This window comes from Kineococcus sp. R86509, assembly GCF_042466365.1.
Lineage (GTDB): Bacteria > Actinomycetota > Actinomycetes > Actinomycetales > Kineococcaceae > Kineococcus.
In genome coordinates this window covers 3485470-3540873 of record NZ_JAXHCE010000001.1, presented here as the reverse complement: position 1 = coordinate 3540873, position 55404 = coordinate 3485470, and the positions used below count along the sequence as shown (strand labels likewise).

The following is a 55404-nucleotide window of genomic DNA, read 5'->3' as shown; positions in this document are numbered from 1 at the left end:
CCGGTCGCCGGTCCGCAGCAGTTCGGCGGCGAGGTCGAGGCGGTGGGCCCGGAGGTAGGCGATCACCGGCTCCCCGGTGAGACCGGGGAAACGCCGCGCGAGGGACGCCCGGGAGACGCCCACCCGACCCGCGAGCTCCCCGACGCTCCACTGCCGAGCGGGATCGCCGTGCAGGAGTTCCAGCACCGGACCCACCACGGGATCGGCCACCGCCGCGAGCCACCCGGTGTCGTCGCGCGACCGGAGCACCGTGATGACGAGGAGGTCCACGAGACGGTCGAGGACGGCGTGCTGCCACGCCCCTTCCCGCACCGACTCCGTGGTCAGGAGTTCCCGCAGCGCCGGTGGTGCGGGAGCCCGCACGACCGCGGGGAGGGCGGCGAGGACACGCCGATCGAGGACGTCACCCGTCGGGTAGGTGGCGTGGACGACGAGGGTCTCCACCCCCAGCGCGGTCCCGTAGCTGCGGGCCTGGTCCAGGCGCCACCGGTCGCCCGCCGCGACCGCGGGTTCACCGGGTTCCCGACTCCGCCCCGGACCCTCGACGACGACCCCGGGCAGGGTTCCCCGGGCGTCCCGGAGTTCGTGCGGGCCGCGGACGAGCAGCACGTCGCCCGGTTCGACGACCTCCCCGGCGCACCCGGCCGCACCGCGGACGAGCACGTGGACGGTCAGTCCCGCGTCGCCGACGAACCGCATCCCCCACGGTTCCGCCAGGTAGGAGAGCGAGACGTGCGTGCGGGCCCTCCCGCCGAGCAGATCACCGAGCACTCCTGCACCGTAGACGCCGGAACATGCCCGTGAGCACCGGGAACCTGTCGCTCCGTCCCGTGGAGAGGTGGACTGGGTCCCGGGAACCTGAGGAGGGAACGATGCTGATCGTCCTGTCCGGCCTGCCCGGCAGCGGGAAGACGACCGTGGCCCGGGCACTGACCGCCCGCGCGGGCGCGGTGCACCTGCGGATGGACACCGTGGAGCAGGCCCTCGTCGACTCCGGCCGCGAGACCCACCCCGTGAGCCCCGCCGGGTACTACGTCCTGCGCGCCCTGGCGGGCGACCTGCTGCGCCAGGGACACACCGTGGTCGCCGACAGCGTGAACCCGCTGCCGATCACACGGGAGATGTGGCGAGAGGTCGCGCGCGAGGCCGGCGTGGGGTTCCGCGAGGTCGAGGTCGTGTGTTCCGACGTCGCGCTGCACGAACGGCGGGTGCGCGAGCGCGTCGGTGACATCGCGGGGTTGCCGCTGCCCACCTGGGAGGACGTGCAGGCCGTGGAGTTCGAGCCGTGGGACGGGGTCCGGCTGGTGGTCGACACCGCGACGGAGGCGGTCGCCGCGGCCGTCGAACGCGTGCTCGAGGGGTCGGCCCGACCGTGACGGGTGGCGGAACGTCTCTCGTCCTCAGGGGCGGAAGACCATCAGGAGGGTCTCGCGTCCCTCGTCCTCACCGCGCTCCCCCGTGGGCACGAAACCCGCCCGTTGCCAGGCGGCGATCGCCCGGGCGTTGTCCACCCCGGGGTCGACGGTGAGGGTTCCCCAGCCGGAACGGGTCAGCCCTTCGGCCAGGGCCCGGGCGACCCGGGGGCCCGTCCCCCGACCCTGCGCGTGCGCGGCCAGGAACATGTCGAGGCCGGCAGTGCCGTCGGGGTCGCGCCAGGCCTGCAGCAACCCGACCGGCTCGCCGTCCCGGAGCACGAGGTGGACGACGACGTCGGGGGCGCGCGCTCCGGTGTACTTGCGCCGGACCTCCGCGAGCGGCACCGGTTCGCCGCCCCACCAGCGGTGCACGTCCGGGTCCGCCAACCACCCGGTGATGAGCTCGGCGTCCTCGGACGTGCTGAGCCGCAACCCCTCACCGCCCACGACCAGCGACTCCGGGTGCGGCCAGAGTCGGGACGGGTCCGCGGGACTCGGTGCCCGGCCCGTCCCGCGTTCCTCACCACGTCGCAACGGTGTGCCGTTCCACGTGCTCCAGGTCCAGGTCGTCGCCGAGGCCAGGGGTTTCGGGCATGGCCACGAACCCGTCGGCGTCCATCGGGTCCACGATCGAGTTCAGGTGCGGTGGGACCCGGTCGTAGTCCAGGTGCGGGTGCAGCAACCCGCGCTCGTACCAGCGACCGTTGCCCATCGCGCCGAGCAGGGCCAGGTTCGCCGATCCCGGCCCGTGGATCTCGCAGTCCATCCCGAACGCCTCGGCGACGTGCACGGCCTTCATCGCCGCACCGATGCCGGCCCCGTTGGAGGCCCCCACGCGGAGGATGTCGCACGCCCCGGCGACCGCCCACTCCGCACGGACGTGGAACGTCCCGAACGCCGTCTCGGGCCCGACGACCGGGATCTCCAACTGGTCGGCGAGCCAGCGGTAGGACTGCATCGAGGACTCCTCCATGGGTTCCTCGTACCAGGCGAAACCCAGCTCCTGGATGGCCCGGCCCAGGGTGAGCGCCTCCACCCGGGAGTACCAGTGGTTGGCGTCGAGCATCAGGGAGACGTCCGGCCCCACCGCGTCGCGGACGGCGGTGCAGGCGGCGATGTCCCGCCGGACGTCGGGAGCCCCGGGGACGGGCGGCATCCAGGTGTGGAGTTTGATCGCCGGGTACCCCTGGTCCAGGAGCTGCACCGCGAACTCCCCGTACTCCTGCGGGGAACTCAGCCCGCCGGGGACGTCGTCGCCGCACATCGTGCTGCCGTAGGCGGGAACCCGGTCGCGGACCCCGCCGAGCAACCGCCACACGGGCATCCCGGTCCGCCGTCCGAGCAGGTCCCACAACGCCTGGTCGACGGTGCTGAGGGTCCGGTCCAGCAGCGCGCCGTGGGTGCCGCGTCGACGTTTCGCCAGCTCGTACCAGAGCCGGTCGCGCTGGTACGGATCCGCCCCGAGCAGGACGGGCCGGACGTGCTGCTCGACCAGGGAACGTTCCACGGCGAAGGAAGGAGCTGCGAGACAACGACCTTCGACCCCGTCGCTGTCCCGGACCGTCAGCAGCGCGGCCGTCGTCGTGCGCCCGGGGCCGGGGTGGGCGTGACCGTCGCTGTCGACGTGCAGCCGGGTCTCGGTCTCGAAGACCCGGACCGAGACGTCGGTGATGCTCGTGGGCACGGGGTGCCTGCCTCCTCGCAGCGTGTGCGACCGACCCTAGGCAGCGGGCGGAGGGGTGTCAACGAAACCCCCTCCGCGCAACTCCCCGCCGACGGGACCCGCTCAGGGCAGGGTGAGGACGACCGGGCCGTCGGAGGTGATCGCCACGGTGTGCTCCTCGTGCGCCCCGGAACTCCCGTCGACGCTGCGCATCGTCCACCCGTCGTCGTCGGTCGTGAACTCGGGGCTCCCACCGGCCATGAACCAGGGTTCGATGGCGACGACCAGCCCGGGCTTGAGGACGAGCCCACGACCGGCGCGGCCGTCGTTGGGGACCGAGGGGTCCTCGTGCATCGTGTGCCCGACGCCGTGACCACCGAAGGTGGTGTTGACCCCGCACCCGTGCGCCCGGCCGACGGCACCGATCGCGGCAGAGACGTCCCCGATCCGGTTCCCGACGACGGCGGCGGCGATCCCGGCCGCGAGCGCCTCCCTGGTCGCCGCGACGAGTTCCGCGTCACCGGGGCGGGGAGTGCCGACGCTGAAGGTCGTGGCGGAGTCACCGGCCCAGCCGTCGAGGACCGCGCCGCAGTCGACGCTCAGCAGGTCACCGTCGCGCAGGACGTAGCGGCCGGGGATCCCGTGCAGCACGGCGTCGTTCACCGAGGCGCAGATGACCCCGGGGAAGGGCGAGTCGGCGAACCCGGGCTGGTAGCCGAGGAAGGGGGAGGTCGCCCCGGCCCCGAAGATCACCTCACGGGCGACGGCGTCGAGTTCGTCGAGGCGCATCCCGACGGCCGCGTGCTCCCTCACCGCGGCCAGGGCCGCGCCGACGACCCGACCGGCGGCCCGCATCCCCTCGATCTCGCGGGGTGTCTTCAGCTCGACCACGTCGGCCTCCTGCTCGTCACGGACCCGGTATTCCTATCCCGGTATTAGTATCACTCCATGGTCCGTCCGCCGCTGCCCGAGGAAGTCCGCGCCCGAGGTCGTCTCCTGGGCGAACTGCTCCGCTCCGCCCGCGGCGAGCGCACCGTCCCGCAGATCTCCGCGGCCTCCGGCGTCCCGGCCGAGACGCTGCGCAAGATCGAGTCCGGCCGCATCCCGACCCCCGCGTTCTTCACCGTCGTGGCGCTCGCGGACGCCCTCGACCTGCCCCTGACGGACCTCGTGACCCACTGCGCCGCACCGGCTCCCCGAGCCGAGGGGGTCGCGTGAAGCTGTTCACCGACGAGGAGTCGCGGCGCGCCGTCGCCACCGACCGCTCCGGCCACCGGCCGGCGACGTTGCCCGACGGGGTCGTGCGCGCGGCCACCGTCGACGACGTCGTCGACACCCTGCGCTGGGCCACCGAGCACCGCACCCCGGTCGTCACCCGCGGCGCCGGGACGGGCCTCGCCGCCGGTTCCAGCGCCCAGGCGGGCGAGATCGTCCTGGACCTCTCCGGGATGGACCGCATCGTCGCGATCCGCCCCGACGACCAGGTCGCCGTCGTCGAACCCGGCGTCCTCACCGCCGACCTGGACGCCGCGGCCGGCGGGCACGGACTGTTCTACGCACCCGACCCGGCCAGTTCCGCGATCTCCTCGATCGGCGGGAACATCGCCACCAACGCGGGCGGGCTGCGCTGCGCGAAGTACGGCGTGACCCGTGACGCCGTCCTCGGTCTGGACCTCGTGCTCGCCGACGGCCGGAGGGTCTCGACGGGGCGCCAGACCGTCAAGGGCGTCGCCGGCTACGACCTCACCAGCCTCGTCGTGGGTTCGGAGGGGACCCTCGCCGTCGTCGTGGGCGCGACCCTGCGGTTGCGGCCGCGACCGGCCGCGATCGCCACGCTGGCGGCGCACTTCGACGACCTCGTAGCCGCGGCGGCCGCCGCCTCGGCGATCACGACGGCCCGCCTGCAACCCTCCGTCCTGGAACTCGTGGACAGCGTCACCCTCGAGGCCGTCGACGCGGCCCGGGGTTCCTCGTTGCGCGCCCTGGGTGCCGCCGTCCTCGTCGTGCAGTGCGACGGCCTCAGCGCCCGGGCCGAGATCGACGCCGTCGCCGCGGTCGTGGCGCCGTTCGCGTCGTCGTGGCGTTCGACCAGCGACCCCGTCGAGGCCGAGGAACTGCTGGCCGCCCGCCGGGCCGGACTGCCCGCCCTGGAACGCACGGGCGACGTGTTCATCGAGGACGTGGCCGTGCCGCGGTCGCAGCTGGCCGCGACCGTCGCGGGCATCCAGGAGATCTCCGCCCGCACCGGAGTGCGGATCGCGACGATCGCCCACGCCGGCGACGGGAACCTGCACCCGATCATCGTCGTGGAACGCGGCGGGACGGTCACGGAGGGCCCGCCGTGGGACGCGGCCTGCGCGGTGTTCGACCTCGCCCTGGCGCTCGGCGGAACCCTCACGGGTGAGCACGGCGTCGGGTTGCTGAAACGCACCTGGTTGCGCCGGGAACTCGGCGACGACTCGCTCTCGTTGCAGCGCAGCATCAAGGCGGTGTTCGACCCGCTGGGGATCCTCAACCCCGGCAAGGCCGTCTGATCACCGCGGGGCAGCGCGGAGGGCGTCGACGAGCAGGTCGAGCAGGCGGACGGGTTGTCCGGGCGGCCCGCCGGCGGTGGAGAGGAACACCCCGAGCAGCATCGCGGCCACGTCGTCGGGTTCGACGTCGGCGCGCAACGTGCCGGTCCTCGCCCCCTCCGCGAGGAACGTCGCCAGGACCGCGGTGATGCGTTCCCGCGTCGCCGGGGTGGTGATCCGACCCGAGGCCCAGCCTGCCCGCAACGTGTCCATCATCGCGCGCTTGGTGGCGACGAACTCGGCGTAGCGGGCCAGCCAGGCCCGCAGGGCGAGATCCGGCGGGAGCTCCGCCAGCACCCCGGACGCGGCCTCGACGACGCCGTCGAGCTCCGCGCCGTAGACGGCTTCCACCAGCGCGTCCCGGGTCGGGAAGTGCCGGTAGAGCGTTCCGATCCCGACCCCGGCGTCACGGGCGATGGCCTCGAGCGCGACGGCCTCGCCACCGGCGAAGGCCGCCCGGGCGGCGCTCAGCAGCAGCTCGCGGTTGCGGGCGACGTCGGCGCGCGGACGACGAGGAGCGACAGACAAAGCGGAGGTTCCTCCGGTTCAGTGCTAACGTGGTTGATGCGGAGGCTCCTCCGCTTCAGCTCATCATCCCACGTCGAGAGGGATCCCACGATGACCAGCACCGCCACGCTCGCGAGCCGCACCGTCCACCGCATCGGCTACGGCGCCATGCAGCTCGAGCGGCTCCACACCGACCGCGAAGCCGCGATCACCCTGCTGCGCCACGCCTTCGACCGCGGCGTCGACCACGTCGACACGGCGCAGTTCTACGGCGACGGTTTCGTCAACGGCGTGCTGCGCGACGCACTGCGCCGCGACGACGACGTCCTGGTCGCGACCAAGGTCGGCGGCGAACCGAACCCCGGCGGCGCGATCCCGTTGCGACTGGCCCAGCGTCCCGAGCAGCTCCGGGCGAGCGTCGAGGCGAACCTGACGAGCCTCCGCCTCGACCGGCTCCCCCTGGTGAACCTGCGCCGGGCCGAGGTCGGACCGGGCCTCATCGCCGAAGGCGACCAGGTCGTCGACCTCGACGACCAGCTCGCCGTCCTGACGGAACTGCGGGACGCCGGGAAGGTCGGGGCGATCGGCCTGAGCAACGTCACCCTGTCCGACCTGCGACGGGCACTGCCCGTCGGGATCGCCTGCGTGCAGAACTCCTACAGCCTGGTGAGCCGCGGCAGCGAGGACCTCCTCGACCTCTGCACGACGGAGGACATCGCGTGGGTGCCGTACTTCCCTCTCGGCGGGGCGTTCCCGGGCCTGCCGAAGGTGATCGACGAACCGACGGTTCGGGCTGCGGCACAGGCCTTCGGGGTCACCCCCGCCCAGGTCGGTCTCGCCTGGCTGCTGGCCCACACCGCCACCACCCACCTCATCCCGGGCACGGCGGACCTCGCCCACCTCGAGGCGAACCTCGCCGTCGGCGGGATCACGCTGGACGCCGCGACCCTGGCCGCACTCGACGCCGTCCCGTCCCGCTCCGGTGACATCGCCGCGCCGTGAGACGGTCCTGTCCGTCGGTCGGGTGACGTTTGCATGAACATGCACTCTTGTGCATAATGTTCCGCATGTCCAAGGTGCTCACGTCCCTGCCCGCCGGCGAACGCGTCGGCATCGCCTTCTCGGGCGGTCTCGACACGTCGGTGGCCGTCGCGTGGATGCGCGAGAAGGGCGCGGTTCCCTGCACCTACACCGCCGACATCGGGCAGTACGACGAACCCGACATCGACTCCGTGCCGGGACGGGCCTCGGCCTACGGCGCCGAACTCGCGCGCCTCGTCGACTGCCGGGCCGCGCTGGTCGAGGAGGGCCTCGCCGCCCTGACCACGGGCGCCTTCCACATCCGCTCCGGCGGCCGCAGCTACTTCAACACCACCCCGCTGGGCCGGGCCGTCACCGGCACGCTGCTGGTGCGCGCGATGCTCGCGGACGACGTCCAGATCTGGGGCGACGGCTCCACCTACAAGGGCAACGACATCGAGCGGTTCTACCGCTACGGCCTGCTCGCCAACCCCTCGCTGCGGATCTACAAACCGTGGCTGGACGCCGACTTCGTCACCGAACTCGGCGGGCGCAAGGAGATGTCGGAGTGGCTGCAGGCCCGCGACCTCCCCTACCGCGCGAGCACCGAGAAGGCGTACTCCACCGACGCGAACATCTGGGGCGCCACCCACGAGGCCAAGCGCCTCGAGCACCTCGACGTCGGCGTCGAACTGGTCGAACCCATCATGGGCGTCCGGTTCTGGGACCCCGCCGTCGAGATCGCGGCCGAGGACGTGACGATCGGCTTCGAACAGGGCCGCCCCGTCTCGATCAACGGTGAGACGTTCGAGAACGCCGTGGACCTCGTCCTGGCCGCGAACGCCATCGGTGGCCGGCACGGGCTCGGCATGTCCGACCAGATCGAGAACCGGATCATCGAGGCCAAGTCCCGCGGGATCTACGAGGCGCCGGGCATGGCCCTGCTGCACGCGGCCTACGAACGCCTCGTCAACGCCGTCCACAACGAGGACACCGTCGCGAGCTACCACAACGAGGGTCGTCGCCTCGGTCGCCTCATGTACGAGGGCCGCTGGCTGGACCCGCAGGCCCTCATGCTGAGGGAGTCGCTGCAGCGCTGGGTCGGCAACGCCGTCACCGGTTCCGTCAGCCTGCGGCTGCGTCGCGGCGAGGACTACTCGATCCTCGACACCCAGGGACCGGCCTTCAGCTACCACCCGGACAAGCTGTCGATGGAACGCACCGAGGACTCCGCCTTCGGCCCCGTCGACCGCATCGGGCAGCTGACCATGCGCAACCTCGACATCGCCGACTCCCGCGCCAAGCTCGAGCAGTACGCGGGCATGGGCATGGTCGGCAGTTCCCAGGTCAGCCTCATCGGGGCCCTGGAGGCCGGTGGCGCGGAGGCGATCGCGTCCCGCGGCACGGGCAGCGGCGACGAACTCCTCGACCGGGCGGCCATGGAGGCCGGCACCGACTGACCGGCACCGACTGACCGGCACCGACTGACCGGTACCGACTGACCGTCTCCGGGGGTCAGGCCGTCACGGCGTGACGGTCACCGGTTCGGCGTCGCAGATGCGCAGCAGCTCGGAGTACGTCGTCGGGAAGACCGTGTGCGGGGTTCCCGCGGCGGCCCAGACGACGTCGTAGCGCAGCAGGTCGACGTCGATCACCGTCCGCAGGTGGGCCGGGTGCCCGAGCGGTGCGACCCCACCGATGGGCTGCCCCGTCGCGGCCCGGACCGTCGCCGCGTTCGGGCGGGTCAGCTTCTCCACCCCGAGGGCGGCCGCGGTGTGCTCCGGGTCCACGCGGTGCCCACCGCTGGTGAGGACGAGGACCGGCTCACCGTCGGCGAGGAACACCAGGCTGTTGGCGATCGCCCCCACCGAACACCCCAGGGCGCCGGCGGCGTCGGCGGCCGTGCGGGCCGACGTCGTCAGTTCCACGACCTCACCACCCGCCCCGGCCTCGTGCAGGGCTTGCGACACGACTTCGGCGTTGCGGTGCACGCGAACTCCCGGGATCGGGTGGAGCTACGAGGTGTCCTGGCGATCCTCGCCCCGGACCGCCGGGGAGAGCAAGCCGCCGCGCAACCCGATCGACACCGCTTCGGCACGGGAGGACGCCCCGAGCTTGGCGAAGATCCGGGAGACGTGCACGCTGGCGGTCTTCTCGGCCATGAACAACTCCTCCCCCACCTGACGGTTGGTGCGTCCGGCGGCGAGCAGGTCCAGGACCTGCAACTCCCGTGCGGTCAGCGGGCCGCGCCCGGGAGCGGCCGTGGCGCGCATCCGGCGGGCCAGGTCCTCCAGCGCCGCCGACAACGGCACGGCGCGCATCGCCGACGCCGCCCGACGCGCCTCGTCGAGGGCGAGCAACCCCTCCTCGCGCAGACCGGCCGCGCTGCACGCCTCGGCCAGGCGACGCCGCGCCCGGGCCAGGTCGTAGACGTCGCCGTAGGAGAACTCCTCGACCGCGAGGCGCCAGGCCCGCACCTGCTCCACCGGGTCGCTCCCGCGGAACCGGGCCACCTCGGCGTGCGACGTCGCGAGCCAGGCGCGACCTTCCGGGCCCATCGTCCCCGCGCGCGGTTGTCCCACCTCGACGAGGTGCAGCACGCGGTCGTGGATGCGCTGCACCAGGGCGTCGTCGGTGGAACGGGCGTCCGCGAGCGCCGCGACGGCCTGGGCTCCCAGGCGCAGACCGCGCAGGTGGGCGGGGTTCTCGATGCCCTCGAAGCTGAAGAGGGCCTCGGTCAGCAGCCGGGCGGCACCGGCCGGATCCCCGCGCCAGCTCAGCACCTCGGCCTGCACGACGGTGACGGAGAGGCCTTCCTCGGGGTCGTCGGACCAGGCGGGGTCGAGCAGGGCGGCGACCTCGTCGAAGGCTCCGCGCGCGGCGAGGACCTGCGCCTGGACGACGCCGACGGCCGCGGCGGCCAGGTGGGGGGCCTGCGGCCCGATCGCCCGGGCCTGGCGCAGCGCGCGGTCGAACTCCCCGGTGACGAAGCTCGTCGTGACCTGCAGCCAGAGCAGTTGCAGGCCGTAGGGCGCCCAGGACAGCCCGACCGAGGCGGCCCAGGCGCAGGAGTCGTCGAGGACCTCCGCCGCACCCGCGAGGTCTCCCCGGTCGTAGCGTTCGACGGCCAGGTTGTACCGGGCCCGCAGGGCGGTGCCGAGGTGGCCGGCCTCCTCGGCCGTGCGGGCGGCGCGGGCGAAGAGCGCGTCGGCGTCGGCGAGCGCGCCGTCGAGGTTGTCGAGACCGCCGAGGGTGATGAGGACGTCGGCCTCGGCCCCCGCGAGGTCGCCCGACGTGGCGACCAGGGCGAGCGCGCGTTCGGCTTCCCGCCGGCACTCGGAGAACCGGTCGAGGTTCAGGTAGCATCGGGCGATCACGGCGGTGGCCCAGCAGACCGCGTGCGCCGCAGCGGGATCGTCGCCGCCCCGGCGTTGCGCCTCGCGGGCCTGGGTGATGGCCCGTTCCTGCTGCCCGCACCCCCAGAGCGCGGTGGCGCACTGCCGGTGGACCTCGGCGGCCAGCGCGGGCGCGGCGTCGTCGGGCAGGAGCTCGACCGCGGCGCGGGCGAGCAGGGCGGACCGTCCGGGATCCCCCGAGACCATCGCGAGGTCGGAGGCACGCGTGGTGAGTTCGAGGAGGGTCGTCCCGGACCGTCGGGCGGCGTCGGGTACGGCGTCGAAGAGCGGGAGGACCTCTTCGAGGTGTCGCCAGGCCTCGGCCGGGGCGCGCAACCGTTCGGCCTCGTCGGCGGCGGCGACACCCGCGACGAGCGCCCCGGCGAGGTCGTTGCTGCGGCGGGCGTGGTGGGCGAGTTCAGCAGCGGAGGCGAAGGAGTGTGTCGCGGCGGAGGCGGAGGCGTGTGTCGCGGCGACGGAGCCGGTGATGGCGCGGGCGTAGGCGGCGTGCAGCCGGACCCGTTCACCGGGCAGCAGGTCCTCGTAGACGGCTTCCTGCAGCAGGGCGTGCCGGAAGGCGTAGCCGTCCTGGCCGTCGACGTCGAGCACCCGGAGGGCGACGGCCGTCCGGACCCGTGCGTCGAGGTCGTCGTCGGAGGTTCCCGTCGCGGCCCGCAGCAGGTCGTGCCGCACGCGGCGGCCGCCGACGGAGGCGGCCCGGACGAGGTCGGCCACCTCGGGTGGCAGCGTCTCGACCCGGGCGAGGACGACGTCGGCGAGGGCGGTCGGCAGGCGGCCGCCACGCACCGGCGCGGTGAGCAGGAGTTCCGCCGCGTAGTAGGCGTTCCCCTCGGCGCGCTGGTGGATGCGGCTCGCCGTCGTGGGGTCGACGTCGCGCCCGCGGAGGTCGCGCAGGAACTGACGCATCTCCTCCCCCGTGAAGGGTTCGAGGGTGAGGCGCCGCACGGAGGCCAGCCGGCCGAGCTCGGCGAGGACGGGCCGCAGCGGGTGACGCCGGTGCAGGTCGTCGGTGCGGACGGTGGCGACGACGAGGAGTCGTTCCTCCCGCACCCGGCGCAGCAGGTAGGTCAGCAGGTCGCGGCTGGCGCTGTCGGCCCAGTGCAGGTCCTCGAGGACGAGCAGGACCGGCCGGTCCCGGGTGGCGGCGGCGAGGGTGGCGGTGACGGCGTCGAAGAGCTGCAGCGGGGACAGGTCGTAACCGGTCGGGCCCGGTCGGCCACCGAACCACCGGTCGGGGTCGTCGCCGCGCAACGGTTCCAGGGCTTCGACGAAGGGCAGGTACGGCAGGGCCTCGCCACCGGCGGAGGCGCAGTGCCCGAGGAGGACGGTGTCCCCGTTCCCGCGTGCGCGGTGGGCGAGTTCGGCGACGAGCCGGGACTTGCCGACCCCGGCGTCGGCCTCGACCAGGACGGCCCCGGAGGCTCCGGCGCGGGCCGCACCGAGGGCTCCCTCGAGCACGTCGAGTTCCCGGGCGCGCCCGACGAGGCGGGTCGGGTCGGGCGGTAGCGCGGGCACGCCGGACATCGTGGCACCGGGAGGGGACGCGGGGCCGGTCAGCGCCGGAGCCGTCGCGTCCACCAGTGACGTCGCTGTGGCGGGCCCGCGGCGCGGCGGGCGGTGCGCAGCACCCGCACGAGGTGCTCGCGGGCGGCGAGGGCTTCGGCCTCCTTCCGGCGCTGGTCGAGTCCTCCGTGCAGTTCCCACTCCAGGGCGGTGAGGTTCATGCGGACGACGTTCCCGCTGAGGCCCGGGGGTGGTCGTCCGGCGTTCACGTCGCCTCGGCGCGCACTCCGCGCCTTAGTTACTTACAGTTCACGAGGTGGAACGCAGTGTCCTGAGGCGTGGACCGGCCCGGTCGACTTCGACGCTCGAACGTGCATCGGCCCCGACGCCGAGCCACCATCGTGAGGTGGCCGTCTGGAAGTCCTTCATGGACCTCGTGCACCTCATCGGTGCGCTGGGGTGCCTCGCCCTGACCGGCGGGTTCGCCGCCGACGGCGAGGTCGCCCGAGCCGTCTTCTACGGCCTGCTGACCATGACCTTCGCCATCGGCCTGGCCCAGCGCCGGACCGCGCAGGACCGCGTCATCGACCTGCGCGAGGACGCCGCGACACCGGCCCTGCACCCGGTGGCCCGCCCGCGCTGACCCGCCCGCGGTCGCTACGGTCGGGACATGAGCGCCACCACCACCAGCTCCGCCGAGGTCGACTCCGTCCACGTCGGGGACATGGACAACGTCGCCTACCTCGTGACCTGCCGCAGCACCGGCCGCCGCCTGCTGATCGACGCGGCCGCCGAGCCCACGAAGCTGCTGGAGTTCGTCGGCGGCCCGCTGGACCTGATCGTCACCAGCCACCGCCACCACGACCACGTCGGGGCCCTCGCCGCGCTCGTCGAGGCCACGGGCGCCACCACCGCCGCGGGCGAGGACGACGCCGACCACCTGCCCCTCCCCGTGCAGCAGCGCCTCACGCACGGCGACGTCGTCCGCGTCGGTGACGTGGTCCTCGAGGTCGTGCACCTGCGCGGGCACACCCCCGGGTCCGTCGCCCTCGTCCTGCGCGACGCCGACGGGCCCGACCAGGTCTTCACGGGCGACTCGCTGTTCCCCGGTGGCGTCGGCAACACCCGCGGCAACGCCGCCGACTTCACCCGGCTCCTCGACGACGTCAACACGAGGTTGTTCGACGTCCTCGACGACGACACCGTCGTGCACCCCGGTCACGGGGCCCCCACGACGATCGGCACCGAACGCCCGCACCTGGCGCAGTGGCGCGAACGCGGCTGGTAGGTCACGGCGGGACGACCGGCTCCCGCATCGCCGCGGACGGGTAGACCGTCCCGACGCGCACCCCGCCGAGCCAGGACGTCAGACGCGCGGCCTCGGCCCGCAGCGCCTTCCGGGCGCGGGCGCCGACCTGCTCCAGCAGCCGCAGGTGCACCACGCCCGCCTCGTCCTGCACCCAGCACCCCACGACGCGCCCGTCGACCCAGGCCGTCGTGCCGGCGTTGCCGTTGCGGTCGAAGAGCTGCTCGCGGTGCGGGCCCAGGTAGAACTCCCGCGCCTTCCAGCCCATCACGGTCGGGTCCAGCACCGGCAACAGCGACGCCCAGGCGCCCGGGTCGGGCGTCTCCTCGACGTCGTCGGGCAGGAGGTACCCGAGCGACCCGCCGTCCAGCGAGACCTCGACCGCGTCGAGTTCCCGCAGCGCCGCACGCACGATCGTCTTGGTCGCGCCCAGCCACCAGACGACGTCGTCCTCGGTCCCGGGCCCGAACGTCCCCAGCCAGCGCCGGACGAGTTCCCGGTAGCCCGCCTGCGCCGAGGTGGGTGCGGGAACCTCCCCCAGCCAGTCCGGGGTCAGCGTCCACCGGGGCCGCGACGTCCGCCAGTGCCCGGTGTTGACGCCCCGCACCACGTGTCCCGTCAGCCCGAGGTGGGTGAGGATTCGCGAGGCCGACCACGACGACCCCGGTGAGACCGAGACCTTGACGTCGATCATCGGCACCGCGAGCCGGACCTGTTGCGCCGTCAGGCCTTCCGGCGCGTCGGCGAGGACGGCGAGGACCTCCCGGCGGGCGCGGTCCAGCCACTCCTGGCCGTCCTGCGCGAGGTCCGCCTTCACGACGTCCTTCGCGATCGTCGCGCGTTCGGTGCCCGCGACCCGCGCCGATGCGCTCGGCCAGACGTGGGGCAGCAGTTCCCGCGGGAACACGAACAGCGTGCGCCGCATCGCGAGCTGCTTGACCAGGGTGCGGTCGACGTGGAGCGCCCGTTCGACGTCGGCGACCTGCAGTTCGCGTCCCCGCGCCCAGCAGGAGAGGTGCACCGTCGCCGGTTCCGTGGAGTGCAGGACCGTCATGGCCTGCGTGACGGCCTCCGGGCCGTCCAGCCGCGCCGCCGGCGCCAGGGCGTGCCGCCACGCGATCCGGGCACGGCGTTCGGCGTCGGTCACGTGGCGCACGACGCCATCCTCCACCGCGTCGCGGGGCCGGCGCTGCCAGGATCGGGTCGTGAACGACGTGGACGTGGTCCGGGACCTCGAGGTCGAACTGCTCTCCCCCACCGCCCGACGCTCCCCGGAGCGGTTGGGGCAGCTGCTCGACGCGGACTTCCGCGAGATCGGCGCCTCCGGTCGGGTCTGGTCGCGCGCCGAGACGATCGAGCTGCTGGCGGGCGAGGACCGGACCGAGCCGTTCCCGCACGCCGAGCTCACCGGGGAGGTCCTGGCCCCGGGCGTCGTGCTCCTCACCTACGTCTCCGACCCGACCGGTCGCCGCGCCCACCGGTCCTCGCTGTGGCGCCGGACCCCGGACGGCTGGAAGTTGCGGCACCACCAGGGCACGCTCTGCTGATCATCGGTGGGAGTCTTGGGCCATGGGACTGGGTGGAGCGCCGGACGAGTGGGCCGACTACGAGTGGTTCAGGCTCGAGGACGTCCCCGCCCCCGAGGTCGTCCGCGTCGGCCCGGACCCGGCCAGCGACGCGCTGCGCCTGCTCGTGCGGGACTACCCCGTGTGGGCCCAGCAGGGTGCCCAGCGGGTCCTGCTCGTCGACCTCGACAACCTGCGGGCCTCCCCCAGCCGGTTGCGCGCCCGGCTCGCCGTCGTCGTCGAGCTCGCCCGCCAGGCCGACCACGTGGCGCTCGCCGGGCAGGTGGGGGCGGTGGCCCGCTCCAGGCCGTGGCTCGAGGAGTTCGCCGACCGGGCCAAAGCCGTCCCGCAGGGCGCCGACGTGGCCGACTACGCGCTGCTGGCCGCGGCCGCGAAGGTGGCGGACCCGGTCGAGTTCCTCGTGGTGAGCAACGACGGGATCTTCGCCGAACTCGCCGAGCGCGGTGACCTGACGATCCTCTCCCCCGGGATGGACGCGCTCAGCGCCGGGCTGCACGGGGCCGCGAGCATGCTCGTGGACCTCGCCGCCCTCGAGGCCGAGGCGGCGCGGAGCCGTTAGTCCAGCGCCGTCCCGCGGGTCTCGGGGAGCAGGAAGCTCGCCGACGCGGCGATCGCGAAGGCCAGCGCGAACACCACGAACACGACCGCGCTGCCCCCGGTGCCCAGGAGCACCGGGACGCTCAGCGGGGCCAGGATCGAGGCGATCCGGCCGAAACCCGCCGCCGACCCGGTGCCCCGCCCGCGCACGGCCGTCGGGTAGACCTCGGGCGTCACGGCGTACAGCGCACCCCACGCCCCCAGGTTGAAGAACGACAGGGCCATCCCGGCCGCGAGGATCGTCGTGGTGGAAGCGGCTGCGGCGTAACCCAGGGCGGAGAGGGCCGAGCCGACGAGGAACAGCGCCAGGGTCCGCCGCCGCCCCCACGTCTCGACCAGCACGGCCGCGACCGCGTACCCCGGCAACTGGGCGAGCGTGATGATCAGCGTGAACTGCAACGACCGGATCACGGTGAACCCGTCCTCGACGAGCAGGCTGGGGATCCAGGTGAACGCGCCGTAGTAGCTGAAGTTCACGAAGAACCAGACCAGCCACAGACCCAGCGTGCGGCGACGCAACGTCGGGTGCCAGATCCCGTGCCCGCCGACCGGTCGCGGATCGGGCACGAGGTCCCCGACGGGCCGGACCCCGGCGGCGGCCTCGAACTCCTCGATGACCGCGGTCGCCTCCGCGGTGCGACCCTTCGAGAGCAGGAACCGCACGGACTCCGGCAGCCCGCGGCGCACGACGACGGCGTAGACGGCCGGCAGCGCCCCGAGCGCGAGCGCCCAGCGCCACCCGTCCTCCGACGCCGGGACCAGGAGGTACCCGACCAGGGCGGCGAGGGTCCAGCCCAGCGCCCAGAACGCCTCCAGCGCCACGACGACCCGACCGCGAATCCGACGCGGTGCGAACTCGCTGACCAGGGTCGAGGCGACGGGTAGTTCCGCGCCCAGCCCGAGGCCGACGAGGAAGCGGAAGACCAGCAGGGCTCCCAGCGACCACGACAACGCCGCGGCGCCGGTGGCGATCCCGTAGACGAACAACGTCACCGCGAAGACCTGGCGTCGCCCGATCCGGTCGGCGAGCAGGCCGCCGAACGTGGCACCGAGAGCCATCCCGGCGAACCCGATCGACGCGATCCACGACAACTGCGTCGCGTCCAGGTGCCACTGCGCCTTGAGCGCGACGAGCACGTAGGCGACGAGGCCGACGTCGAAGGCGTCGAGCGCCCAGCCGACCCCGGAGCCGACGAGCAGGCGCCGGTGGCGGCGGGTGAAGGGCAACGTGTCGAGGCGTTGCGAGACGGTCGTGGGTGCGCTCACGTTCGCCAAGCCTAGGTGCTGGGCTCTGGACGGTCGCGACGCTCCCGGAGTCCACGCGGTGGTTGCTGCCGTCGACGAAACTCGCGCGCTCGGACCCCAGGAACGCGATGGGCGCGACGAACTCCTCGGGTTCCCCTCGCCGTTTCAGCTCCGTGAACGGCCGTTCCTCGTCGAGGAAACTGATGATCGCCGCCTCGACGCTCGTGCCGAGTTCCACGGCGTCCTCGGAGACCAGCAGGACGATGCGTCCCCATCCTTTGCCGCATGCCGTCCAGGAACGTCCGCACCACCCGGACGGCGGCGGTGATCTGCAGGTCCATGCCGGTCACGCCGGGCACGGCCGGGCGAGGCCGCCCGGTGGACTACCGGGGCGCCCGGCGCCACACGGCGCGCGGCGTCACCGTCATCGCGGCAGCCAGGGCGCGCAGGGTCCCGGGAACCCAGACGACGTCGCGCCCGGCAGCCAGACCGGCCACCACGGCGTCGGCCACCTGCGCGGGATCGCTGGCCAGCGGCGCGGGCGACATCCCCGCGCTCATCCGCCCGACCACGAAACCCGGCCGGGCCAGCAGCAGGCGGACCCCGCTGCCGTGCAACGCGTCGGCGAGTCCGGAGGCGAAACCGTCGAGCCCGGCCTTGGCTGACCCGTAGACGTAGTTCGCCCGACGCACCCGCGCCCCGGCGATCGAGGAGAACACGACGATCCGCCCGGACCGCAACGGCCGCAGCAGGTTCGCCAGGTGCGACAGGACGCTGACCTGGGCGACGAAGTCGGTGTGCAGGACGGCGAGGGCGTGCGCGACGTCGGTCTCCGCCCGCGCCTGGTCACCCAGGATCCCGAACGCCACGACGGCGTCGACCGCGCCGTGCCGGGCGACGACGTCGCTCAGCAGCGGTCCGTGCGAGCTGACGTCGTCGGCGTCGAACTCGACCGTCTCCACGCTCGCGCCCAGAGCGCTGAGCCGGGCCGATTCCTCCTGCAGTTCCCCGGAACGGCGGGCCGCCAGGACCACCGTCCGCGCCCCGGACCGGACGAGCCGTTCGGCCACCTCGAGTCCGATCTCGCTGCGGCCACCGAGGAGCAGGACGGGGTTCATCCCGCCATCCTGCCGTGTCCGCCTCAGCGGCGTGTTGGGTTACCTCCGTTGACGGATCGTGATCATGGAAACGGTGAAGTGACGAGTCGCATGACCCAGCATGCCGTCATCTCCAAGATCACGCGACTGTGCGCCTGCTCCTGCCCCACCAACGCCGAAGCGGTCTCTCCTCTGCGCCACGACTCCTCCCTCACCGACAGGCAGAGGGAGGTCCTGCGACCGCCCGTACCGCAACCAGATCCACGGCGGGGTGGCCGTCCGGGCACCTACCCGACCCGGCTCGTGATCGACTCGATCCTCTCCGTCCTGCGCACCGGGTGCGCGTGGCGGATATTGCCCCACGACCTCGTCCCCGGGAACGTGGCCTACCGCTGGTTCGAGCACTGGACCGCCGCCGGGGTCTGGCACGACGTCCACGAGACCCTGCGCGACCGCCTGCGCATCGCCGACGGCCGTGGCCCCGCCCCCACCGCCGCCGTCCTGGACGCGCCACGACAGTGACATCGAGCACCCTTGCGGACTGCTCCAGCCGACCGTTCAGACCGACCCTCCTGAGGTGGTGGCCTGCCAGGGCCTGGACTGAGGTGTGGCGTCGGGTCCAGCGTTGCAGTTGGTCGCGTTCGTCGTCGGTGAGTACGAGCTCGGCCTTGGGGCGTCCAGTTCGAGGCATCGCCATCATCGTGCTTTGGTGGCGGATCTCCGGCGGAGGGGAGGAGAGGACTTGACGAGCTCGTGTTCTTCCTGGCGACCACACCGCGATCAGGCATTCACCACCACCGGATCGGGGCGGGTCGCCTCCACGTACAGGGTTGCGCTCCCGGCAACCAGCACCAGGACCTTCAGGTACAGAACACCTCCAACCGGCGGCATCCCCGACGCCGCGCTCTGGGCGGTGTTCGCCGTCACCGGGGTGGGGGTGGTGGCGCACAACCCCAGTCCCGACCAGGGCGTCGGGCACGTCTCCAGGGTGACCGACAGACCCAGGGATGAGTTCAGGCGGTAGGTGATGCTTCCCGGCAACCGGCTACCGGTGTTGGCGACGGTGTAGTAGCGCGCCCCCACAACTGATGCCGAGATGGTGACCGCTGGTCCGGGGACGTAGGGCGGGGTGCTCGACTGGGTGATCACGACCCCCCAGCTCGCCGACGTCAGGTCCGCGGTGGACGTCGCCGCGCTCGAGGACGCGGCGTGCGCAACGGGAGCCGACCACGTCACGCACGCCGTGATCGCCGCCCCCAAGCGCACACCTAGGCTCCATCCGCGACCAGGCTTCGACATCGCGATCCTCCCCCTCCCGCCCCGCCGGCGCTGCGCGTGACAGACCACCTGGACGGGCTGCTCAGTGGGTTGTCCGACAGGTCACTGGGCAGGTCGCGCAACGAATCATTCACCATGGGAGCAGCCACGCTGCCACCTCAGCGCTGGAGTCCGCTCAGGTGTTCGTGGTGGTGGCGGTCCGCTGCGCCAGGGTGAATTTCCACGTCAGGTTCGCGGCCAAGCCCTGGATGGTGGTTCCTACCGCAGGCAGGGCCCCGTTGGTCGACACCTCCGCGTTGGCGAGGTCAGGAAGGGTCACCGACACACGGAAGTAACGGTCGGTGGAGGAGGTGAACGCCGGCGCTGCGAGGGTCACGGGTGTCGATCCCCCGCTGGAGATCACCGTGGCCGCGGGGGTGAGGGTGAGTGCGGCGGTGCTCGTGCCGCTACACGTTCCCCCGGGCATCGTCCATGCCACCGAGCACTCGCTCACCGCGACGGTCAGGCCCTTGGTGGTGCTGGTGGTCAGCAGAGTGGGGGTGCTGTCCGCTAGTCCCAGGGTGAGGTTCTGCCCGGTCAGTGTGCCGGTGTTGCGCACCTGGACGTAGCGGTTGACGACGTCGCCGGGGGCGATGTTGGCGATGGGAGAGCCAAACCCCACGCTGCCGGTGGTGTTGTTCAGCGTGAGCATGAGAGTTCCGCTGCCGACGTTCTGCGCGCTGGCGTTGAACGCTTCGGCAGTCAGGGCGGCGTAAACCCCGCCGGAGGTGATGGCCACCCCCGCCGCGATCGTCGCGGCGATGCCAGCGACCTGCAGGGAAGTACGCCGGGCCCCGTGACGCGTTCGTCGACTCCTGGAGTGGGTGTGGCGCTGGGCGCGGTCGGCGACCGGGGCGGGCCCGGTGTTGTTCTCAGCTGCGGGCATGGTGAACCTCCTGGTGGTCCTGGTCGGGCGCGGTGGGTTCCGGATCGGGCGAGGAAGCGGCGGGACTGCTCCCGTTGGAGGTTTCTGCGGCGGGGACTTCTTCGCTGCAGGACGGGCAGTGCGGGGCCGAGGCGTCGCCACCGCCGTCACGGTGATCTGCGCCGTCATCCGCGGCCGTGCTTTCAGCGCAGTCCAGGCAGTCGCAATGGCGACCCCGCCACTGCAGAGCCACGGTGATCACCGTCGCGACCACACCCAACCCGGCGATGATCAGGACCTGCAGGCCGATGCCCCACGTACTCGGACCGTGCTCCAGCCATCCCGGCACACCCGGGACGACGGCGACCACGACGGGGATCTGCGCCCCAGGAAGCAGGTTCGTCCAGACGTCAGGGCTGGCGTTGGCGTCACCCTTGGTCCGCACGCTCACCGCATCGGCGATCATCTTCACGTCTGCGACGCGGTGCGCGATCGGGGCGGGCATGTCCGGGGTTTGGACGATGACGACCTGGCCGCGGTGGACCTGCTGGGGTGTGATGTCGAGGGTGAGGATCTGATCACCCGCGGCGAAGGCGGGACGCATGCTGTTGCTGAGCACCGTGTGCGTGCTCAAGCCGAGGCCGAAGTGGGCCAGTAGCAGACCGGCGGCGATGAACAGTCCGAGACTGGAGAGCAGGATGCCCAGGAAGCGGCGGTTGGTCATGCCTGCGTCCCGCGCGGTGTCGCTACACCCGTTCTCACGTCGGGCGCCACGTCAGGCGCCACGTCCGTCGGGGAGGACGCGTGAGCACCGACGGCGCGTCCACGCTGGTGTCGACCGCCGCGGCCTCCAAAGGCCGTGATCACGAAACGAGACATGTGCGCCCCTCCTGGTCGCCGACTACTAGTACTTCATCGACCAGTAGCTAGGTATCTGAAGGCTCACTTCGCAAGTCTTCTGCGAGCTCGTTCCGCAGTCGGTGAGCCGAAAGGCTCCCTCGACGACCCGCTCCCGACCTGTGTGTGACCACGAACCGGCACCGTCACCGTCGTCTCTTGCCCGCCTCAACAAGGAGACGGGCCCGTGCACCGCAGCAGGAAGCTGCGTGCACTGCGTAGCGGTTCGGCAGCCACCGTCAAGGCTGAAGCCGTCGGGACTGAAGCTGTGGGGACGAAGCCTCACGTCGCGGGTCATGGTCGCGATCACGAGCAGGCCCTGGCTGCCTCTGGCCCTGGAAAGCGCACCCTCTGCGATGCCCTGAGCGCCGTCTCAACCATCCGTGCACATCGCCCACAGCGAGCCGGTGACCACCCGTGACCCACCCCTGGATCCGGCCCAACCCACCCCTCCGCACCATCGTCGTGCCGGCGGTTGTGCCTCGACCACCTCGTCCGCGCCGTCGAGACCGACGCCTTCACCGCGCACGGTGTGCACGTGCGCAGCGGCGGGGACAGTGCGGCGCACCGCTGGAGCGAAGACGTCCGTCGTGACGTCCACTCGGTGGCCAAGGGCGTGTGCGTGCTCGCGGCCGCCACCGCCGCGGACGAGGGATCCGGCAGTGGAGAGTTTCCTCGAGTTGTTGCAGGACAACGTCCTGGACCGCTGGCAACAGGCCACCCGCGGCGAACTGCGGATCGCTGTCGTGACCTGGATCGAGCGGACCCATCACCGGCGCCGGCGGCAGAGCGGGCCGGGTTCGGTCGACCCCGGTTGAGTGCGAGACCACCACGATCTCCTCGGTCGCCCTGACCGCGTGACGTAGCGGGAGCCCGACAGCAGGTGCCGGGTTCGTCAGCGCCCGGGCCAGGGCCCGTTCCTCGGGGGTCCTCCCGCTCAGATCCATCCCGCCTTCCGGGCCAGGGCGACGGCCTCGTGCCGGTTGGCGGCCCCGAGCTTGCCGGAGGCGGAGGACAGGTGGTTGCGGACCGTCCCGGGCGAGAGCGACACCTTCACCGCGATCTCCTCGACCCCGGCGCCGTCGGCGGCGAGTTCCAGCACGTCGGACTCCCGGGCGGTGAGCGGGCTGGCCCCGGCGGCGATCGCGTCGGCCGCCAGCGACGGGTCGACGTAGCGACCCCCGGACGACACGGTGCGGATCGCCTCGGCGAGAACGGATCCCGAGGACGTCTTGGGCAGGAAACCCCGCACGCCCGCCTCCAGGGCCCGTTTCAGGTGACCGGGACGACCGTGGCTGGTCAGCAGCAGGGTCGTGATGCCGGGAACCTCGACGTGCAGCCGCTCGGCGAGGGCGATGCCGTCCGCCGGCGTTCCCGCGCGGACGTCCCCCGCCGGCATCTGCAGGTCGAGGACCGCCACGTCGGGATTCGTCCTGGACGCCACGGCCAGCGCCTCCGCGCAGGACGCGGCCTGGCCGACGACCTCGAGGTCGTCCTGCAGGTCGAGCAGACCGGCGACGGCGCTGCGGACGAGGTTCTCGTCGTCGGCGAGCAGGACTCTGATCACGCGGGGACCTCCAGCCGGGCGTCGAGGACGAACGTGCCGTCGCCCCGACGGACGTCGAGGCGACCGCCGAGGGGGTGCAACCGTTCGGCCAGACCAGCCAGGCCGGAACCGTTCCCGGTGGCGGCCGAGCTCACCCCGTCGTTCTCGAGCAGCACGCCCAGTTCGTCGGCGGAGCGGGAGACGGTGATGCGGCACCACGTCGCGGCGCTGTGCCGCACGACGTTGGTGACCCCCTCGCGGATGACCCAGGCCGCCGCGGACCGGACCTCGACGGGCAGGTCGCTCTCGGTGTGCTCCACGGTGCACTCGACCCCCGCCGAACGCAGCAGCGCCACCGACCCTTCGAGTTCCGTCGCCAGGTCGACGGCGCGGTAGCCGCGGACGACGTCGCGGATCTGCTGCAACGAGTTCTGCGCGATCGTGCGGACCTCCTCGGCGCGGTCGACGGCCTCGGGGCGGCCCCGTCGGGCCAGTTCCGCGACGAGGTCGCTGGTCACCGCGATGGCGGAGAGGTCGCGCCCCACGACGTCGTGCAGGTCACGGGCGAACCGCAACCGCTCCTCCGCGAGCGCCAGCCGGACCCCGGCCCGTTCGGCGTCGGCAAGGCGCCGCACGACGTCCAGGAGCCACATCGAGAGCTGCAGGATGGACGCCAGGATCCAGCCGTAGACCACGAACAGCACCGCGAGCGCCGGGGGCGAGACGAGGGGGGCGATGGTCGCGCCGACGACGGCGACCACGACGAGGGCGTAGCGACGGAACCGGAACCGGCCCAGCGGGACCACGGAGAGGACCGCGGCGGTGACGGTGACGCCCACGGCGGCGTCGGTCCCGCGCAGGATCAGGAGCCCGACCACGTAGGCCAGGGCCGACGCCGTGACCCAGGCGACGACCACCGGGCGCCCCCAGGCCCTGCGGTGCACGACCCGGCTGACCGCGAGCCCGACGGCCGCGGCCTGCACGAGCGAGGCGACCGCCGCCACCCACGCCTCGGAGGCGTTCGCCCCGGACCCGAGGCCGAGCACGAGCACCGGCGCGCAGAACACCGCCGGGACCAGCGACCAGTGGGTGTACAGCTCGACGCGCCGCGGGTCGTCCGCGGCGCGCCAGCGTCCCAGCAGGTTCACGGCTCGACTCTCCCAGAAGCTCAGACCCGCGGCGACCAGCGGAAGCGCCGCTGCACGACGCCGAACGTCAGGACGATCCAGGCCAGCGCCACCCCCGCGGCCTGCAGGACGTCGATCCCCGCGGGGTCTCCGGTCCAGCCGGCGTTCACGAGGTCCAGCACCGGGCTCATCGGCGTGAACTGGGCGATCCGGTTGATGCTCTCGGGCAGCGCGTCCAGCGGCATCGCCAGACCGGCACCCAGCACGGCGATCCCGATGACGGGCAGGCTGGTCATCTGCACCGACTCCAGGGTCGGCGAGAACACCGCCGTCACCAGCGCTAGCCCGGTGAAGACGGCCGACCCGACGAGGATCCCGGCCAGGGTGAGGACGGGGTTCTGCGGGACCGGCAACCCGAGCACGACGGCACCCGCCACGGCCAGCACGAGCGACTGCACGAAGGTGATCGCCACCGACGGCGCGGCGAGCGCGACGAGGATCTCGCCGTCGGCCGCCTCACCGGTCCGCAGCCGTTGCAGGACCCCTTCCTCGCGGCGGGCGACGGAGGCCGAGAGGACGTTGTAGTAGACGACGAACAACAACAGCATCCCGACCAGGCTGGCGATCGCCAGCGCCGTGGCGTTCCCCCCGTCCCCGACACCGTCGAGGGTGCTGAAGAGGCCGATGACGCTGATCGGCATGATCAACGTGATGGACATCAGGGTCCGGTTGCGGCGCAGCAGCAGCAGTTCGGCCCGGGTGAGGGACCAGGTGCGGCGGGCGCTGGCGGCGAAGCGGTTCGTGGTCTGGACCGCGGGTGCGGGTGCGGTCTCGAGGGTGGTCATCAGGCGGCCTCTTCCGTGACGTGGGTGCCGGCGAGTTCGAGGAAGGCGGTCTCGAGGGAGGCCGGGGTGGCCTTCAGCTCGGACAGGGCGAGGGTGTGGTCGTCGGCCCAGGCGAGGACCCGGGACAGGCTGCGCTGCAGGTGGTTCGTCCGGACGACCACGTAGCGGCCGTGGTGCTGGACGGTGTCACCCGGGCTGAGGTCCGCGACGTCGGGGCGCCCCGCGTCGGCCTTCCAGCGGATCTCCGAGCGGTGCCCGGCGACGACGTCGGCGACGGTCCCCTCGGCGGCGACCAGGCCCCGGTGCATGATCGCGAGGCGGTCGGAGAGTTCCTCGGCCTCCTCCAGGTGGTGGGTCGTCAGCATCACGGCCGTGCCCCCCGCGACGAGGTCGCGGACCAGTTCCCAGACCGAGCGACGCGACTGCGCGTCGAGTCCCGTGGTGGGTTCGTCGAGGACGAGGACCTCCGGGCGACCGAGCAGGGCGACCCCCAGGTCGAGGCGCCGACGCTCCCCGCCGGACAACGACTTCACCGGCGCGTCGAGCTTGTGGTGCAGAGCCACGACCTCGACGACCTCCGCGATGGGTCGCCGCCGGGTGAGGGTGCCGCTCCACATCTGCAACGACTCCGCGACGGTCAGGTCCCCGGGCAGGTTGCCCGACTGCAGGACCACACCCGTGCGCGGCCGGACCTGGCGGCGCTCGCGGACGGGGTCGTGCCCCAGCACGCTGACGCTGCCACCGGACGGTCTCACCAGCCCGGTGACGACGTCGACGGTGGAGGTCTTGCCGGCCCCGTTGGTGCCGAGGAGGCCGAACACCTCACCGCGTTCGACGGAGAAGCTGATGCCGCGGACGGCTCTCGTGCCGCTGGCGTAGGTCCGTTCGAGGTCCCTGACGACGACTGCGCTCATGTCTCCAGGGTGGCGCCGGACCGGGCGTCGTCCCCGTGTCCGCCGTCACGATTTCCGCCGCCTCCCGCACCCCTCACCCCTGACGAACCTCACGGGTCGTCGGAGCGGAACCGGTGCGGGGTGGTGGACTGCGGGGCACGACCTACGCCGTGGTCTCCGTGCACTCCCCCGGCCTGAGCACCGCTCGGCCGGTCTGGGAATCCGCGGAGGGCTCCCGAACACGTCGGGTTCCGGCCCGCCGACGACCCGACGGCCTTCCGGGGTCGTGCTCGGTCACGGTCCTCCGCGTCAGAACCCGGTGAACTGGTAGACGACGAGGGCGATCTCGGCGACGACGGCGGTGATGCCGACGGCCTTCACCCAGGGCCGGGACCGGCCGGGGGCGATGAGGACCACGGCGAGGCCGAGGAGGATCGACGTCAGGCTCGAGGTGACCGATCCGGCATCGTCGGCGGTCGCCAGGAGCACCACGCCGAGCACGAGCAGAAACCCGCCCGAGAGGGAGGTGAAGAGGTCCACGGCCCGGGTGCCGCCGCGGCCTCCTCCATCACGAGGTCCTGTTCCCCTGCTCACGAGGAGGTGAGGCGGGCGGCGAGGTGGAGCTTCGAGCCGTCGCGACTGCGAACGGCGGTGGACCACCCGTCGGGTTCCTCGACGGCGACGTGCCGGACGGTCGCGGGGAGCAGCAGGGGTTTCCCGAACTCGACGTCGAACCGTGCCGCACCCGGTGGGGGGCCACCGATCGCGGAGAGGCTCCGGGACGCCGTCCACATCCCGTGCGCGAGGGCACGTCGGAACCCCAGGAGGCGGGCGGTGACCGGGGAGAGGTGGAGGGGGTTGACGTCACCGGAGACGGCGGCGTAGGTGCGGCCCGTGTCGGCGGGGACCCGCCAGAGGGTGCCCGGCCCCTCCGGTGCGGGGAGCCGTGCGGGCTCCTCCGCCCGACCGGGCCACGACACCCCCCGCGCGAGGTAGCGGCTGCGGCCCGTCCAGACCTTCTCGGTCCCGGTGCGGACCTCCGTCACCAGGTCGACGGTCGCGCCGCGGCGGTGGGCGTGCATCCCGACGGCGCGGACGCTGACGTCGAAGCTCTCCTCGACCGACAGCGGCCGGGTCTGCTCGAAGGACTGGGCGAGGTGCACGAGACCCAGCAGGGTGAACGGGAAGGGCTCCCGGACCAGGAGGTCCACCTGCAGACCGAAACCGACGAGGTGCGGGAACGGTAGCGGCACGGTGTCGCGGAGCGGGAACCCGGTGCTGCGGCAGAAGGCCGCCACCCGGTCGACGTCGAAACGGTTGCCCCGCAGGGACACCGTGGTGCGGGGAAAGTCCACCGCGCGCCGGGGCCGGTGCAGCAGCGAACGCGCGTACAGCGCCGACAGCGACGGGGCCGTCCGGAGTTCCCGGGTCATCACGCCCCCAGCAGGCTCTGGCCGCACACCCGCAGCACCTGACCGTCGATGCCGGCGGCGTCTCGTTGCGCGAGCCAGCCGACCGCTTCGGCGACGTCGATCGGCAACCCGCCCTGCTGCAGACTGACGATCCGTCGGCCGAGTTCGCGCGGGACCGGCGGCATGGCCGCGGTCATGGGGGTCTCGATGAAACCCGGGGCGACGGCGTTGGCCGCGAAACCACGCTGCGCCAACGGTTCCGCGAGGGCCTGGACGAGACCGACGAGGCCCGCCTTGCTCGTCGCGTAGTTCGTCTGCCCCTTCGCGCCGGCGAGCCCGTTGATCGAGGAGAGGTAGACGAACCGGGCCCCCGGCGCCAGCGCACCGGGGTGTTCGAGGAGTTCCGTCGTGAGTCGCACCGGCGCGAGCAGGTTCACCGCGAGGACGGAGTTCCAGGCCGCCTCGTCGACGTTCACGAAGGAGCGGTCGCGGGTGATGCCGGCGTTGTGGACGACGACGTCGGCCCCGCCGAACCGGTCGGCCAGGTGGGTCGCCAGGGTCTGCGGCGCGTTCTCGGCCGTGACGTCCAGGTGCAGCGTCGACCCCTTGACGCGGTTCGCCACGGCGGCCAGCTTCTCCCCCGAGGCGGCGATGTCGACGCAGACGACGTGGTGCCCGGTGCGGGCCAGGACGTCCGCGACCGCGGCCCCGATCCCCTGCGCCGCACCGGTGACGACGGCGACCGGTCGGTCCCGGACCGGGACGGGGGTTCCTGACCCGACCACGACGGGTTGCCCGTCGACGAACGCGGAACGGGCCGAGGAGAAGAACTCGACCGCCGAGCGCAGCGCGGTGCGGGCCCCCGGGCGAACGCGGAGCAGGTTCACGGTGGTGCCGCCGCGGGCCTCCTTGGCGAGGCTGCGCACGAGACCCTCCAGCCCCTGCTGCACGGCACGGGCCTCGAGGTCGCTCGAGACGGCGGGATCGGTGGCGGGATCGGCCGCGAGGACCAGGACGCGGCCGGTGGTCCGGCGGAACGCGGGGGCGAGCCGCTGCCGCACCTCCTCCAGGCCGGCGACGCGACGCAGACCGGTAGCGTCGACGATCACGGCGCCGAGGGGTTCACCGGTCCCCTCGCTCACGGCGGCCCCGGCCGCGCGCAACCAGTCGGAGAGTTCCTCGACCCGACTCGCGCCGTCGAGGCCGATCACCAGCACGGGCCCGGTGAGCAGCGGTTGCCCGGGCTGGTGCCGGCGCAGCCGCGGAGGCCGCGGCAGCCCGGTCCGGGCGGCGAGGAACTTCCCGGCCGGGGTGCGGACGAACGCGCCGTAGGGGTCGGACATCACGCCTCCACCAGGACCGCGATGCCCTGCCCGCCGGCGGCGCAGACCGAGATGAGCGCGCGGCCACCCCCGCGTTCGTGCAGCAGCTTCGCGGTGGTCGCGAGGATGCGGGTGCCGGTCGCCGCGAAGGGGTGTCCCGTCGCGAGAGAGGAGCCCGTGACGTTGAGGCGCGCGGGGTCCACCGTGCCCAGACCGGCGTCGGCCCACGCGGCCGTCGTCGCGAGGACGGTGGAGGCGAACGCCTCGTGGATCTCGACGAGGTCGAGGTCGGCCAGCGTCAACCCGTTGCGCTGCAACAACCGCGGCACGGCGACGACGGGTGCGGTGAGCAGCCCCGCACCGTGGACGTGGTCGACGGCGGCGGTCTCGGCGTCGACCAGGTGGGCTAGGACGGGGAGTCGGCGGGAGGCGGCCCACTCGTCGGTGGCGAGCAGGACGGCGGCGGCGCCGTCGGTCAGGGGGGTCGAGTTCCCGGCGGTCATCGTGGCCTCGCCGTCGAGGTCGCGACCGAAGACGGGTTTCAGAGCCGCCAGCTTCTCCAGCGAGGTGTCGGGGCGCAGCAGGTCGTCGCGTCGAACGCCGAGGTAGGGGGTGAGGAGGTCGTCGAAGAACCCGCGGTCGTAGGCGGCGGCGAGGTTGCGGTGGCTGGCCAGGGCGAGTTCGTCCTGCGCCTCGCGCCCGACCTTCCACTCCAGGGCCGTGCGGGCCGCGTGCTCCCCCATCGACAGCCCCGTGCGGACCTCGGCGTTGCGCGGCGGGTCGGGTCTGAGCTGACCGGGACGCAGCTTCGCGAGTGCGGCCAGCTTGGCGCCGGCGGTCCTGGCCCTCGACAGTTCCAGCAGCACCCGCCGCAGTCCGTCGTCGACCGCGATGGGGGCGTCACTGGCGGAGTCGGCACCCCCGGCGATCCCGACGTCGACCTGCCCCAGGGCGATCTTGTTGCCCAACAGGACAGCGGCCTCCAGGCCGGTGGCGCAGGCCTGCTGCACGTCGTAGGCGGGGGTGCTCGGGTCGAGCGCGGTCGACAGGACGGCCTCGCGGGTGAGGTTGAGGTCGCGGCTGTGCTTGAGCACGGCCCCGGCGACGACCTCGCCCAGGCGTTCCCCGGCGAGCCCGTAGCGGGCGACCAGCCCGTCCAGGGCCGCGACGAGCAGGTCCTGGGCCGAGGCCTGGGCGTAGCGACGACCGGCCCGGACGAACGGGGTGCGGTTGCCACCGATGATCGCGACGTTGCGGACAGCACGGTTGCTCACTCGGCCGAAGTTATCAGGTACTACGGGTACCCGATACCCGTCGTCCGGGGTACCGTCGAGGCATGGACGGTCGCGCCACGCGCTGGGAAGAGCACCGGAAACGGCGTCGCGAAGAACTCGTGACGGCGACGCTGCGCGCGATCACGGCCAAGGGCGCCGGCGTCGGCATGGACGAGGTCGCCGCGGCTGCCGGCACCAGCAAGACCGTGCTCTACCGGCACTTCGCCGACAAGGAGGAGCTCTACCTCGCCGTCGCCGAACGGGTGAACTCGCGGATCCTGCGTGAACTCGGCGAGGCCGTCGCCTCCTCGAACTCCCCCCGCGAGGCCCTCAGCGGGATCATCGCCGCCTACGTCCAGCTCGTCGAGGCCGATCCCGAGGTCTACCGCTTCGTCGTGGTCCACCCGTTCCTGGAACGGCCGCTCAGCAACGACCCCGTGCAGCGGATCTCCGGCACCATCGCCGACGAGACCGCCCGCACCATCACCGCCCACCTGCGCGTGGGCGGCGCCCGCGACTCCTCCGCCGATGCCCTCGCCCACGGCCTCGTCGCGATGATCCGCACCGCCGCGGACCGGTGGATCTCCAGCACCGACCGGGTGCCGGCGGCCACGCTCGTCTCCGATCTCACCCACCTGGCCTGGGGTGGCCTCGCCACCGTTCTCAGCGCCCCACCCCTGGCACCCGTTCCCGAGGAGGTTCCGTGACCACCACCGAACTGCGACCCGAGACCCCCCTCGACGAGCCCGTCGAGGTTCCGCCGCCGCTGGACACCGAGGTCCTGCGCCGTGTCCTCGACGGCCGTTTCGCCGACCTGCGCGAGAAGTTCCGCCGCGAGGCCCCCGCCGACCTCTTCACCCCCACCGACGACCTCTCGACCCGCGACCACCGGGACCTCACCCGGGAGCGGCTGCGGCAGCTGGCGGAACTCGGCGGGCACGAACTGGGCTACGCCCGGCCCTGGGGCGGTGACTCCCCCGGCGGTCAGGTCGCCCAGTTCGAGATGCTGGGGTTCGGCGACGCGTCCCTCATGATCAAGTCGGGGGTGCAGTGGGGTCTGTTCGGCGGCGCCGTCCAGGCGCTCGGCACCGAACGCCACCACTCGACCCTGCTCGAACCGCTCCTGCGACTGGAACTCGTCGGCTGCTTCGGGATGACCGAGACCGGGCACGGTTCCGACGTCTCCTCCATCGGGACGACCGCGACGTACGACCCGACGACGCAGGAGTTCGTCGTCCACACCCCGGACGTCTCCTGCCGCAAGGACTACATCGGCGGCGCGGCGGAGGACGCCGACGTCGCTGTGGTGTTCGCCCAGCTCGTCACGGGCGGGACCTCGCAGGGCGTCCACGCCTTCGTCGTCCCGCTGCGGGAGGACGGGGTGGACCTCCCGGGGATCTGGCGCGGTGACGACGGCCGCAAGATGGGGCTGAACGGTCTCGACAACGGCCGGCTCGGTTTCGACCAGGTGCGGATCCCCCGGACCGCGCTGCTGAACCGCTACGCCGACGTGGCCGAGGACGGCAGCTACTCCTCTCCCATCGCGAGCGCCAACTCGCGGTTCTTCACGATGCTCGGTGCCCTCGTCAAGGGCCGGGTCAGCGTCTCCGGCGGTGCGCTGTCGCAGACGAAGGTGGGTCTCGAGATCGCGCTGCGCTACGCCCTGCAGCGCACCCAGTTCAAGCGCCCGGGGGGCGACGGCGAAGTCGTCCTGCTCGACTACCTGGCCCACCAGCGACGGTTGCTGATCCCGCTCGCGACGACCTACGCGCTCTCGTTCGCGCAGGACGACCTGCTGAGCGAGATGGACGAACTGCTGCGCGTCCAGCTCGCCGGGAACGAGCCCGACGCGACCCGGCAGCGCGCGTTCGAGTCGCACGCCGCGGGCCTCAAGGTCGCTTCCACCTGGCACGCGACCCGCACCCTGCAGACCTGTCGCGAAGCTTGTGGTGGCAACGGGTTCCTCGCCGATTCGCGCCTGCCGCAGCTGAAGGCGGACACGGACGTGTTCACCACCTTCGAGGGCGACAACACCGTCCTGCTGCAACTCGTCGCCAAGGGCCAGCTCACGGCGTACGCCCAGCAGTTCTCCGACCTCGACACCCTCGGCATGGCGCGGTTCGCGACGCGCGACTTCGTCAGCACCTACGCCGGCCGCAGCCCCGCCCGCTCCCTCGTGGCCGACGTCGTCGAAGCGGGCCGGATCCCCGAGGAGCTGCACGACCGGGCCTGGCAGCTGCGGATGCTCGCCGACCGCGAGCGCCACGTCGTGGAGTCGCTGGCCAAGCGGATGCGCAAGGCGCGGTCCAAGCCCGAGGCGGAACGGTTCGAGGCCGTCGACGAACTGCAGGACCACCTGCTGCTGGCCGGTCGTGCGCACGTCGAGCGCGTCGTCGCGGAGGCCTTCGCCGCCGCCATCGCGCGCTGCGACGACCCGGCCGTCGTGGAACTCCTGTCCGACGTGTTCGACCTGCACGCCCTCTCGGTGCTCGAGGCCGAGAAGGGCTGGTACCTCCAGCACCGCCGGATGACGACGCTGCGCGCCAAGGCGGTCACGACCGCGGTGAACGCGGTGTGCCGCAAGCTGCGGCCGCGGACCGGGGAACTGCTGGACGGGTTCGGGACGCCGCGGTCCTGGCTGGCCTCCTCCCTGGTGCCGTGAACCGCCTGGGCTGAGCGGGCGAGCTGGGCCCCGGTTCCTCAAGACTCCCCCGGGGCACCCCGATGACTCTGTCCGAGGGGGTGATCGCCGTGGCGGAAGAGCGGGGACGACGACGCATCGCCGTCGTCGTGGACGGACTCGGGGAGCAGGTCCAGCAGTACCTGCACGGCCTCGAGAGCGTCCTGCACCCCGAGGGGGCGGCGCTCCTCGTGGTCGTCCGGCACCCGCACCACCCGCGCCGGGGGACGTTGTTCGCCCACCTGTGCCGCAGCGGAGGGGTCGACGGGGTCGTCGTGACCCCGGTCCGCGACCTGTCCGGGCGCTCGGCGGTGGCGGCGGTCCTCGGGGTCATCCCCGACGGGCTACCCACGGTCACGCTCGGGGAACGCGCTGCCGGGACCACCGGGGTGGACCGCCCCCGCGCGCAGGCGCTGGACGTGGCGCGCGACCACCTGCACCGCGGCGGTCGTCGATCGCTGCTCGTCGTGAGCTCACTGCCCGACGGTGAGGTGCACCAGCTCCCGGGGACGCCCTTCCTCCGGGTCGTCGACCCGGTCGACGTGCACCGCCTCCTCCCGGCTGCGCTGGCCTCAGCGCGGGACGACGGTCGTCCCGTCGACGCCGTCGTCTGCTGCGACGACGACCTGGCGATGGCTGCCGTGGAGGCGCTGGAACGCGAGGGCTACCGCGTCCCCGAGGACGTCGCGGTCACCGGCTCCGCCGGGACGAGTTCCTCGGAGGCGGCGTGGGCCGGTGTGACGACCGTGGACGAGCACCTCACGGCTCTCGGTCGACGGGCCGCGACGCTCCTGCTGAACCTGTCGGGCGGTTCGCATCCCGTACCCGCCGGCCCGCCCGCTCCGCACGTGGTCGCGCGGGCTTCCAGCGCCCTCGTGGCCCCCGTCGACGAGCGGGTCGTCCTCGACGCCTCGGGGGTGGCCACCTCCGCGCCGTCCGTCGCCCTCGGTTCCGAGGTCGCCGTCGCCGAGCGCCTCGCCGCGGTCCGCCGACGCTGGATCCGTCAGGTCGTCACGGGCACTCTCGACGCCGCGGGGACGGCGCAGTTGTGCGCGGAACTGGCCGAGGTCGTCCGGCTGCACCCCGAGCAGTCCTGGTGGGACCGGGTGCTGACCACCCTCGAGAACGACGTGGCGGCCAACGGTGCCGTGGGAGCCGCGCTCGACGCCGCCCTGCGCACCGTCCACCGGATGCAGCTCACGGTGCTGCGCGCCGTGGCCGGCGCCCACGTCGAGCGGGCCGCCCACGAAGCGCGGTCCGGTCGTGTCCTGGTGGAACTCATCCGGGCCCTCGGGACCGCCACCGAGACGAGCGCCCTCGGCGACCTCCTCGCGGCGTTCCTGCCCCGGGTCGGGGTCCGCCGCTGCTTCGTGTCCCTGCTCACCGACGGGCCGCCCCCGTCCACCGAACCCGACGACGTGCGGGTTCGGCTGGCCGTCGACCACGTCGAGGGTCCCTACGCCGCGCTCGAGGACACCCACGGTCTCGGGGAGCTCCTCCCGCCGCACCGCGTCGCGGAACTCGACCGTGGAACCCTCGTCCTGCAGCCGTTGTTCGCCGGGGACCAGTGGTTCGGCTACCTCCTCACCGGCCACGCGCCGGATGCGTTCGCGGTCTCGGAACCACTGCGGGCCGCGTTGAGTTCGACCCTCGACGGACTCGGGCGCACCCGGCGGGCGGCGGACCGGGCCGGGGAGCTCCACGACCTGGTGGCGTCGCGGACCGCGGAGCTCCGGCGCGAGATCGCCGAACGGCGGGCCGCGCAGCAGGAACTCCGAGCCCTCAACGACCGGCTGCGCGAGGCGGCGCAGCGGGACGGCCTCACCGGCCTGGCCAACCGGCCGACGCTGGACGAGCACCTCGCCCACGTCTGGCAGGACGCGCACCGGAGCGGGAGTCCGCTCAGCCTGCTGATGGTCGACGTCGACCACTTCAAGGCCTACAACGACACCTACGGTCACCTGGCCGGTGACCAGTGCCTGCAGCAGGTCGCCGAGGAACTGCGCCGGGCGCCGGGCCGACCGTCCGACCTCGTGGCCCGCTACGGCGGAGAGGAGTTCGTCGTCGTGCTGAGCGACACCGACGGCGCAGGAGCCGCGGTGGTCGCCGAGCGGTTGCTGGACGGACTGCGACGCAGGGCCTTCCCCCACGGCCAAGGCGTGGAGGGGCGGGTCAGCGTCAGCATCGGGATCGCGACAGCGGTCCCCGGCGCCGCCACGGGCGGTGTCCTGGCACTCCTGGACCTGGCCGACCGGGGCCTCTACCTCGCGAAGTCCGGGGGCCGCGCTCGGGCGGCGAGGGCGCCGCAGGCGTCCACGGCCGAGCCCGGGGCCGCAGCAGCCCCCACTCGCGCCGTGGGGCTCACGTAGCCTGCGCGAGTGCATGGTGAGTACAAGGTCCCGGGCGGGAAGCTCGTCGTCGTCGATCTGGACATCGTGGAGGGACGGCTCGCCGGGGTGCGCCTCAGCGGGGACTTCTTCCTCGAACCCGACGACGCGCTCGAGGCCATCGACGCGGCGCTGACGGGGGTCCCCGCCGACAGCGACGCCGCCGACCTCGCGCACCGCGTCCGCTCGGCCCTGCCGAGCGGCGCGGTGCTGCTCGGTTTCACCCCCGAGGCCGTCGCGACGACGGTGCGACGCGCCGTCGGCGGGGCCAGCGGGTGGCTGGACCACGACTGGCAGTTCGTCCACACGGGTCCCCAGTCCCCGCAGACGCACATGGCGCTGGACGAGGTCCTGACCCGTGAGGTGGCGGCCGGCCGTCGTCCGCCCACCCTGCGGGTGTGGGAGTGGGGCAGCTCGGCCGTGGTGCTCGGGAGTTTCCAGTCGCTCGTGAACGAGGTCGACGGTGACGCGGCGAGGCGGCTCGGGGTCGAGGTCGTGCGCCGGGTCTCGGGGGGTGGCGCCATGTTCGTGGAGCCGGGCAACACCATCACCTACTCCGTCTACGCACCCGGTTCGCTCGTCGAGGGGCTCTCGTTCACCGAGTCCTACGCGTTCCTCGACGACTGGGTCCTCGTCGCGCTGGGCGACCTCGGCATCAAGGCCTGGTACCAGCCGATCAACGACATCGCGACCGAGCAGGGCAAGATCGCGGGCGCGGCGCAGAAGCGCCTCGCGGACGGGACGGTCCTGCACCACGTGACGATGTCCTACGACATCGACGCGGCGAAGATGCTGCAGGTGCTGCGGATCGGCCGCGAGAAGTTGTCCGGCAAGGGCCTCGCCAGCGCCGCGAAGCGGGTCGACCCGTTGCGCCGTCAGACGGGCCTGCCGCGCGAGGAGGTCATCGACTCGATGGTCGCCACCTTCCGCCGCCAGTACGGCCTCACCGACTCCGTGCTGAGCGCCGCGGAGCTCGCGGCGGCCGAGGAACTGGTCACCCGGAAGTTCGCCACGCGCGAGTGGGTGGCCCGCATCCCCTGAGTCTCGACAGCCGTCCGGCCGGGGCGCAGACTCGGTCGATGGAGCACGGTGCGGCGGTCGAGCGGGGAGTGCGCACGGGAGTCGTCCGGGACGCGGACCGGCCCGGACGGGCGTTGCGGGTCAGCGCGCACCCCGCTGCCGCCCCGGGGGACGGTCGTGTCGTCCTCTCGACGTGGCAGGACTCCACCTGCATCTCGACCGTCCGCCTCGACCGCGCCGAGGTCGTGGAGCTGCTCGCCGCCCTCGGGTCCTCCCTCCTCGTCGACCCGACCGGTACGTAGCCGCGATTGACAACCACCACGAAAACTGGGAAAATCACGACGTACCTCGGGATCGGCGATCAGCCGGACCGAGGTTTCGTCGTTCGGGCCCCTACATGCGCTCCGGAGCGTCGATCCCGAGGAGGCCCAGGCCCGCCGCGAGCACCTCCCGCGTCGCCCGGCACAGGGCGAGCCGGCTCGCCCGGACCTCCCCCTCCGCCGAGAGCACCGGACAGGCCTCGTAGAACGCCGACAGCGCCGTCGCCACCTGGTGCAGGTGACCGCACAGCCGGTGCGGTTCGAGCGTCTCCGCCACCGACGCGACGGCTCCGGGGAAGCCGGTCAGGAGCAGCGCGAGCCGCACCTCCGCGGGGTGGTCCAGCACCGACACGTCCCGGGTCACGATCGCGCTGCGCTCCAGCAGCGACGCCACCCGGGCGTGCGCGTACTGCAGGTAGGGGCCGGTGTTGCCGTCCATGGCGACCATCCGCTCCAGCGAGAACACGTAGTCGCGCCCGAGGCCGTTGACGAGGTCGGCGTACTTCACGGCGCCGATCCCGACGGCCCGCACCACCGCGGTGCGCTCCGACGCGTCGAGGCGCGACCCCCGTCCGCCCAGCACCTCCGCCGCCCGGCTCTCGGCCGCGTCGAGCAGCGCGCTGAGCGGGACGGTGCCTCCCGTCCTCGTCCTGAACGGTCGACCGTCCTCCCCCAGCACCGTCCCGAAGGCGACGTGCTGCACCGTCACCTCCTCGGGGAGCCACCCGGCCTCCCGGGCGACGGCGAACACCTGGTCGAAGTGCAACGCCTGCCGGGCGTCGACCACGTAGACGATCCGGTCGGCCCGCAACGCCGTCACCCGGTGCCGCAGCGCCGCCAGGTCGGTCGCGTCGTAGCCGTACCCCCCGTCGGACTTGCGCACCACCACCGGCAACGGTTCCCCGTTGCGGTTCGCGAAACCCCGGGGGAACACGCACGACGCACCGTTCGACTCCACGAGCAGTCCCGCCGTACGGAGGTCGTCCACCACCCCGGCGAGGTCGGCGGCGTAACTGCTCTCCCCCGCGGTGTCGGCCGGGGTGAGGCCCGATCCCAACCGGGCGTACACCTCGGCGAACGACCTCATCGACGTGTCGACCAGCCCGCGCCAGACGTGGTACGTCCGCGGGTCGCCGCTCTGCAGGGCGACGACCCGGGCCCGGGCCCGACCCGCGAAACCCGGGTCGGCGTCGAAGCGTTCCCGGGCCTGCCGGTAGAACCCGTCCAGCGCCGACAGGCTCAGGTCGGCGCCGTCGTGACCCTCCTCGAGGAGGTGCTCGATCAGCATCCCGAACTGGGTCCCCCAGTCGCCCACGTGGTTCTGCCGCACGACGACGTCCCCCACCGTGGCGAAGACCCGGGCCAGCGCGTCCCCGATGACGGTCGAGCGGAGGTGCCCCACGTGCATCTGCTTCGCGACGTTCGGCGAGGAGTGGTCGACGACGACCCGTCGCGGTGGATCGGCCTGTGCCACACCGAGGTGCGGATCGGCGAGGAGGGCACTGACCTGCCCCGCCAGGAACTCCGGCCGCAACGTGAGGTTCAGGAACCCCGCTCCGGCGAAGGTCGGCGGCAGGCACACGTCCTCGAGGTGCGACCCGGCGAGCAGCCGGTCGGCGATCTCCCGGGGCGGCAGTCCCAGGGGTTTCGCCAACCGCACCGGGAGGTTGGTCTGGAAGTGCCCGAACTCGGGCCGGGTGGCCGGTCGCAGTTCGGGGTCCCACCCGGCGTAACGAGCGCCGAGCCCTTCGAGGGCCGGCCGGAACCGGGAGGTGAGGAGTTGATCGGGAGTGAGCACGGTGGTGTTTCCTCGTGGCCGGAGGGGGGTGCCCGGACGTCGGGCGGGCGTGCGGGGCCGGAGGACCCGCGACGAACTGCGGCTCGGTCAGACCGCGAGTCGGCGTCGCCCGGCGCGTCGTCGGGACGCGGCGAGCGCGTCACGACGGGAAGCACGGGTCGACGACATGCCAGGAGCATGCCACGGGAACTCAGACCTCGTCCACCAACCCCGCCGGTTCGTTGAACGGCGTGATCACCTGGATCTGCGAGGGTCGGGAACCCGGTCGTCCCGGCAACGCCCCCTGGGCCTGCATGACCGCGCGGCAGACCCGGCGCACGTCGGTGCGCAGGTCGTGGTGCAGCACGGCGGTGAGGCGGCGGCGACGCAGCAGGACGAGGTTCTCGGCGTCGAGGTCGTGCGCGACGAACGCGCGGACGGTGCGCCCGGCGGCGTCGAAGGCGGCGAGGACGGCCTGGTTCCCCCCACCGACCGAGTACACCGCGTCGATCCCCGGGTCGCGTTCCAACGCCGCCGACACCGTCGCGAACATCGACGCGTCGAGTCCGTCGGTGCCCTCGACCACCGTCACCGGCACCTGCGGCGCGAGGTCGCGCAACGCGGTGCGGAAACCCAGTTCGCGGTCTCCCTCGCCGCGGAAGCTGCTGCGGCTCAACGAGACCAGGACCCCACCCGTGTCCGGGGCCACGACCGTCAGCAGGTAGGCCGCGGTGGCCCCGGCCGCGCGGTCGTCCATCCCGACGTAGGCGACGCGACGGCTGGTGGGCACGTCGGTGACGAAGGTGACCACCGGGATCCCCGCGTCCTCCAGCCGGGCGACGGCCGCCACGACGGCCGGGTCGTCCGGTGCCTTGAGCAGCACACCGCTGGAACCCTTGCGCGCGATGGCGTCGAGCTGGGTCGCGAGGTCCGCGGCGCTGCCCTCCTCGCGGAGGTGGAACCTCGCCCGGATCACCGCCGGGCGCAGCGACGGGAGCTCGGCCTCCAGGGCGACCCGCACTTCGCGCGAGAAGCGGTCCGGCGCGAGGACGACCACGTCGAGGAAGAACGTGCGGCCACCGATCCGGACCTGCGACGCCTGCCGTTCGAGGTCGGCGATCGCGCGGTGCACCTCGGCGACCGTGCTCGCGCGCACGCCGGCCCGCCCGTTGAGCACGCGGTCGACCGTCGCGGTGCTCAGGCCGGCCTGCTGCGCGATCTCACGGATCCGGTACGGGTGCGCCATCGACATCCCCCCGATGCGTGCGTGATGCGTTCTTGATGCGTCGAGGATGCCACGGCGGCGTCAGCGCGTCCTACCGTTGGACCAGCGCGCAGCCCACCGCACGACTCTCGACGAGGAGAAACCCCATGAGCGCACCGACCACCGCCCGGCACACCCCGATCCGGTTCCGCGAGAGCGACTGCGACGTCACGGAGTTCGCGAAGCTGCTCGACCGGACCACCGTCCTGGCCGACTTCCCGCACGCTGTCGACGTCCAGCAGAACGTCCTGGTCTACGACTCCGCGCTCCTGCGGCGCGCCGTCGCGACCGACGCGGGCCGCGAGGAGGTGGAGGGCGAACTCGTGCGGGCCCTCACCGACGGTCCCGGGGTCGTCGTCCTCAAGGGCGCCTTCCCCGACCTCTCCGTCGTCGACCGCGTGACTGCGGTCTTCGACCGGGTCATCGCCGACGAGAAGGCGTCCGGGACGGCCAAGGGCGACCACTTCGCCAAGGCCGGGGCCAACGACCGGGTCTGGAACGCCCTCGAGAAGCTCGCCGTGCGCGACCCCGAGGCGTTCGTCGACTACTACGCCAACGACGTGCTCGCCCTGGTCTCGACGGCCTGGCTGGGCCCGGGGTACCAGGTCACCTCCCAGGTCAACGTCGTCCGCCCCGGCGGCCGGGCGCAGGACCCGCACCGCGACTACCACCTGGGTTTCCTGTCCAACCCCGTCGCCGCGCGCTACCCCGCGCACGTCCACCTGCTCTCCCCGGTCCTCACCCTGCAGGGCGCCGTGGCGCACAGCGACATGCCGCTCGAGAGCGGTCCGACGCTCTACCTGCCCTACTCCCACCAGTACCCGCAGGGGTACCTCGCCTGGCGTCAGGCGGAGTTCAAGGAGTACTTCGCCGAGCACCACGTGCAGTTGCCGCTCGAGAAGGGCGACGCCGGGTTCTTCAACCCCGCCCTGTTCCACGGCGCCGGCACCAACGTCTCCAGCGACGTGCAACGGGTCGCGAACCTGCTGCAGGTCTCCTCGGCGTTCGGTCGCGCCATGGAGACCGTGGACCGGGTGAAGACCGCCAAGGCCGTCTACCCGGCCCTGCTGTCCCGCAAGGACTCCGGTGCGAGCCAGGAGTTCCTGGCGAACGCCGTGACCAGCGCCACCGAAGGGTACCCGTTCCCCACGAACCTCGACCTCGACCCGAACGTCAACGGACTCACCCCGCTGTCGGAGACGGAACTCCTGCACCAGGCGCTGGCCGAGGGGTGGGACGTCGGGAAGGCGACGACGGAACTGGACGCCTACGCTGCCCGGCGACGCACCGACGAGATCTGACCCCTGACGGCAGCACGTCCGCGCCGACTGGAGTCCGAGGAACCGGCCCTCGGCTCGGCGCGTCGTCACCAGGCGACGACACCGTGACGGTCGCGGAACACACCGGTCGGGCCGTCGGTGCCGATGCTCGCGAGTTCCACGATCGCGTCGGTCCCCTCGGTGACGGTCTGCGGGCCGCCGTGGCCGTTGAAGTCCGTCGCGGTGTAGCCGGGGTCGACGGCGTTGAACTTCACGTCGGGCAGCGCCTTGGCGTACTGCGTGGTCAGCATCGTCACCGCCGCCTTGGACGAGGTGTAGAGCGGGGCGGCGAGCCGGCCCTCGACGCGGTCGGGGTCGTGGGTCACGGCGAAGGACCCGAGGCCGCTGGACACGTTGACGACGACGGGGTTCGAGGACTTGCGCAGCAACGGCAGGAACGCGTGGGTCACCCGCACGATGCCGAACACGTTGACGTCGTAGACGGCCGCGGCGTCGGCGGCGGTCAGTTCGTCGGCCGGCGTGAAGGGGCCGGAGACCCCCGCGTTGTTGACGAGGACGTCGACGGTGCCCTCGTGGGCGGCGACGTCGTCGGCCGCGGCCTGCACGGACGCGTCGTCGGTGACGTCGATCTGGACGAAACGTGCACCGAGGGCCTCGGCGGCGGCCTGCCCGCGCTGCGGGTCGCGAGCGCCGATCAGGACGGTGTGCCCGGCGGCGATGAGGCGACGGGCCGTCTCGTAGCCGAGGGACTTGTTGGCTCCGGTGATGAACGTGGTGGTCATGGGAAGACCATCGCCCGTTTCCCCGGGCTCAACCAGTGCCCGCTGCGACAGGGGGACGCGCAGTACCAGGCTGGGACGGCGTCCGACGCCTCGCGAGGAGGCACGATGGTCCGGTGGTGGAAGGTGAGAACCTCGGAACGGCGCTGCGACGGTGGCGGGACCGGCTGACCCCGGAGGCCGTCGGCCTGCCGCACCGGGCGAAGCGACGGGCGGCGGGGTTGCGGCGGGAGGAGCTCGCCGACCTCGCGGGCCTCTCCGTCGACTACGTCGTGCGGTTGGAGCAGGGCCGGGCCACGAACCCCTCGGCCCAGGTCGTGGCCACCCTGGCCCGTGCGCTGCACCTGAGCCGGGAGGAGCGGGACCACGCCTACCGGCTGTGCGGTCTGCTTCCCCCCGCGGACGGGACGATCTCCCACCTCGTCCCCGCCGGCGTGCAACGGATGCTGGCCCGGCTGGGGGCCTTCCCCGTCGGCGTGTTCGCCGCGGACTGGACGCTGCTGACCTGGACCCCGTCGTGGGCGGTGCTCATCGGCGACCCGAGCGGGAAGTCCCCGAAGGAGCTCAACCTCATCCGCGCCGTCTTCACCGAGGGGCGCAGCGGGCTCTCGAACTGGCCGGTGCGCTACGCCGACGTGGGCCTGCCCGCGGCGCTCGTCGCGGACCTCCGCTCGGCCCTGGTCGACTACCCGCACGACGAGGGCCTGGTCGCCCTGACCGAGGAGATGAAGGCGGCGAGCCCGGAGTTCGCGCGATACTGCCGGGAGGGGACCGTGGGACGCCACGTCTCCTCGCGCAAGACCGTCGAGCACCCCGACGTCGGCGACATCACCCTCGACTGCGACGTCCTCACCGCTCCGGGTTCCGACGTCCGGCTCGTGGTCTACACCCCGGTGCCGGGTTCGGTGGACGAGGAGAAGCTGGAGTTCCTGCGGGTCACCCGAGGGCAGCGCGCCGGCGACGCGACGTCCACTCCAGCACCCGTTCGACCGGCCACGTCGTGACGACGCGCTCGGCCGGGACGCCGCACTCCTCGGCGCGCACACAGCCGTAGGGCTGCCAGTCGAGCTGGCCGGGCGCGTGCGCGTCGGTGGAGAGGGTGAACGTGCAGCCGGCCGCGACGGCCTGGCGCAGCAGCGCCCGCGGTGGGTCGAGACGTTCGGGGCGGGCGTTGATCTCGACCGCGACGTCGAACTCGACGCAGGCCGCGAACACCTGCTCGGCGTCGAAGTCGCTGGGCGGGCGGCCCTTCTCGCCGACCCGGCCGTGGCCGCCCTTGACCATCCGGCCCGTGCAGTGGCCGAGGACGTCCATCCGGCCCGAGCGGATCGCCGCGAGCATGCGGCGGGTCATCGCGTCGCCGGGCATGCGGAGTTCGGAGTGCACCGAGGCGACGACGACGTCGAGGCGTTCCAGCAGGTCGGGCGGGCAGTCCAGGACCCCGTCCCGGCCGATGTCGACCTCGATGCCGGACAGCAGCCGGAACGGTCGCAGCGGCGCGGCGAGGGCCTCGACCTGGGCCAGCTGGTCCTCCCGGCGGCCCCGGTCCAGACCGTTGGCGACCTTGAGACCCTCGGAGTGGTCGGTGACGGCGATGTAGTCGTGACCGAGCTCGACGGCGGTGAAGGCCATCTCGGCGAGCGGGCTGCCGCCGTCGCTGGCGTCGGTGTGGGTGTGCAGGTCGCCCTTCAACTGCGCGCGCAGCGCCTCCCCGCCCTCGACGAGGGGGCCCGCTGCGTCCTCGAGCTTCCGGAGGCGGTCAGGGGTGCGGCCGGCGGCGGCCTGGGTGACGAGCTCGGCCGACGACTTCCCGATCCCCTTCAGGTCGGTCAGCGTGCCGGCGGCCAACCGGGTGTCGAACTCGTCGGCGGGCAGGGCCAGCAGGACCGAGGCGGCCTTGCGGAACGCTTCGACCCGGAAGCTGCTCGCCTGTTCGCGTTCCAGCAGGAAAGCGGTGCGCCGCAACGCCTGCACGGGATCCACGGCCACCTCCCGGTCGGGGTCGAGCTGAGCGTGGACCACTCTGCCCCATCGCCGCGACACCGGCACCGTCAGCAGCACCCCGTCGGGTCCTCTATGCTGGATGGGCTTCGGCACCAGTGTCGTAGCGCCACGCCCTCATCGTTTAGTGGCCTAGGACGCCGCCCTTTCAAGGCGGTAGCACGGGTTCGAATCCCGTTGGGGGTACGCAGCAGTCCTGCCGTCAGGTGGTGCCGAACGGTGGTCACGACCACCGCCGACATCGGGTAAGGTCTTCTCTGCAAGCAAGCACGACAGCAAGACAAGGTCTCTTCTGAGGCCCCGTAGCGCAGTTGGTTAGCGCGCCGCCCTGTCACGGCGGAGGTCGCGGGTTCGAGTCCCGTCGGGGTCGCTCGTCGTGTCGGTTCACCGACCCGGCACGGCCAGGTAGCTCAGTTGGTAGAGCGTCCGACTGAAAATCGGAAGGTCAGCGGTTCGACCCCGCTCCTGGCCACCTGGAAAGAACCTCCTGAAGGCCCTGACGCACCTGCGTCGGGGCCTTCGTCGTTCCCAGCCGGCCTCCAGCCCCACCCTGCGCTGCGCCGAGGTCCGGCCGTTAACCTCCTGGCGTGCCCGCGATCCCGAGTCCCGCCCTCATCGGCCCCGCCGTCCTCGGGGGGTACGTCCTCGGCCGCACGACGGGGAACCGAGCGCTCGCCGGGGTCGCGCTCGCGGCCGGTCTGGGCCTCGCCCTCCCCCGTTGGACGAAGCGCTCCCCCGTCCTCGCCGCCGCCCTCGCCCTGGGCACGGTCGGTCTCGTGGGCGTCTCGCACCCGCTGTCCCAGCGCCTGGGCCCGTGGCCGGCCGTGCTGACGACGTCCGCGGCCGCCGCCGTCCTGGCGGGCGTGGGCGACGGCCTCGCGGGACGGGTCGGCAGCGCCGGGTCGTGACCCCCCACGGGGCGAGTCCCGACTGGCGCGCGCTGGCCGCCGGGGCACCCGCCACCGCCCTCCTGCTCGGCAGCACCGTGCAGTGGGCCTCGCCGGGGCTCGCGGAGTTCGTCCTGATCGACCCGCCCGCCCTCGTCGGCACCGACGCCCTGGACCTCGTCCTGGCGGCCGACCGCCCCCGCGCCCGCGCCGCGCTGAGTGCCGTGCGAGAGCCGGGGCAGCGTTCCGGGCCGCTGCGGCTGCGGCCCGCCGCACGTCCCGGGGTGCGCCTCGAACTCGTCGCCCGGGCCCGCGCCGCCGACCACCTCGTGGTGGCGGCCTGGGACGTCTCGCACCGGCTGGCGGTGGAACGGGAACTCGGGCACCGCGCGAGCCACGACCACCTCACCGGGCTGCCCAACCGCGCGCTCCTGGCGGACCGCTGGGGCCGTTCCCGCTCCCGGGTGCAGGCCGACCCCGCCCTGGCCACGTTCGTCCTCCTGTGCGACGTCGACGGGCTGAAGGAGGTCAACGACGGGCTCGGGCACCGGGCCGGGGACGCCCTGCTCGTCGAGGTCGCCCGCCGGCTGGCCGCGGAGGTCCGCCCGAGCGACACCGTCGCCCGTCTCGGTGGGGACGAGTTCGTGGTCCTGGTCGAGGCGGTGCCCTCGGCCCACGTCGAGGCCCTCGCCCACCGGTTGCGCCGGAGCATCGCCGTCGTGCAGGCCGGCGTCCACGTGCGGCTCTCGGTCGGCTGGGCCGCCGACGACCTCACCCGCACCACGGAGGCCGTGCTGGCGGAGGCGGAGGCGCGCATGTACGAGGACAAGCGCGCCGGTCGCACCGTCGACCTGCCCGGGATCCACGGCACCGGTCCGCACGCCTGAGCGCGGCGGCGTCAGACCTCGACGTCAGATCCTGTTCGCCGTCAGGTCGCGCACCTGCGCGTAGCGCTCCCGCACGTGCGGGGTCGGGTCGGCCTCGAAGGTCTGCGACGCGTTCAGCGTCCAGTCCGGTGGGGCCTCCGCGCCGGAGAGCACCCACGCCGCCTGCCGCGCGGCACCGTCGGCGACGTACTCCCCCGGTTCGGGGACGACGACGGGACGGGCCAGCACCGCGGGAGCCAGGCGCCGCACCGCCTCCGAGCGCGCCCCGCCGCCGACGAGCACCACGCGCCCGATCTCGACCCCCTGGGCGACCAGGGCGTCCAGACCGTCCGCGAGGCCGCAGAGCAGTCCCTCGACGGTGGCGCGGGCCACGTGCGCGGGGGTCGAGGTCGACAGCGTGAGCCCGTGCAGCGCGCCGGTGGAGTCCGGCTTCACCGGGGTCCGCTCCCCCTCCAGGTAGGGCACGAAGACGAGTCCCCCGCTGCCGGCGGGGGCCGAGAGGGCCAGCCGGGACAGCTCGTCGTGGTCGACCCCCAGCATCCGGGCGGCGGCGTCCAGGACGCGTGCGGCGTTGAGCGTGCAGACCAGCGGCAGGTAGCGACCGCTCGCGTCGGCGAACCCGGCGACCAGACCGCTCGGGTCGTGGGTCGCGACGTCGCTGACGACGCTGACGACACCGGACGTCCCGATCGACACGACGACGTCACCGACCCGGGCCCCCACCCCGAGGGCGGCGGCCATGTTGTCCCCGGTCCCCGGCCCGATCAGGGCGCCCCGGGAGAGAGCGCCGGCGCTGACGCCCGCGGACTCCGCCGGCCCCAGGACGTCCGGCAGGTCCGGCGAGGCGCCGAAGGCGGACTGCAGCAGGTCCCTGCGGTAGCCCCCCTCGGCGGGTGACCAGTACCCCGTCCCGGACGCGTCCCCGCGGTCCGTCACCAGCCGCGCCCCCTGACCACCGGCGAGCTTCCAGGTCAGCCAGTCGTGCGGGAGGCAGACCGCGGCGGTACGGGCCACGTTCTCGGGCTCGTGCTCGGCGATCCAGCGCAGCTTGGTGATCGTCAGCGAGGCCACCAGGACGCTGCCGACCTGGTCGGCCCAGGCCTTCGGGCCGCCCAGCTCGGCGGTCAGCGCCTCGGCCGCGGGCGCGGAGCGACCGTCGTTCCAGAGCAGCGCGGGCCGCACGACCTCGCCGGACTCGTCGAGCAGCACCGAGCCGTGCTGCTGGGCGCCGACGGCGAGCGCGTCCACGTCGTCGAGGCCGCCGGCGTCGGCGACGGCCTCCTCGAGGGCCTGCCACCAGCGTGCGGGGTCGATCTCGGTGCCGTCGGGGTGCTTGGCCCGCCCGATCCGCAGCAACTCGCCCGTTCCGGCGTCGCGGACGACGACCTTGCAGGACTGGGTGGAGGAGTCGATCCCGGCCACGACACGGCGGTCCGTTCCGCCTCCGACGCTGGTCATGGGCACAGCTAACAGCATGCGCGGCAGCCGCGCGGGACACGCTCGTGGGCCGTCCGGGGTGTCCAGGGGCCGACCGGGATGCCGGAAGGTCTCGCGAACATGTACCGTTGGAGCCACGGAGAGATGACAGCTGCTCCGGGGTCAGCACTGTCTGCCCCGGCCGACGCGCGAGGGGGTCGACGCCATGGGGCGCGGCCGTCAGAAGGCCAAGCAGACGAAGGTCGCTCGGGAGCTGAAGTACTTCAGTCCCGACACCGACTACAACGCTCTGCAACGTGAGCTTCACGGGCCCGACCCGTACCGCCAACTCGGGCGACCAGAGCCCCAGAAGGCGCCGGAGTCTGACGTGGTAGAGGACGACGACTCGGAGGACGAAGCCGAGGACTGGTCGAAGTACACCGCGACGGACGACCACGACGAGTGGACGTCCAAGCGCCGAGCCTGACCGGCTCGGAGGCTACGGGTCTACCGCAGCACGCACGACCGAGGCATCGCACGAGGCGTGCCCGCCTCCACCGCCGTCACCAACCCTGGTGCCGGCCCTGGAGGAGGGTCACGCCTCCTGCGATGCCCTTGCCGTTGCTGGGGCCGTCCGCCTCGGTGCGTCCACGCACCTCACCGCACACCCACGCCGGGATGCCGGCCTGTTCCAGGGTGGCCACCACGGCGTCGACGCTGTCGGGACGCACGACGGCCAGCATGCCCACGCCCAGGTTCAGGGTGCGCTCGAGGTCGTCCGTCGGCACCCGGCCGAGGTCGCGGACCAGGCTGAACACCGCACCCGGGGTCCAGGTCGTGCGGTCCACCACGGCCGTCACGTCCGCCGGGAGGCAGCGCGCCAGGTTGGCCGCGAGGCCGCCCCCGGTCACGTGGCTCATGGCGTGCACGCCACCGGAGCTCAACGTGGCCAGCGCGGGCCGGGCGTAGATCCGGGTCGGGACGAGGAGCTCTTCGCCCAGGGTGCGGCCGAACTCCTCCACGTGCCGGTCGTAGGCCCACCCGGCGTCGGCGAAGACGCGGCGGACCAGCGAGTACCCGTTGGAGTGCAGCCCGGAGCTGGCCATCGCGACGAGGACGTCGTCGACCTCGACGCGTTCCGCGCCCAGCAGCTCGTCGGCCTCGACGACCCCCGTGACCGCTCCGGCGACGTCGTACTCCTCCGGCCCGAGGAGACCGGGGTGCTCGGCGGTCTCGCCGCCGACCAGCGCCACGCCCGCCTCCTCGCAGCCGCGGGCGATGCCTGCGACGATCGCGGCCATCCGCTCGGGGACGACCCGTCCGCACGCGATGTAGTCGGTCATGAACAGCGGCGTCGCGCCGCAGACGACGATGTCGTCGACGACCATGCCGACGAGGTCGGAACCGATGGTGTCGTGCCGGTCGAGGGCCTGTGCGATCGCGACCTTGGTGCCGACCCCGTCGGTGCTGGTGGCCAGCAGCGGGCGGCGGTAGTCCTTGAGCACCGACACGTCGTAGAGGCCGGCGAAGCCGCCGAAGCCGCCGACGACCTCAGGCCCCTGGGTCCGGGCGACGGACGCCTTCATGAGCTCGACGGCGCGGTCCCCCGCGACGACGTCGACCCCCGCGTCCGCGTACGTCGTCCCCGCGGGTGTCGTCGCCGGTGTCGTCGTCGCACTCACTGCTGGGCCCCCTGGGCGGGTTCGGACCGGGAGACCGGTGTGATCGGGATGCGCGGCTTGTCCATCGCGTGCTCGCCGAGGCGGTCGAGGTCGTTCAGCGGGACGGGGTACTCGCCGGAGAAGCAGGCGGTGCAGAGCCGCTCGACGGGCTGCTCGGTCGCCTCGATCATGCCCTCGGTCGAGATGTAGCCGAGGGAGTCGGCCCCGATGCTCTGGGCGATGTCCTCGACGGAGAGGCCGTTGGCGATCAGCTCGGCCCGGGTCGCGAAGTCGATGCCGTAGAAGCACGGCCACTTCACCGGCGGGGAGGAGATCCGGACGTGGATCTCGGCGGCGCCGGCCTCGCGCAGCATCCGGATCAGGGCGCGCTGGGTGTTGCCGCGGACGATCGAGTCGTCCACGACGACGAGGCGCTTGCCCGCCACGACGTGCTTGAGCGGGTTCAGCTTCAACCGGATCCCGAGCTGGCGGATCGTCTGGTTGGGCTGGATGAAGGTGCGGCCCACGTAGGAGTTCTTCACCATCCCCTGTCCGTAGGGGATGCCGGACTCCTCGGCGTAGCCGATGGCGGCGGGCGTCCCGGACTCCGGGGTGGGGATGACGAGGTCGGCCTCGACGGGGTGCTCACGGGCCAGGACCCGGCCCATCTCGACGCGGGCCTCCTGGACGACCTTGCCGTTGATGGCGGTGTCCGGGCGGGCCAGGTAGACGTACTCGAAGACGCAGCCCTTGGGCTTGGCCTCGGCGAAGCGGGTGCTGCGCAGGCCGTCCGCGTCGATGGCGATGAGCTCGCCGGGTTCGATCTCGCGGACGAAGCTCGCGCCGACGATGTCCAGCGCGGGGATCTCCGAAGCCACGACCCAACCGCGGTCCAGGCGCCCCAGGACCAGCGGGCGGATGCCCTGGGGGTCACGGGCGGCGTAGAGGGTGTGCTCGTCCATGAAGACGAGGCTGAAGGCGCCCTGCACGTGCGGCAGGACCTCGGCGGCCGTCGCTTCGAGCGTGTGGTCGGGGTCCCCGGCGAAGAGGGCCGTGAGGATCGCGGTGTCCGTGGTGTTGCCGCGGGCCAGCTCGCTGGGCGAGGGCCGTCCGGGCAGCACGGGACGGGCGGAGTTCGGGTAGCGCTCGGCCTGCAGGTCGCGCAGCGCGAACAGGTTCGTGAGGTTGCCGTTGTGCGCGAGCGCCACGGTCCCGCCGGCGGTGTCGCCGAGGGTGGGCTGGGCGTTCTGCCAGCCGCCGCCACCGGTCGTGGAGTAGCGGGCGTGACCGACCGCGATGTGCCCCTGGAGGGACTCCAGCGCGGACTCGTCGAAGACCTGGGACACCAGACCGGTGTCCTTGAAGACGAGGATCTGCTCGCCGTTGCTCACGGCGATGCCAGCCGCCTCCTGCCCCCGGTGCTGCAGGGCGTAGAGACCGTAGAAGGTCAGTTTGGAGACTTCCTCACCGGGAGCCCAGACCCCGAAGACGCCGCAAGCGTCCTGAGGTCCTTTCTCGCCGGGAAGCAGGTCGTGGTTCAGACGTCCGTCACCGCGGGCCACGCTCGAAGTGTGTCACACCCCTGCGTCGGGGACCGACGTCGACGACGGCGTCGGGGACCGACGTCAACGACGGCGGCCGCGCCGCACGCGGGGGGCGGGTCGGGTCCCGGTGCGGCGGTCCACGAGCACGGCGACCAGACCGCCCAGCAGGACCCCGAACAGGGCCAGCGCGCAGAACAGGTACCCGAAGAGGGCGCGTTGGGAGTAGCCGTCGCGCGCCGGGGTCACGGCCGCGACGATCGCGGCGACGACGAAGGCGAGCACCAGTCCGGTGACGACGAAGGCGCGGAACCGGGGCGCCCGACGACGGGTGACCTGGACGAACGCGGTGCCCTCGCGCTCCGGCGACACCTCGGGGGACACCTGAGGGGTCTCCCCCGGCGCGTCGCCGGGGGACGGGGTCTGGGCCTGCTCGCTCACGGGAGAACGGTACGCGGTGGGACGAGCGGCAGCAGTTCGCCGAGGTCGGCGCGGTTGCCGCTGGCCTGGACCCGCCCCGCGGTCCGGGCCGCGTCGAACTCCGTCCGGCCCGTCGCGAGCTCGATCCAGGTCGTCGCGTCCATCTCCACGACGGCCGGCGGGGTCCCCCGGGTGTGTCGCGGACCCTCGATGACCTGCACCGCCGCGAACGGCGGCACGCGCACCTCGACGCTCCCCCCGGGGTAGCGGGCGGCGAGCTCCTCCAGCGAGTAGCGCACGGCGGTGGCCAGCACCGGCCGCGCGGGCTTCTCGCCCCGTTCCCAGAGGTCCTCCACGGCGCGGACGGCGGCGAGGCCTTCGGTGGGGTCGGTGCGGCGACGGGTGGGCACCGCGTCATCGTCCCAGGTCGATCGTTCCAGGTCAGGCGGGGACCACCGGGCCCGGGACGGGCTGCGGGACGTGGCCCGGCAGACCCGGTGCTGCGGGCACTCCGCCGTCGGCGGCGCGGACGAGGAGGACGACGACCACCGCCACGACGACGGCGACGACCAGGGCCAGCCCGAGCAGCGCGACGGCCAGGCCGGGGTGCGGGTGGGGAGGGTGCTCGACCTCGAGACGGTCCGGGGCAGCGGTTCTCGTGGTGCGCACGTGGACCTCCTCACCGAGGGCCGGCGACGACCCCCTGCCGGTCGTCGCCGCTACCAGTAGACACCTGGACGGGGCCGCTGTCAGCAGGCTCCGAACCGGGAGCGGGGTTGCGGCGCAGGGCCACCGCGACGGTGCCCAGGAGGGCGAGCACGACGACGGCGAGGACGGGGACCGAGACGTCGTAGGCGACCCCGGCGGAACTGCTGAACCCGACGGCGAGCGCCGGGACGGCCATCCCGAGGTAGCCGGCCAGGAAGATGCCGGCGGCCGCCTCACCGCGGGCACCCGCGGGGGCCAGCGAGGTCGCCGTCGTGAGCGAGCCCTTGAGCAGGACGCCGACGCCCGCCCCCGCCACGACCGCGCCGCCGAGGAACACCGCGACGAGCCCGAGCACCACCCCGACCCCGAGACCGACGACGCCGAGGGCGGTGAGGGCCAGCCCGATCCGCACCTGGTGGGTGGCGTGCAGGCGGACGAGGAGGACCTGGCTCAGCGCCGCTGCGGCCAGGACGGCGAAGGTGCTCGCCCCGCCGGTCACCGGGCCGGGGTGCCCGAGGGAGGCCAGGACGGCGGGGGCGAGGGAGGTGAAGAGCCCCAGGACGGCGAAGAGCGCGAAGGAGGCCAGGGCGGCGGCGAGGTAGCGGCCCCGGGCGGCGGCCGGGACGGCGATCCGCTGGACGCGGTAGGGCCGGTGCTCGCGCTCGACGGTCTCGGGGACGAGCAGCGCGACGGCCGCGGCGGCGAGCAGCAGCAGGACGAGGAAGACCTCGTGCGGGACCCGCAGCGGGTCCCCGAGGTGGCCGACGAGCAACCCGGCGACGAGGGCCCCGAGGCCGAGACCGCCGAGGTTGGCGGCGGTGGCGACGACGGCGCCGAGCCCCGACCTGCGGGAGGCGGTCCGGCCGTGGAGCTCGGCGAGGTACGCGGTGGCGGTGGGGGTCAGCGCCCCGACGGCGAGCCCGGTCACGATCCGGGCGACGATGAGGACGGCGAGGTTCGGGGTGAGCGCGAGGGCGAGCGCGGCGACGGCCTCGAGCACGAGGGCGGGGGCCAGGACGCGGCGCCGGCCCAGGTGGTCGGAGAGGTGCCCGACGGTGAAGAGGGCGATCGCGACGCCGGCCGCGTAGACCGCGAAGGCGACGGTCACCACGACCGTGGGCAGCCCGTCGCGTTGGCGGTAGAGGGCCCACAGCGGGGTCGGCACGGTGGCGAAGGCCAGCGCGGTCGCGAAGGCGGAGGCGACGATCCAGAAGCCGAGACGGTGCCGGCGGTTCGATCCCATGGACCGTGCAAGCACCGGCCGGCATCGAGCCTTCCGTTCCAACGCTGGGCAGTGGGACCATCCATCGGGATCAGCGATGGGAGAGCGGTGGAACTGCGTCAGCTGGAGGTGTTCCTCGCCGTCGTCGAGGCGGGGACGATCAGCGCGGCCGCCCGGCGGCTGGGGGCCGCGCAGTCCGCGGTGAGCACCGTCGTGCGGGCGCTGGAGGAGGACCTGGGCGTCGCCCTGTTCGTCCGCACGTCACGCCGCGCCGTCGTCACCGACGCGGGCCGGGCCCTGCTGCCGGAGGCCCGACGGGTGCTCGCCGGGCTCTGCGAGGCGCGCTCGGCGGTGCTCGACGCCGACGGTGGACCCTCCGGGCCGCTGGCCGTGGGCGTCGTGACGACGATGCACCCGGTGGACCTGCCCCTGCTGCTGCAGCGGTTCACGACGGCGAACCCCCGGGTGTCGGTGTCGATGCGGGTCTTCGCCGACGGTTCCCGGGGTCTGCTGCGCGCCCTCGTCGACGGCGAGCTGGACGTCGCGTTCCTGTCCTGGCCGTTCCGGCCGCCGGCGAGCGTCGTGCTGCGTCACCTCGACCGGACCGCCTTCCGGTTGCTGCTGCCCCCCGGGCACCCGCTGGCCTCCTCGGCCCCGGTGGAACTGGCGGACCTCGCGGGGGACCGCTGGATCGACGGCCCGCCGGGTTTCGCGAACCGACTGCAGGTCGACGCGCTGTTCGCGCGGGTCGGCGCGACGCGACGGGTGGTCCTGGAGGTGCCGGACGTCTCGACGTTCCCCCGCTACGTCGCCGCCGGTCTCGGCCCGGCGTTCGTGCCGGGTTCGGTCCCCGTCGGGACGGGCTGCCACGAGCAGCCCGTCGCGGGTGAGCCGCTGAGCTGGACGTTGTCGCTGGCGACCGCGCGTCCCTCCCCCGAACGTCCCGTGCGCAAGGCCGTCACCGCCTTCGCCGAGGCCGTCGACCGCCACGTCCGCCGTTCCGCGCCGGCCCCGGGGGTCAGCACTCGGGGACGTTGACCCCGACGGTGGGGCGGCCGATGACGGTGAGGGCGAGACCGCCGAGGGACGTCTCCTTGTACTCCGAGCGCATGTGGGCACCGGTCTGGCGCATCGTCGCGATGGCGGTGTCCAGGCTCACGACGTGGCTGCCGTCGCCGCGCATTGCGGTGCGGGCCGCGTGGATCGCGGTGGTCGCGCCGACGGCGTTGCGTTCGATGCAGGGGATCTGGACGAGCCCGCCGACGGGGTCGCAGGTGAGGCCCAGGTGGTGCTCGACGGCGATCTCGGCGGCGTTCTCCACCTGTTCGGGCGTTCCCCCGAGGACCTCGGCGAGACCGGCGGCCGCCATCGCGCTGGCCGAACCCACCTCGCCCTGGCACCCGACCTCGGCGCCGGAGATGGAACCCGTCTCCTTGAGGATGATCCCGATCCCCCCGGCCGCCAGCAGGAACCGGACCGTCCCGGCGTCGTCGGCGCCGCGGACGAAACGGCGGTAGAAGTGCAGCACGGCGGGGACGATGCCCGCGGCGCCGTTCGTCGGGGCCGTGACGACCCGGCCGCCGGCGGCGTTCTCCTCGTTCACCGCGAGCGCGAAGAGGCTGACCCAGTCCATCGCGTGCAGGACGTCGGCGGCGGTGTTCCCCTCCTCGGAGAGGAGTTCGCGGTGCAGGCGCGGGGCGCGGCGGCGGACGCCGAGCCCGCCGGGGAGGGTTCCGTCGGTGACGAGGCCGTGGTCGACGCAGGCCGCCATGGCGGCGAAGATGTCCAGCAGCCCGGAGTCCACGTCGTTCCCGGAGCGGAGGCTCTCCTCGTTGCGGCGCACCAGGTCCGCGACCCCGAGGCCGGTCGAGCGGCAGTGGTCGAGGAGTTCCTGGGCACTGCGGAAACCGTGCGGCAACCCCGCCCCGGTCCCTACGACGGGTTCGCTCGCGTCCAGCGGGTGGTCGCGGACGAAACCCCCACCGACGGAGTACGACGTCCGTTCGGCGACGACGTCACCGGCGGCGTCGCGGGCCGTGAACACCATGCCGTTGGGGTGGGCGGGCAGCGAGGTCCGGCCGATCAGGCGGACGTCGCCGTCGAGGTCGAAACCCACCCCGTGCCGGCCGAGGACCCGCAGTTCACCGCTGCGCCGGATCTCGTCGAGGAGCCCGGCCACGGCGTCGGGGTCGATGAGTTCGGGCCGTTCACCGAGCAGTCCCAGGACGACGGCCCGGTCGGTGCCGTGTCCGCGCCCGGTGGCCCCCAGCGATCCGTAGAGGTCGATGGTGACGGAGACGACCCGTTCCAGCGCGGCGGTTCCCTCGAGGTGCTCGGCGAAGGCGAGGGCGGCGCGCATCGGGCCGACCGTGTGCGAGCTCGACGGGCCGATGCCGATGGAGAACATGTCGAAGACGGACAGCGGAGCGCTCACGACTCAGCGCTCCCGACGGTAGAAGGGCAGCGCGACGACCTCGACGGGCAGTTCGGAACCGCGGACGTCGACGGCCAGCGCGGTGCCGGGGGCGGAGAGCGCGGCGTCGACGTAGGCCATCGCGACGGGGTAGCCGAGCGTGGGCGACAACGCGCCACTGGTGACCTCTCCGACCGGGTTCCCGTCGGCGACGACGGCGTAGCCGGCACGGGGAGCCCGGCGCCCCGATCCCTTCAGGCCGACCAGCACCCGGGCGGGTGCGACCTCGGCGAGTCGTCGCAGCGCCTCGAGCCCGACCGGTCCCGGGTCCTTGTCCAGCTTCACGACGCGGCCGAGGCCGGCGGCGAACGGGCTGGTCTCGCGGGTCAGTTCGTGGCCGTAGAGCGGCATCCCCGCCTCCAGGCGCAGGGTGTCCCGGCAGGCCAGCCCGGCGGGGACCCCACCGTGCTCGCGGGCCGCGGACAGCAGCGCGTCCCAGACGGTGACCGCGTGCTCGACCGGGGCGAACACCTCGAAACCGTCCTCCCCGGTGTACCCGGTGCGCGCGAGCAGCACGGGGACGCCCAGCAGGGTGGCGGACGCGCTGCGGTAGTAGCCGAGCACGTCGAGGTCGACGTCCACGAGGGGTCCGAGGATCGCCACCGACGCCGGCCCCTGCACCGCGACGAGGGCCCAGCGGGCGGTCTCGTCGGCGACGTGGACGTCGAAGGGGCGACACCGGTCGGCGATGGCCACGACGACGGGTTCGACGTTCGCGGCGTTGGCGACGACGAGGAACTCCTGCTCGCCGAGGCGGTAGGTCACGAGGTCGTCGACGATCCCGCCCTCGTGGTCGACGAGCATCCCGTAGGCCGCCCGGCCGATCGGCATGGTCGAGGCCCGCCCGACGAGGGCCGCGTCCAGCGCCGCTCCCGCCTCGGGGCCGGTGACCCGGATCTCCCCCATGTGCGAGAGGTCGAAGACCCCGGCGCGCTCGCGGACGGCCTTGTGCTCGGCGAGGTCGGAGGCGTAGCGCAGCGGCATCTGCCAGCCGGCGAAGTCGGTGAAGGAGGCGCCGAGCGCCGCATGGACGTCGGCGAGGGGCGTGCTCGTCGGGCTGACCGTCGCGCTGCTGACCTGGGTGTTCACCGGGCTCCTCTCGTCGCGACCGCGCGGTGCGGTCACGTGCTGGACCCCCTCTGTCGCGGAACCTGAGAGCTTCACCCTGCGGGGCAGGGCTTTCCCCGTCGGTGAGGACCCAGGGGTCCTGCTTTCCAGAGCGGCCTGCCCGTGGCGGTACGTGGACCTGAGAGGT

56 protein-coding genes, 3 tRNA genes, 2 pseudogenes and 1 riboswitch (2 of these 62 cut by a window edge) are annotated in these 55404 nt (G+C 73.1%); of the genes and pseudogenes, 25 read left to right on the top strand and 36 right to left on the bottom strand.

Going from position 1 to position 55404, the window contains the following annotated elements:
* A protein-coding gene (locus SJY07_RS17290; RefSeq protein ID WP_380160770.1) for an AraC family transcriptional regulator crosses the window boundary here: on the bottom strand, positions 1-771 show its 5' portion. It extends 120 nt beyond the left edge of the window; 771 of the gene's 891 nt are visible here — the first part of the coding sequence; its start codon is at positions 769-771; its stop codon lies off the left edge, out of view.
* A gap of 101 nt (positions 772-872) precedes the next feature.
* Between SJY07_RS17290 and SJY07_RS17285 the strand changes: the two genes are divergently transcribed.
* Entirely contained in the window at positions 873-1376 is a 504-nt protein-coding gene (locus SJY07_RS17285; RefSeq protein ID WP_380160768.1) for an AAA family ATPase, read from the top strand.
* A gap of 24 nt (positions 1377-1400) precedes the next feature.
* On the opposite strand, the gene SJY07_RS17280 is transcribed toward SJY07_RS17285, so the two are convergent.
* The 3 genes from SJY07_RS17280 to map form a co-directional block, all read right to left on the bottom strand.
* Entirely contained in the window at positions 1401-1949 is a 549-nt protein-coding gene (locus SJY07_RS17280; RefSeq protein WP_380160766.1) for a GNAT family N-acetyltransferase, read from the bottom strand.
* Entirely contained in the window at positions 1936-3099 is a 1164-nt protein-coding gene (locus SJY07_RS17275) for an enolase C-terminal domain-like protein (RefSeq protein ID WP_380160764.1), read from the bottom strand. The genes SJY07_RS17280 and SJY07_RS17275 overlap by 14 nt, the downstream gene beginning before the upstream one ends.
* A 102-nt stretch (positions 3100-3201) precedes the next feature.
* A complete protein-coding gene (gene map / locus SJY07_RS17270) occupies positions 3202-3969 on the bottom strand; it encodes a type I methionyl aminopeptidase (protein WP_380160761.1) in 768 nt (255 codons plus the stop codon).
* A gap of 57 nt (positions 3970-4026) precedes the next feature.
* On the opposite strand from map, the gene SJY07_RS17265 reads away from it, so the two are divergent.
* Positions 4027-4296 carry a helix-turn-helix domain-containing protein gene (locus SJY07_RS17265; RefSeq protein ID WP_380160759.1) on the top strand — a complete coding sequence of 90 codons (270 nt, stop codon included), beginning with the start codon at positions 4027-4029 and terminating at the stop codon, positions 4294-4296.
* On the top strand, positions 4293-5612 hold the full coding sequence (locus tag SJY07_RS17260) for an FAD-binding oxidoreductase (protein ID WP_380160758.1): 1320 nt from the start codon (positions 4293-4295) through the stop codon (positions 5610-5612). The genes SJY07_RS17265 and SJY07_RS17260 overlap by 4 nt, the downstream gene beginning before the upstream one ends.
* On the opposite strand, the gene SJY07_RS17255 is transcribed toward SJY07_RS17260, so the two are convergent.
* Complete coding sequence (locus tag SJY07_RS17255; RefSeq protein WP_380160756.1) at positions 5613-6179, bottom strand: TetR/AcrR family transcriptional regulator; 567 nt, start codon at positions 6177-6179, stop codon at positions 5613-5615.
* Positions 6180-6269: 90 nt separating this feature from the next.
* On the opposite strand from SJY07_RS17255, the gene SJY07_RS17250 reads away from it, so the two are divergent.
* Both SJY07_RS17250 and argG read left to right on the top strand, forming a co-directional pair.
* The gene (locus SJY07_RS17250; protein ID WP_380160754.1) at positions 6270-7160 is read left to right on the top strand and encodes an aldo/keto reductase; all 891 of its coding nucleotides are present in this window, start codon (positions 6270-6272) and stop codon (positions 7158-7160) included.
* Positions 7161-7225: 65 nt separating this feature from the next.
* Positions 7226-8638, top strand: a complete 1413-nt coding sequence (argG, locus tag SJY07_RS17245) for an argininosuccinate synthase (protein WP_328293000.1) — start codon at positions 7226-7228, stop codon at positions 8636-8638.
* A gap of 63 nt (positions 8639-8701) precedes the next feature.
* Here the strand turns inward: argG and SJY07_RS17240 are convergent, their stop codons facing one another.
* Genes SJY07_RS17240 through SJY07_RS17230 form a run of 3 tightly spaced genes read right to left on the bottom strand, consistent with a single transcriptional unit; the run spans position 8702 to position 12318 of the window.
* Entirely contained in the window at positions 8702-9148 is a 447-nt protein-coding gene (locus SJY07_RS17240) for a YbaK/EbsC family protein (RefSeq protein ID WP_380160752.1), read from the bottom strand.
* A 45-nt stretch (positions 9149-9193) separates the two neighbouring features.
* Positions 9194-12109 (bottom strand): AAA family ATPase, encoded by a 2916-nt coding sequence (locus tag SJY07_RS17235; RefSeq protein ID WP_380160750.1) that lies wholly within the window; start codon positions 12107-12109, stop codon positions 9194-9196.
* Between the two features lie 38 nt (positions 12110-12147).
* Complete coding sequence (locus SJY07_RS17230; protein WP_328293003.1) at positions 12148-12318, bottom strand: hypothetical protein; 171 nt, start codon at positions 12316-12318, stop codon at positions 12148-12150.
* A gap of 185 nt (positions 12319-12503) precedes the next feature.
* On the opposite strand from SJY07_RS17230, the gene SJY07_RS17225 reads away from it, so the two are divergent.
* Both SJY07_RS17225 and SJY07_RS17220 read left to right on the top strand, forming a co-directional pair.
* Entirely contained in the window at positions 12504-12740 is a 237-nt protein-coding gene (locus SJY07_RS17225) for a hypothetical protein (RefSeq protein ID WP_380160747.1), read from the top strand.
* A gap of 27 nt (positions 12741-12767) precedes the next feature.
* On the top strand, positions 12768-13385 hold the full coding sequence (locus SJY07_RS17220; protein ID WP_380160745.1) for an MBL fold metallo-hydrolase: 618 nt from the start codon (positions 12768-12770) through the stop codon (positions 13383-13385).
* A 1-nt stretch (position 13386) separates the two neighbouring features.
* Here the strand turns inward: SJY07_RS17220 and SJY07_RS17215 are convergent, their stop codons facing one another.
* Positions 13387-14559, bottom strand: a complete 1173-nt coding sequence (locus SJY07_RS17215) for a winged helix DNA-binding domain-containing protein (RefSeq protein WP_380160743.1) — start codon at positions 14557-14559, stop codon at positions 13387-13389.
* A 49-nt stretch (positions 14560-14608) separates the two neighbouring features.
* Here SJY07_RS17215 and SJY07_RS17210 point away from each other — a divergent pair, with 49 nt between their 5' ends.
* Together SJY07_RS17210 and SJY07_RS17205 are read left to right on the top strand one after the other, a co-directional pair.
* The gene (locus SJY07_RS17210) at positions 14609-14950 is read left to right on the top strand and encodes a DUF4440 domain-containing protein (RefSeq protein ID WP_380160741.1); all 342 of its coding nucleotides are present in this window, start codon (positions 14609-14611) and stop codon (positions 14948-14950) included.
* Positions 14951-14972: 22 nt separating this feature from the next.
* Complete coding sequence (locus tag SJY07_RS17205) at positions 14973-15548, top strand: hypothetical protein (RefSeq protein ID WP_328293008.1); 576 nt, start codon at positions 14973-14975, stop codon at positions 15546-15548.
* On the opposite strand, the gene SJY07_RS17200 is transcribed toward SJY07_RS17205, so the two are convergent.
* From SJY07_RS17200 to SJY07_RS17190, 3 genes and pseudogenes are all read right to left on the bottom strand, one after another.
* A complete protein-coding gene (locus SJY07_RS17200; protein ID WP_380160739.1) occupies positions 15545-16852 on the bottom strand; it encodes an MFS transporter in 1308 nt (435 codons plus the stop codon). The two genes, SJY07_RS17205 and SJY07_RS17200, sit on opposite strands and share 4 nt — an antisense overlap.
* A 28-nt stretch (positions 16853-16880) precedes the next feature.
* A pseudogene (locus SJY07_RS17195) lies at positions 16881-17172 on the bottom strand (ketoacyl reductase); the annotation flags it as partial.
* Between the two features lie 42 nt (positions 17173-17214).
* Positions 17215-17949: an SDR family NAD(P)-dependent oxidoreductase gene (locus SJY07_RS17190; RefSeq protein ID WP_380160737.1), complete on the bottom strand. Its 735-nt coding sequence runs from the start codon at positions 17947-17949 to the stop codon at positions 17215-17217.
* 90 nt (positions 17950-18039) lie between these two features.
* Between SJY07_RS17190 and SJY07_RS17185 the strand changes: the two genes are divergently transcribed.
* Positions 18040-18450, top strand: a complete 411-nt coding sequence (locus tag SJY07_RS17185) for a transposase (RefSeq protein WP_380160735.1) — start codon at positions 18040-18042, stop codon at positions 18448-18450.
* 258 nt (positions 18451-18708) lie between these two features.
* Here the strand turns inward: SJY07_RS17185 and SJY07_RS17180 are convergent, their stop codons facing one another.
* The 3 genes from SJY07_RS17180 to SJY07_RS17170 form a co-directional block, all read right to left on the bottom strand.
* On the bottom strand, positions 18709-19164 hold the full coding sequence (locus SJY07_RS17180) for a hypothetical protein (RefSeq protein WP_328293012.1): 456 nt from the start codon (positions 19162-19164) through the stop codon (positions 18709-18711).
* A 217-nt stretch (positions 19165-19381) separates the two neighbouring features.
* Entirely contained in the window at positions 19382-20131 is a 750-nt protein-coding gene (locus tag SJY07_RS17175) for a TasA family protein (RefSeq protein WP_380160733.1), read from the bottom strand.
* The gene (locus SJY07_RS17170) at positions 20118-20834 is read right to left on the bottom strand and encodes a signal peptidase I (RefSeq protein WP_328293014.1); all 717 of its coding nucleotides are present in this window, start codon (positions 20832-20834) and stop codon (positions 20118-20120) included. The genes SJY07_RS17175 and SJY07_RS17170 overlap by 14 nt, the downstream gene beginning before the upstream one ends.
* Positions 20835-21666: 832 nt before the next feature.
* On the opposite strand from SJY07_RS17170, the pseudogene SJY07_RS17165 reads away from it, so the two are divergent.
* A pseudogene (locus SJY07_RS17165) lies at positions 21667-21868 on the top strand (IS3 family transposase); the annotation flags it as partial.
* Between the two features lie 76 nt (positions 21869-21944).
* Here the strand turns inward: SJY07_RS17165 and SJY07_RS17160 are convergent.
* The 8 genes from SJY07_RS17160 to SJY07_RS17125 all read right to left on the bottom strand — a co-directional run bounded on the left by SJY07_RS17160 (position 21945) and on the right by SJY07_RS17125 (position 29426).
* Entirely contained in the window at positions 21945-22574 is a 630-nt protein-coding gene (locus tag SJY07_RS17160) for a response regulator (RefSeq protein WP_380160731.1), read from the bottom strand.
* Positions 22571-23701, bottom strand: coding sequence for a sensor histidine kinase (locus SJY07_RS17155; RefSeq protein WP_380160729.1), 1131 nt, complete (start codon positions 23699-23701; stop codon positions 22571-22573). Before SJY07_RS17155 ends, SJY07_RS17160 begins: the two co-directional genes overlap by 4 nt.
* Positions 23702-23721: 20 nt before the next feature.
* Positions 23722-24525: an ABC transporter permease gene (locus SJY07_RS17150; protein WP_380160727.1), complete on the bottom strand. Its 804-nt coding sequence runs from the start codon at positions 24523-24525 to the stop codon at positions 23722-23724.
* A complete protein-coding gene (locus tag SJY07_RS17145; RefSeq protein WP_380160725.1) occupies positions 24525-25439 on the bottom strand; it encodes an ABC transporter ATP-binding protein in 915 nt (304 codons plus the stop codon). Before SJY07_RS17145 ends, SJY07_RS17150 begins: the two co-directional genes overlap by 1 nt.
* A gap of 288 nt (positions 25440-25727) precedes the next feature.
* Complete coding sequence (locus SJY07_RS17140; protein WP_380160723.1) at positions 25728-25958, bottom strand: hypothetical protein; 231 nt, start codon at positions 25956-25958, stop codon at positions 25728-25730.
* A gap of 50 nt (positions 25959-26008) precedes the next feature.
* Positions 26009-26851 (bottom strand): MaoC family dehydratase, encoded by an 843-nt coding sequence (locus tag SJY07_RS17135; protein ID WP_380160721.1) that lies wholly within the window; start codon positions 26849-26851, stop codon positions 26009-26011.
* Complete coding sequence (locus SJY07_RS17130; RefSeq protein ID WP_380160719.1) at positions 26851-28173, bottom strand: 3-oxoacyl-ACP reductase; 1323 nt, start codon at positions 28171-28173, stop codon at positions 26851-26853. The genes SJY07_RS17135 and SJY07_RS17130 overlap by 1 nt, the downstream gene beginning before the upstream one ends.
* Complete coding sequence (locus tag SJY07_RS17125) at positions 28173-29426, bottom strand: acetyl-CoA C-acetyltransferase (RefSeq protein WP_328293022.1); 1254 nt, start codon at positions 29424-29426, stop codon at positions 28173-28175. The genes SJY07_RS17130 and SJY07_RS17125 overlap by 1 nt, the downstream gene beginning before the upstream one ends.
* A gap of 62 nt (positions 29427-29488) precedes the next feature.
* Between SJY07_RS17125 and SJY07_RS17120 the strand changes: the two genes are divergently transcribed.
* The 5 genes from SJY07_RS17120 to SJY07_RS17100 all read left to right on the top strand — a co-directional run bounded on the left by SJY07_RS17120 (position 29489) and on the right by SJY07_RS17100 (position 35815).
* Entirely contained in the window at positions 29489-30133 is a 645-nt protein-coding gene (locus tag SJY07_RS17120) for a TetR/AcrR family transcriptional regulator (protein ID WP_328293023.1), read from the top strand.
* On the top strand, positions 30130-32088 hold the full coding sequence (locus SJY07_RS17115) for an acyl-CoA dehydrogenase (protein ID WP_328293024.1): 1959 nt from the start codon (positions 30130-30132) through the stop codon (positions 32086-32088). The genes SJY07_RS17120 and SJY07_RS17115 overlap by 4 nt, the downstream gene beginning before the upstream one ends.
* A gap of 62 nt (positions 32089-32150) precedes the next feature.
* Positions 32151-34475: a diguanylate cyclase gene (locus SJY07_RS17110; RefSeq protein ID WP_380160716.1), complete on the top strand. Its 2325-nt coding sequence runs from the start codon at positions 32151-32153 to the stop codon at positions 34473-34475.
* Positions 34476-34484: 9 nt separating this feature from the next.
* The gene (locus tag SJY07_RS17105; RefSeq protein WP_380160715.1) at positions 34485-35534 is read left to right on the top strand and encodes a biotin/lipoate A/B protein ligase family protein; all 1050 of its coding nucleotides are present in this window, start codon (positions 34485-34487) and stop codon (positions 35532-35534) included.
* A 38-nt stretch (positions 35535-35572) separates the two neighbouring features.
* Positions 35573-35815, top strand: coding sequence for a hypothetical protein (locus SJY07_RS17100; RefSeq protein WP_380160713.1), 243 nt, complete (start codon positions 35573-35575; stop codon positions 35813-35815).
* A gap of 91 nt (positions 35816-35906) precedes the next feature.
* Here SJY07_RS17100 and argS read toward each other — a convergent pair whose 3' ends face one another.
* Positions 35907-37631 carry an arginine--tRNA ligase gene (gene argS, locus SJY07_RS17095; RefSeq protein ID WP_380160711.1) on the bottom strand — a complete coding sequence of 575 codons (1725 nt, stop codon included), beginning with the start codon at positions 37629-37631 and terminating at the stop codon, positions 35907-35909.
* Between the two features lie 190 nt (positions 37632-37821).
* A complete protein-coding gene (locus tag SJY07_RS17090) occupies positions 37822-38856 on the bottom strand; it encodes a LacI family DNA-binding transcriptional regulator (RefSeq protein ID WP_380160709.1) in 1035 nt (344 codons plus the stop codon).
* A 125-nt stretch (positions 38857-38981) separates the two neighbouring features.
* Between SJY07_RS17090 and SJY07_RS17085 the strand changes: the two genes are divergently transcribed.
* Complete coding sequence (locus SJY07_RS17085) at positions 38982-40175, top strand: phytanoyl-CoA dioxygenase family protein (RefSeq protein ID WP_380160707.1); 1194 nt, start codon at positions 38982-38984, stop codon at positions 40173-40175.
* Between the two features lie 65 nt (positions 40176-40240).
* Here SJY07_RS17085 and SJY07_RS17080 read toward each other — a convergent pair whose 3' ends face one another.
* On the bottom strand, positions 40241-40936 hold the full coding sequence (locus tag SJY07_RS17080) for an SDR family NAD(P)-dependent oxidoreductase (protein WP_328293031.1): 696 nt from the start codon (positions 40934-40936) through the stop codon (positions 40241-40243).
* A gap of 113 nt (positions 40937-41049) precedes the next feature.
* Between SJY07_RS17080 and SJY07_RS17075 the strand changes: the two genes are divergently transcribed.
* Positions 41050-41937, top strand: coding sequence for a helix-turn-helix transcriptional regulator (locus tag SJY07_RS17075; RefSeq protein WP_380160705.1), 888 nt, complete (start codon positions 41050-41052; stop codon positions 41935-41937).
* On the opposite strand, the gene SJY07_RS17070 is transcribed toward SJY07_RS17075, so the two are convergent.
* A complete protein-coding gene (locus SJY07_RS17070) occupies positions 41870-42916 on the bottom strand; it encodes a PHP domain-containing protein (protein ID WP_380160703.1) in 1047 nt (348 codons plus the stop codon). The genes SJY07_RS17075 and SJY07_RS17070 overlap by 68 nt on opposite strands.
* A gap of 131 nt (positions 42917-43047) precedes the next feature.
* Here SJY07_RS17070 and SJY07_RS17065 point away from each other — a divergent pair.
* The 5 genes from SJY07_RS17065 to SJY07_RS17045 all read left to right on the top strand — a co-directional run bounded on the left by SJY07_RS17065 (position 43048) and on the right by SJY07_RS17045 (position 44708).
* Positions 43048-43120 (top strand) — tRNA-Glu (locus tag SJY07_RS17065).
* A gap of 110 nt (positions 43121-43230) precedes the next feature.
* Positions 43231-43304: transfer RNA gene (locus SJY07_RS17060), tRNA-Asp, on the top strand.
* Between the two features lie 29 nt (positions 43305-43333).
* Positions 43334-43406 (top strand) — tRNA-Phe (locus SJY07_RS17055).
* 115 nt (positions 43407-43521) lie between these two features.
* Positions 43522-43842, top strand: a complete 321-nt coding sequence (locus SJY07_RS17050) for a hypothetical protein (RefSeq protein WP_328293034.1) — start codon at positions 43522-43524, stop codon at positions 43840-43842.
* On the top strand, positions 43839-44708 hold the full coding sequence (locus tag SJY07_RS17045) for a GGDEF domain-containing protein (RefSeq protein WP_380160701.1): 870 nt from the start codon (positions 43839-43841) through the stop codon (positions 44706-44708). The genes SJY07_RS17050 and SJY07_RS17045 overlap by 4 nt, the downstream gene beginning before the upstream one ends.
* A 24-nt stretch (positions 44709-44732) precedes the next feature.
* Here the strand turns inward: SJY07_RS17045 and xylB are convergent, their stop codons facing one another.
* Positions 44733-46166, bottom strand: coding sequence for a xylulokinase (gene xylB / locus SJY07_RS17040; protein ID WP_328293036.1), 1434 nt, complete (start codon positions 46164-46166; stop codon positions 44733-44735).
* A gap of 184 nt (positions 46167-46350) precedes the next feature.
* Between xylB and SJY07_RS17035 the strand changes: the two genes are divergently transcribed.
* Entirely contained in the window at positions 46351-46611 is a 261-nt protein-coding gene (locus tag SJY07_RS17035) for a DUF3073 domain-containing protein (protein ID WP_328293037.1), read from the top strand.
* A gap of 76 nt (positions 46612-46687) precedes the next feature.
* Here the strand turns inward: SJY07_RS17035 and purM are convergent, their stop codons facing one another.
* From purM to SJY07_RS17005, 6 genes are all read right to left on the bottom strand, one after another.
* A complete protein-coding gene (gene purM / locus SJY07_RS17030; RefSeq protein ID WP_380160698.1) occupies positions 46688-47806 on the bottom strand; it encodes a phosphoribosylformylglycinamidine cyclo-ligase in 1119 nt (372 codons plus the stop codon).
* Complete coding sequence (gene purF / locus SJY07_RS17025) at positions 47803-49347, bottom strand: amidophosphoribosyltransferase (protein ID WP_380160696.1); 1545 nt, start codon at positions 49345-49347, stop codon at positions 47803-47805. Before purF ends, purM begins: the two co-directional genes overlap by 4 nt.
* Positions 49348-49410: 63 nt before the next feature.
* Positions 49411-49767: a hypothetical protein gene (locus tag SJY07_RS17020; RefSeq protein WP_328293040.1), complete on the bottom strand. Its 357-nt coding sequence runs from the start codon at positions 49765-49767 to the stop codon at positions 49411-49413.
* Complete coding sequence (locus tag SJY07_RS17015; RefSeq protein ID WP_380160694.1) at positions 49764-50156, bottom strand: sterol carrier family protein; 393 nt, start codon at positions 50154-50156, stop codon at positions 49764-49766. Before SJY07_RS17015 ends, SJY07_RS17020 begins: the two co-directional genes overlap by 4 nt.
* 31 nt (positions 50157-50187) lie before the next feature.
* A complete protein-coding gene (locus tag SJY07_RS17010; RefSeq protein ID WP_328293042.1) occupies positions 50188-50415 on the bottom strand; it encodes a hypothetical protein in 228 nt (75 codons plus the stop codon).
* Positions 50416-50425: 10 nt separating this feature from the next.
* Positions 50426-51697, bottom strand: coding sequence for an MFS transporter (locus SJY07_RS17005; RefSeq protein WP_380160692.1), 1272 nt, complete (start codon positions 51695-51697; stop codon positions 50426-50428).
* 87 nt (positions 51698-51784) lie between these two features.
* On the opposite strand from SJY07_RS17005, the gene SJY07_RS17000 reads away from it, so the two are divergent.
* Positions 51785-52714, top strand: a complete 930-nt coding sequence (locus SJY07_RS17000; protein ID WP_380160690.1) for a LysR family transcriptional regulator — start codon at positions 51785-51787, stop codon at positions 52712-52714.
* Here the strand turns inward: SJY07_RS17000 and SJY07_RS16995 are convergent.
* Both SJY07_RS16995 and gcvT read right to left on the bottom strand, forming a co-directional pair.
* Complete coding sequence (locus tag SJY07_RS16995) at positions 52695-54083, bottom strand: L-serine ammonia-lyase (RefSeq protein ID WP_380162390.1); 1389 nt, start codon at positions 54081-54083, stop codon at positions 52695-52697. The two genes, SJY07_RS17000 and SJY07_RS16995, sit on opposite strands and share 20 nt — an antisense overlap.
* Before the next feature lie 30 nt (positions 54084-54113).
* Complete coding sequence (gene gcvT, locus SJY07_RS16990) at positions 54114-55238, bottom strand: glycine cleavage system aminomethyltransferase GcvT (RefSeq protein WP_328293046.1); 1125 nt, start codon at positions 55236-55238, stop codon at positions 54114-54116.
* 135 nt (positions 55239-55373) lie between these two features.
* Positions 55374-55404: riboswitch (glycine riboswitch) on the bottom strand (it continues 64 nt past the right edge of the window).

What these genes read in the sequence shown, in the direction of transcription:
- SJY07_RS17120 (WP_328293023.1), top strand. Translation starts at nt 29,489, where the DNA reads ATGGACGGTCGCGCCACGCGCTGGGAAGAGCACCGGAAACGGCGTCGC.
- SJY07_RS17230 (WP_328293003.1), bottom strand. Translation starts at nt 12,318, where the DNA reads ATGAACCTCACCGCCCTGGAGTGGGAACTGCACGGAGGACTCGACCAG.
- SJY07_RS17250 (WP_380160754.1), top strand. Translation starts at nt 6,270, where the DNA reads ATGACCAGCACCGCCACGCTCGCGAGCCGCACCGTCCACCGCATCGGC.
- argG (WP_328293000.1), top strand. Translation starts at nt 7,226, where the DNA reads ATGTCCAAGGTGCTCACGTCCCTGCCCGCCGGCGAACGCGTCGGCATC.
- SJY07_RS16995 (WP_380162390.1), bottom strand. Translation starts at nt 54,083, where the DNA reads ATGTTCTCCATCGGCATCGGCCCGTCGAGCTCGCACACGGTCGGCCCG.
- SJY07_RS17100 (WP_380160713.1), top strand. Translation starts at nt 35,573, where the DNA reads ATGGAGCACGGTGCGGCGGTCGAGCGGGGAGTGCGCACGGGAGTCGTC.
- SJY07_RS17110 (WP_380160716.1), top strand. Translation starts at nt 32,151, where the DNA reads ATGACTCTGTCCGAGGGGGTGATCGCCGTGGCGGAAGAGCGGGGACGA.
- SJY07_RS17220 (WP_380160745.1), top strand. Translation starts at nt 12,768, where the DNA reads ATGAGCGCCACCACCACCAGCTCCGCCGAGGTCGACTCCGTCCACGTC.
- SJY07_RS17090 (WP_380160709.1), bottom strand. Translation starts at nt 38,856, where the DNA reads ATGGCGCACCCGTACCGGATCCGTGAGATCGCGCAGCAGGCCGGCCTG.
- SJY07_RS17135 (WP_380160721.1), bottom strand. Translation starts at nt 26,851, where the DNA reads ATGACCCGGGAACTCCGGACGGCCCCGTCGCTGTCGGCGCTGTACGCG.
- SJY07_RS17190 (WP_380160737.1), bottom strand. Translation starts at nt 17,949, where the DNA reads ATGAACCCCGTCCTGCTCCTCGGTGGCCGCAGCGAGATCGGACTCGAG.
- SJY07_RS17085 (WP_380160707.1), top strand. Translation starts at nt 38,982, where the DNA reads ATGAGCGCACCGACCACCGCCCGGCACACCCCGATCCGGTTCCGCGAG.
- SJY07_RS17265 (WP_380160759.1), top strand. Translation starts at nt 4,027, where the DNA reads ATGGTCCGTCCGCCGCTGCCCGAGGAAGTCCGCGCCCGAGGTCGTCTC.
- SJY07_RS17285 (WP_380160768.1), top strand. Translation starts at nt 873, where the DNA reads ATGCTGATCGTCCTGTCCGGCCTGCCCGGCAGCGGGAAGACGACCGTG.
- SJY07_RS17005 (WP_380160692.1), bottom strand. Translation starts at nt 51,697, where the DNA reads ATGGGATCGAACCGCCGGCACCGTCTCGGCTTCTGGATCGTCGCCTCC.
- SJY07_RS17185 (WP_380160735.1), top strand. Translation starts at nt 18,040, where the DNA reads ATGACCCAGCATGCCGTCATCTCCAAGATCACGCGACTGTGCGCCTGC.
- SJY07_RS17145 (WP_380160725.1), bottom strand. Translation starts at nt 25,439, where the DNA reads ATGAGCGCAGTCGTCGTCAGGGACCTCGAACGGACCTACGCCAGCGGC.
- SJY07_RS17175 (WP_380160733.1), bottom strand. Translation starts at nt 20,131, where the DNA reads ATGCCCGCAGCTGAGAACAACACCGGGCCCGCCCCGGTCGCCGACCGC.
- SJY07_RS17080 (WP_328293031.1), bottom strand. Translation starts at nt 40,936, where the DNA reads ATGACCACCACGTTCATCACCGGAGCCAACAAGTCCCTCGGCTACGAG.
- SJY07_RS17130 (WP_380160719.1), bottom strand. Translation starts at nt 28,173, where the DNA reads ATGTCCGACCCCTACGGCGCGTTCGTCCGCACCCCGGCCGGGAAGTTC.
- SJY07_RS17205 (WP_328293008.1), top strand. Translation starts at nt 14,973, where the DNA reads ATGGGACTGGGTGGAGCGCCGGACGAGTGGGCCGACTACGAGTGGTTC.
- xylB (WP_328293036.1), bottom strand. Translation starts at nt 46,166, where the DNA reads ATGACCAGCGTCGGAGGCGGAACGGACCGCCGTGTCGTGGCCGGGATC.
- SJY07_RS17035 (WP_328293037.1), top strand. Translation starts at nt 46,351, where the DNA reads ATGGGGCGCGGCCGTCAGAAGGCCAAGCAGACGAAGGTCGCTCGGGAG.
- SJY07_RS17150 (WP_380160727.1), bottom strand. Translation starts at nt 24,525, where the DNA reads ATGACCACCCTCGAGACCGCACCCGCACCCGCGGTCCAGACCACGAAC.
- SJY07_RS17170 (WP_328293014.1), bottom strand. Translation starts at nt 20,834, where the DNA reads ATGACCAACCGCCGCTTCCTGGGCATCCTGCTCTCCAGTCTCGGACTG.